General features: G+C 68.1%; 51 protein-coding genes, 1 other RNA gene and 1 pseudogene (1 of these 53 cut by a window edge). 13 read left to right on the top strand and 40 right to left on the bottom strand.

Going from position 1 to position 56,092, the window contains the following annotated elements; all coding sequences use genetic code 11:
• The 6 genes in view from H5395_RS09555 to H5395_RS09535 are tightly spaced (at most 8 nt apart) and all read right to left on the bottom strand, a layout consistent with a single transcriptional unit that may run on beyond the window.
• On the bottom strand, positions 1-1,052 hold the 5' portion of the coding sequence (locus H5395_RS09555) for a D-alanyl-D-alanine carboxypeptidase (protein ID WP_182792349.1). 385 nt of this gene lie to the left of the window's left edge; 1,052 of the gene's 1,437 nt are visible here — the first part of the coding sequence; it begins with the start codon at positions 1,050-1,052; its stop codon lies off the left edge, out of view.
• The gene (locus tag H5395_RS09550; protein WP_182792348.1) at positions 1,049-3,184 is read right to left on the bottom strand and encodes a hypothetical protein; all 2,136 of its coding nucleotides are present in this window, start codon (positions 3,182-3,184) and stop codon (positions 1,049-1,051) included. The genes H5395_RS09555 and H5395_RS09550 overlap by 4 nt, the downstream gene beginning before the upstream one ends.
• Entirely contained in the window at positions 3,181-4,059 is an 879-nt protein-coding gene (locus tag H5395_RS19465) for a DUF4159 domain-containing protein (protein WP_370576424.1), read from the bottom strand. The genes H5395_RS09550 and H5395_RS19465 overlap by 4 nt, the downstream gene beginning before the upstream one ends.
• Positions 4,056-5,990 carry a BatA domain-containing protein gene (locus H5395_RS09545; protein ID WP_370576423.1) on the bottom strand — a complete coding sequence of 645 codons (1,935 nt, stop codon included), beginning with the start codon at positions 5,988-5,990 and terminating at the stop codon, positions 4,056-4,058. Before H5395_RS09545 ends, H5395_RS19465 begins: the two co-directional genes overlap by 4 nt.
• Positions 5,987-6,859: a DUF58 domain-containing protein gene (locus H5395_RS09540; RefSeq protein ID WP_182792347.1), complete on the bottom strand. Its 873-nt coding sequence runs from the start codon at positions 6,857-6,859 to the stop codon at positions 5,987-5,989. The genes H5395_RS09545 and H5395_RS09540 overlap by 4 nt, the downstream gene beginning before the upstream one ends.
• Positions 6,860-6,867: 8 nt before the next feature.
• Entirely contained in the window at positions 6,868-7,869 is a 1,002-nt protein-coding gene (locus tag H5395_RS09535; RefSeq protein WP_182792346.1) for a MoxR family ATPase, read from the bottom strand.
• Between the two features lie 64 nt (positions 7,870-7,933).
• Here H5395_RS09535 and H5395_RS09530 point away from each other — a divergent pair, with 64 nt between their 5' ends.
• From H5395_RS09530 to H5395_RS19460, 3 genes are all read left to right on the top strand, one after another.
• Positions 7,934-8,491, top strand: coding sequence for a DUF1285 domain-containing protein (locus tag H5395_RS09530; RefSeq protein WP_182792345.1), 558 nt, complete (start codon positions 7,934-7,936; stop codon positions 8,489-8,491).
• Positions 8,492-9,253 (top strand): hydroxypyruvate isomerase family protein, encoded by a 762-nt coding sequence (locus tag H5395_RS09525; RefSeq protein WP_182792344.1) that lies wholly within the window; start codon positions 8,492-8,494, stop codon positions 9,251-9,253.
• 330 nt (positions 9,254-9,583) lie between these two features.
• Positions 9,584-10,513, top strand: coding sequence for an AEC family transporter (locus H5395_RS19460; protein ID WP_182792343.1), 930 nt, complete (start codon positions 9,584-9,586; stop codon positions 10,511-10,513).
• Here H5395_RS19460 and H5395_RS09515 read toward each other — a convergent pair.
• The 6 genes from H5395_RS09515 to H5395_RS09490 form a co-directional block, all read right to left on the bottom strand.
• On the bottom strand, positions 10,510-11,727 hold the full coding sequence (locus H5395_RS09515) for a glycosyltransferase (protein WP_182792342.1): 1,218 nt from the start codon (positions 11,725-11,727) through the stop codon (positions 10,510-10,512). The two genes, H5395_RS19460 and H5395_RS09515, sit on opposite strands and share 4 nt — an antisense overlap.
• Positions 11,724-13,664 carry a dipeptide ABC transporter ATP-binding protein gene (locus H5395_RS09510; RefSeq protein WP_370576422.1) on the bottom strand — a complete coding sequence of 647 codons (1,941 nt, stop codon included), beginning with the start codon at positions 13,662-13,664 and terminating at the stop codon, positions 11,724-11,726. Before H5395_RS09510 ends, H5395_RS09515 begins: the two co-directional genes overlap by 4 nt.
• Positions 13,661-14,767, bottom strand: a complete 1,107-nt coding sequence (locus tag H5395_RS09505; protein WP_182792341.1) for an ABC transporter permease — start codon at positions 14,765-14,767, stop codon at positions 13,661-13,663. Before H5395_RS09505 ends, H5395_RS09510 begins: the two co-directional genes overlap by 4 nt.
• The gene (locus H5395_RS09500; protein ID WP_182792340.1) at positions 14,764-15,840 is read right to left on the bottom strand and encodes a microcin C ABC transporter permease YejB; all 1,077 of its coding nucleotides are present in this window, start codon (positions 15,838-15,840) and stop codon (positions 14,764-14,766) included. The genes H5395_RS09505 and H5395_RS09500 overlap by 4 nt, the downstream gene beginning before the upstream one ends.
• Before the next feature lie 28 nt (positions 15,841-15,868).
• The gene (locus H5395_RS09495) at positions 15,869-17,734 is read right to left on the bottom strand and encodes an extracellular solute-binding protein (RefSeq protein ID WP_182792339.1); all 1,866 of its coding nucleotides are present in this window, start codon (positions 17,732-17,734) and stop codon (positions 15,869-15,871) included.
• Positions 17,735-17,912: 178 nt separating this feature from the next.
• Positions 17,913-18,446 (bottom strand): cytochrome c family protein, encoded by a 534-nt coding sequence (locus H5395_RS09490; RefSeq protein ID WP_182792338.1) that lies wholly within the window; start codon positions 18,444-18,446, stop codon positions 17,913-17,915.
• A gap of 157 nt (positions 18,447-18,603) precedes the next feature.
• Between H5395_RS09490 and H5395_RS09485 the strand changes: the two genes are divergently transcribed.
• Positions 18,604-19,509 carry a prephenate dehydratase gene (locus tag H5395_RS09485; protein WP_182792337.1) on the top strand — a complete coding sequence of 302 codons (906 nt, stop codon included), beginning with the start codon at positions 18,604-18,606 and terminating at the stop codon, positions 19,507-19,509.
• Positions 19,510-19,518: 9 nt separating this feature from the next.
• Here the strand turns inward: H5395_RS09485 and H5395_RS09480 are convergent, their stop codons facing one another.
• The gene (locus H5395_RS09480) at positions 19,519-19,977 is read right to left on the bottom strand and encodes an SRPBCC family protein (RefSeq protein WP_182792336.1); all 459 of its coding nucleotides are present in this window, start codon (positions 19,975-19,977) and stop codon (positions 19,519-19,521) included.
• Positions 19,978-20,109: 132 nt separating this feature from the next.
• Between H5395_RS09480 and ffs the strand changes: the two genes are divergently transcribed.
• Positions 20,110-20,208: signal recognition particle sRNA small type (ffs, locus tag H5395_RS09475), an RNA gene on the top strand.
• Here ffs and H5395_RS09470 read toward each other — a convergent pair.
• The 3 genes from H5395_RS09470 to nudC all read right to left on the bottom strand — a co-directional run bounded on the left by H5395_RS09470 (position 20,203) and on the right by nudC (position 23,100).
• A complete protein-coding gene (locus H5395_RS09470) occupies positions 20,203-21,498 on the bottom strand; it encodes a solute carrier family 23 protein (protein ID WP_182792335.1) in 1,296 nt (431 codons plus the stop codon). The genes ffs and H5395_RS09470 overlap by 6 nt on opposite strands.
• Before the next feature lie 187 nt (positions 21,499-21,685).
• Positions 21,686-22,066: a translation initiation factor 2 gene (locus H5395_RS09465; RefSeq protein ID WP_182792334.1), complete on the bottom strand. Its 381-nt coding sequence runs from the start codon at positions 22,064-22,066 to the stop codon at positions 21,686-21,688.
• Between the two features lie 119 nt (positions 22,067-22,185).
• Positions 22,186-23,100, bottom strand: a complete 915-nt coding sequence (gene nudC / locus H5395_RS09460) for an NAD(+) diphosphatase (RefSeq protein ID WP_255440582.1) — start codon at positions 23,098-23,100, stop codon at positions 22,186-22,188.
• A 170-nt stretch (positions 23,101-23,270) separates the two neighbouring features.
• On the opposite strand from nudC, the gene H5395_RS09455 reads away from it, so the two are divergent.
• The 4 genes from H5395_RS09455 (at position 23,271) to H5395_RS09440 (ending at position 26,630) form a co-directional block, all read left to right on the top strand.
• A complete protein-coding gene (locus H5395_RS09455) occupies positions 23,271-25,046 on the top strand; it encodes a DNA polymerase III subunit gamma/tau (RefSeq protein ID WP_182792332.1) in 1,776 nt (591 codons plus the stop codon).
• A 4-nt stretch (positions 25,047-25,050) separates the two neighbouring features.
• Positions 25,051-25,395 (top strand): YbaB/EbfC family nucleoid-associated protein, encoded by a 345-nt coding sequence (locus H5395_RS09450; RefSeq protein WP_182792331.1) that lies wholly within the window; start codon positions 25,051-25,053, stop codon positions 25,393-25,395.
• Between the two features lies 1 nt (position 25,396).
• Positions 25,397-25,996 (top strand): recombination mediator RecR, encoded by a 600-nt coding sequence (gene recR / locus H5395_RS09445; RefSeq protein WP_182792330.1) that lies wholly within the window; start codon positions 25,397-25,399, stop codon positions 25,994-25,996.
• A gap of 157 nt (positions 25,997-26,153) precedes the next feature.
• Complete coding sequence (locus tag H5395_RS09440) at positions 26,154-26,630, top strand: thioesterase family protein (protein WP_200559438.1); 477 nt, start codon at positions 26,154-26,156, stop codon at positions 26,628-26,630.
• Positions 26,631-26,687: 57 nt separating this feature from the next.
• On the opposite strand, the gene H5395_RS09435 is transcribed toward H5395_RS09440, so the two are convergent.
• The 6 genes from H5395_RS09435 to H5395_RS09410 form a co-directional block, all read right to left on the bottom strand.
• On the bottom strand, positions 26,688-27,161 hold the full coding sequence (locus tag H5395_RS09435; RefSeq protein ID WP_182792328.1) for an Hsp20 family protein: 474 nt from the start codon (positions 27,159-27,161) through the stop codon (positions 26,688-26,690).
• A 129-nt stretch (positions 27,162-27,290) separates the two neighbouring features.
• The gene (locus H5395_RS09430; protein ID WP_182792327.1) at positions 27,291-27,740 is read right to left on the bottom strand and encodes a VOC family protein; all 450 of its coding nucleotides are present in this window, start codon (positions 27,738-27,740) and stop codon (positions 27,291-27,293) included.
• Positions 27,737-29,041 (bottom strand): glycolate oxidase subunit GlcF, encoded by a 1,305-nt coding sequence (gene glcF, locus H5395_RS09425; RefSeq protein WP_182792326.1) that lies wholly within the window; start codon positions 29,039-29,041, stop codon positions 27,737-27,739. The genes H5395_RS09430 and glcF overlap by 4 nt, the downstream gene beginning before the upstream one ends.
• Before the next feature lies 1 nt (position 29,042).
• Positions 29,043-30,116 (bottom strand): FAD-binding protein, encoded by a 1,074-nt coding sequence (locus H5395_RS09420; protein ID WP_182792325.1) that lies wholly within the window; start codon positions 30,114-30,116, stop codon positions 29,043-29,045.
• Complete coding sequence (locus H5395_RS09415; RefSeq protein WP_182792324.1) at positions 30,106-31,554, bottom strand: FAD-linked oxidase C-terminal domain-containing protein; 1,449 nt, start codon at positions 31,552-31,554, stop codon at positions 30,106-30,108. Before H5395_RS09415 ends, H5395_RS09420 begins: the two co-directional genes overlap by 11 nt.
• 3 nt (positions 31,555-31,557) lie before the next feature.
• A complete protein-coding gene (locus tag H5395_RS09410) occupies positions 31,558-31,773 on the bottom strand; it encodes a hypothetical protein (RefSeq protein ID WP_182792323.1) in 216 nt (71 codons plus the stop codon).
• A 103-nt stretch (positions 31,774-31,876) separates the two neighbouring features.
• Between H5395_RS09410 and H5395_RS09405 the strand changes: the two genes are divergently transcribed.
• The gene (locus tag H5395_RS09405; protein WP_182792322.1) at positions 31,877-32,584 is read left to right on the top strand and encodes a DUF599 domain-containing protein; all 708 of its coding nucleotides are present in this window, start codon (positions 31,877-31,879) and stop codon (positions 32,582-32,584) included.
• Here the strand turns inward: H5395_RS09405 and H5395_RS09400 are convergent.
• The 6 genes from H5395_RS09400 to H5395_RS09375 form a co-directional block, all read right to left on the bottom strand.
• Positions 32,581-33,360: a crotonase/enoyl-CoA hydratase family protein gene (locus H5395_RS09400; RefSeq protein WP_182792321.1), complete on the bottom strand. Its 780-nt coding sequence runs from the start codon at positions 33,358-33,360 to the stop codon at positions 32,581-32,583. The genes H5395_RS09405 and H5395_RS09400 overlap by 4 nt on opposite strands.
• Positions 33,361-33,393: 33 nt before the next feature.
• Positions 33,394-34,245, bottom strand: coding sequence for a hydroxymethylglutaryl-CoA lyase (locus tag H5395_RS09395; RefSeq protein ID WP_182792320.1), 852 nt, complete (start codon positions 34,243-34,245; stop codon positions 33,394-33,396).
• On the bottom strand, positions 34,238-34,942 hold the full coding sequence (locus H5395_RS09390; RefSeq protein ID WP_182792319.1) for a glutathione S-transferase family protein: 705 nt from the start codon (positions 34,940-34,942) through the stop codon (positions 34,238-34,240). Before H5395_RS09390 ends, H5395_RS09395 begins: the two co-directional genes overlap by 8 nt.
• The gene (locus H5395_RS09385; protein WP_182792318.1) at positions 34,942-35,148 is read right to left on the bottom strand and encodes a molybdopterin-binding protein; all 207 of its coding nucleotides are present in this window, start codon (positions 35,146-35,148) and stop codon (positions 34,942-34,944) included. The genes H5395_RS09390 and H5395_RS09385 overlap by 1 nt, the downstream gene beginning before the upstream one ends.
• A gap of 28 nt (positions 35,149-35,176) precedes the next feature.
• Positions 35,177-37,108, bottom strand: coding sequence for an acetyl/propionyl/methylcrotonyl-CoA carboxylase subunit alpha (locus H5395_RS09380; protein ID WP_182792317.1), 1,932 nt, complete (start codon positions 37,106-37,108; stop codon positions 35,177-35,179).
• A gap of 100 nt (positions 37,109-37,208) precedes the next feature.
• Entirely contained in the window at positions 37,209-38,813 is a 1,605-nt protein-coding gene (locus H5395_RS09375; protein ID WP_182792316.1) for a carboxyl transferase domain-containing protein, read from the bottom strand.
• Positions 38,814-38,953: 140 nt separating this feature from the next.
• Here H5395_RS09375 and H5395_RS09370 point away from each other — a divergent pair, with 140 nt between their 5' ends.
• Positions 38,954-39,562 carry an OmpW family protein gene (locus H5395_RS09370; RefSeq protein WP_182792315.1) on the top strand — a complete coding sequence of 203 codons (609 nt, stop codon included), beginning with the start codon at positions 38,954-38,956 and terminating at the stop codon, positions 39,560-39,562.
• 26 nt (positions 39,563-39,588) lie between these two features.
• Here H5395_RS09370 and H5395_RS09365 read toward each other — a convergent pair whose 3' ends face one another.
• From H5395_RS09365 to H5395_RS09315, 11 genes are all read right to left on the bottom strand, one after another.
• The gene (locus H5395_RS09365; protein WP_182792314.1) at positions 39,589-41,136 is read right to left on the bottom strand and encodes an AMP-binding protein; all 1,548 of its coding nucleotides are present in this window, start codon (positions 41,134-41,136) and stop codon (positions 39,589-39,591) included.
• Entirely contained in the window at positions 41,133-41,669 is a 537-nt protein-coding gene (locus H5395_RS09360) for a lysozyme inhibitor LprI family protein (RefSeq protein ID WP_182792313.1), read from the bottom strand. The genes H5395_RS09365 and H5395_RS09360 overlap by 4 nt, the downstream gene beginning before the upstream one ends.
• Positions 41,666-42,118, bottom strand: a complete 453-nt coding sequence (locus tag H5395_RS09355) for a lysozyme inhibitor LprI family protein (RefSeq protein WP_182792312.1) — start codon at positions 42,116-42,118, stop codon at positions 41,666-41,668. Before H5395_RS09355 ends, H5395_RS09360 begins: the two co-directional genes overlap by 4 nt.
• Positions 42,115-43,275 carry an isovaleryl-CoA dehydrogenase gene (locus tag H5395_RS09350; RefSeq protein WP_182792311.1) on the bottom strand — a complete coding sequence of 387 codons (1,161 nt, stop codon included), beginning with the start codon at positions 43,273-43,275 and terminating at the stop codon, positions 42,115-42,117. The genes H5395_RS09355 and H5395_RS09350 overlap by 4 nt, the downstream gene beginning before the upstream one ends.
• Positions 43,276-43,466: 191 nt before the next feature.
• On the bottom strand, positions 43,467-43,829 hold the full coding sequence (locus H5395_RS09345; protein ID WP_234450846.1) for a YigZ family protein: 363 nt from the start codon (positions 43,827-43,829) through the stop codon (positions 43,467-43,469).
• Positions 43,830-45,494, bottom strand: a complete 1,665-nt coding sequence (locus H5395_RS09340) for a formate--tetrahydrofolate ligase (protein ID WP_182792310.1) — start codon at positions 45,492-45,494, stop codon at positions 43,830-43,832.
• Between the two features lie 484 nt (positions 45,495-45,978).
• On the bottom strand, positions 45,979-49,611 hold the full coding sequence (locus tag H5395_RS09335; RefSeq protein WP_182792309.1) for a vitamin B12-dependent ribonucleotide reductase: 3,633 nt from the start codon (positions 49,609-49,611) through the stop codon (positions 45,979-45,981).
• A 438-nt stretch (positions 49,612-50,049) separates the two neighbouring features.
• Positions 50,050-50,604 carry a 5-formyltetrahydrofolate cyclo-ligase gene (locus H5395_RS09330; RefSeq protein WP_182792308.1) on the bottom strand — a complete coding sequence of 185 codons (555 nt, stop codon included), beginning with the start codon at positions 50,602-50,604 and terminating at the stop codon, positions 50,050-50,052.
• Positions 50,589-51,971: a magnesium transporter gene (gene mgtE / locus H5395_RS09325; RefSeq protein ID WP_182792307.1), complete on the bottom strand. Its 1,383-nt coding sequence runs from the start codon at positions 51,969-51,971 to the stop codon at positions 50,589-50,591. The genes H5395_RS09330 and mgtE overlap by 16 nt, the downstream gene beginning before the upstream one ends.
• A 68-nt stretch (positions 51,972-52,039) precedes the next feature.
• Positions 52,040-52,846: an inositol monophosphatase family protein gene (locus tag H5395_RS09320; RefSeq protein ID WP_182792306.1), complete on the bottom strand. Its 807-nt coding sequence runs from the start codon at positions 52,844-52,846 to the stop codon at positions 52,040-52,042.
• A 91-nt stretch (positions 52,847-52,937) separates the two neighbouring features.
• The gene (locus H5395_RS09315) at positions 52,938-53,291 is read right to left on the bottom strand and encodes a helix-turn-helix transcriptional regulator (protein WP_182792305.1); all 354 of its coding nucleotides are present in this window, start codon (positions 53,289-53,291) and stop codon (positions 52,938-52,940) included.
• Positions 53,292-53,467: 176 nt separating this feature from the next.
• Here H5395_RS09315 and H5395_RS09310 point away from each other — a divergent pair, with 176 nt between their 5' ends.
• The gene (locus tag H5395_RS09310; RefSeq protein WP_182792304.1) at positions 53,468-54,448 is read left to right on the top strand and encodes an NADPH:quinone oxidoreductase family protein; all 981 of its coding nucleotides are present in this window, start codon (positions 53,468-53,470) and stop codon (positions 54,446-54,448) included.
• Between the two features lie 145 nt (positions 54,449-54,593).
• Entirely contained in the window at positions 54,594-55,337 is a 744-nt protein-coding gene (locus tag H5395_RS09305) for a Bax inhibitor-1/YccA family protein (RefSeq protein ID WP_182792303.1), read from the top strand.
• A gap of 632 nt (positions 55,338-55,969) precedes the next feature.
• On the opposite strand, the pseudogene H5395_RS09300 reads toward H5395_RS09305, so the two are convergent.
• A pseudogene (locus H5395_RS09300) lies at positions 55,970-56,092 on the bottom strand (IS5/IS1182 family transposase); the annotation flags it as partial.

The raw sequence follows: 56,092 nt of genomic DNA, 5'->3' as shown, positions 1-56,092 counted from the left end.
ATGCGGTTCCCCGCATTCAGGCCCGAATGATCCGCCAGTTGCGCCATGCCCGCGCCGGTCGCCTGCAGCCACTCTACCATGCGCTGCGCCGACGCCACCTGTCCGTCCGCCCCGCTCGCGGCCAGCCCCAGCACCTCGGCCGTCAGGTTCGTCGAGTGCCTGAGCATCCCGCCCAGCACCGCCGGCAGGGGCTGGCTGTCATGCCGGGCGATCTCATGTCCGCTGGGGGTTTCCTCGATCACCTCGGGCGACGGCAGCGGCAGGCCCGCGGCGCGGGCGAGCGTCTGGAACACGTCACCGGCATAGGCCTCGGGCTGGCGCACCGGCAGCCAGCGGGTGCCCCGCGCGCCTAAGCCCGCGCGCGGGATGTCCCAATGCTCGCGGCCCTCGCCGACGCAGTGCAGATATGCGCCGCCGCCCGGCCGCACGCCTGCGCCGATGGTATAGGCGCGTGGGGAATGGCCGCTGGCCCGCGCCTCGAGGCTGAGCGCGCAATCGGTATCGCAGCGCCAGCCCAGATGGACCCGGTTGAAGTTGAGGATCAGCCCGGAAACCGCCGGATTATAGGCAAGATGCGCCGCCTGCCCCGGCGCGATCTCGACCACCCGCGGCAGCGCGCCGCCCCAGACGGCAAAGCGCGCCGGACGCCAGTCGCCCGCAGCCTGCGCCGCCTGCCCGGCAAGGCTCGCCAGCCCGTCGCTGTCCAGCGTCGGATCGCCCCCGCCCGCCAGCACCAGCCTGTCCCCATCGCGCAGCACGCGGGTGGAAAAGCGGTGCGCGGCCCCGAGGCGATCCAGCGCATAAAGCGCCGTCACGATCTTGAGGGTGCTTGCCGGCGGCAGCATCAGCCCGGACTGGTGTTCGGAAACAGGAAGTTCCGTCGTCAGGTCGATGGCGACAAAACCAAGCTCCGCCCCGCCGAGCCTCGCCTGCGCCAGCATCTCTGCCGGAGAAAGCACGGGCCGGTGCCGGGGACGGTCCGCCAAGGCAGGTGTCGCCAACAGGGCCGAGGCACTCAGCGCCGAGAAAAGAAAGCCGCGTCTGTCCATCATCCTGAGGTCGGCACCTGGCGCATCTTCAGGGATCGGCCAAGCCGCCCGCCCTCGACCAGCCATCCGATCAGCGCAAACCCGGCAACCAGCAGCAGCCAGGCCCATGGCGGCAGCAGGGGACGCACGGCCAGCCCGTCCACTGCCTCGGCCTCGCGCGGGGTGATGGCGATCCACGGGCGCTGGATGCCCTCGCCAAAGGCCTGCCTGCCCTCGGCCACCCTCCGCAGGTCTGGCATCCCGTCCGACAGCCGCAACACGGCGCCGCGCGTGGCTTCGGCAAGATCTGCCATGGCCTCGCCGGTGGCGACGGTCTGCTCGAACTCGCGCGGCGCGGCGGGACCGACCGCGACGACACGCGACAACTCGCCCTCGGACAGGCGGTAAAGCCCCGGCCCCGGCGCCTGCCAGCGGGCCGAGAAGCGCCCGTCCGCGACAGGCTCCAGCCCCAGTTCGGCGGTTGTCCCGTCCGGCCGGGTTATGGTCACGGCTCCGACCGACTCCTCCATCGTCTGCCGCGTCACCTGCAGGCCCAGCCCCTCGGTGACGGAGACGGCCAGCGATTCTTCCTCAAGCTCCGGCTCCTTCATCGACCAGTGGGCAATGCGGCGCAAAAGCTCGGCCTGCGGGCCGCCGCCCTCGAAGCCGCGCGCCCAGAGCCAGACCTGGTCCGAGGTCAGCAGCGCGATCCGCCCCTCGCCCACCCGGTCGGCGATCAGCAGCGGACGGTCCTCCTCGCCCACCATCAGCACCTCGGCGCCCGGTTCGGGGATCACGTCGCCCATCTGCAGCCAGCGGCCCCAGTGCGAAGCCCCGGCCGCGTCGGGGTCGGGCGCGCCAGGCAGCGCGGCCGTGACCGGGTGGCGCTGTCCGGCATCGGTCAGGCGCGGCAGGAAGGGCACGTTCAGGAACCGCCCCGTGGGCCGGCCCGGCAGGATCGCGCCCAAGGGCGACAGGTGCAGGCTTTCGACGCTGGCGGCCTCGGGGCCGGATGACACCAGCAGCGCCCCGCCCGCTTCGACATAGCGGCGGATGTTGTCGAAATAGACCGGCGGCAGGATGCCGCGCACGCTGTAGCGGTCGAAGATGATGAGGTCGAAATCCTCGATCCGTTCCTGGAACAGCGCCTCGGTCGGGAAGGCGATCAGCGCCAGTTCGTCCACCGGAACGCCGTCCATCTTGTCCGGCGGGCGCAGGATGGTGAAATGCACCAGATCGACATTGGTATCCGATTTCAGGATGTTGCGCCAGACGCGGCTGCCCGGGTGCGGTTCGCCCGACACCAGCAGGACGCGCAGCCGGTCGCGAACGCCCTCGATCTGGACGGCGGCGCGGTCGTTGAGATCGGTCAGTTGCGGCGGCTCGGCCTCGGGCGCGTCGATCGAGATCGCCACCACGTTCTGCCCGGCGTGCGCGGGCGTCACGGGAATGTCCAGCGGCATTCCGGGCGGGATCGTCAACACCTGCTCCTCGGCCCCGTCGATCGAGATGCGCAGGGTCGCGGCGCGGCCTTGCACGGGGTCGGGAACCGCGCCCTGGTCCTCGACGCGGACGCGGATCGTCACCGGCTCTCCGATCAGGCCGAAGGCGGGGGCTTCCTCGATGACCAGCCGGCGGTCCCAGTCGGCGGGCTGGCCGGTCAGCAGGACGTGGACCGGCGCAGGGGCCGTGGCCGGCAGGGCGGCGGGGTCGTGCAACTGGCCGTCGGTGACGACGATGGCGCCCGCGACCCGCGCCTCGGGCTCGGCGGCCAGCGCACGGGTGATCGCCTCGCCCAGCCGGGTGCCGTCGGGATCGTCGCCGACCGTGATGCGGCGCAGTTCGGTGCCGGGGCTGGCGGTGAGGCGGTCTGCCATCGCCTGCGCGGCGGCGCGGGCCTGTTCGGTGCGGCCGGGCAGCGACTGGCTGGCGCTCTGGTCCTCGACCAGCAGCACAATGTCGGAAAGCCCGCGCCGCACCCCGGTCTCCAGCGTCGGTCCCGAAAGCGCCAGCGCCGCCGCAAGCCCGGCCAGCCCCCGCCACGGCCAGCCGTGCAAGCCCCGCCACCATGCCAGCGCCGCCGCCAGCACCGCCAGCGCCACCAGCGCCGCGACAAGGGGCCAGGGCAGCAGCGGATCGAAGTCGAGCCGCGTCATGGCAGCAGCCCCGGTATCCGCAGGTCCGAGGGCGGTTCGCCCCGTTCGCGCCCCAGCCGTTCCAGCAGTTCGGGGACATGGACCTGGTCGGACTTGTAGTTCCCGCTCAGCGCATACATGACAAGGTTGATGCCGAAGCGCAGCGCCAGTTCCCGCTGGCGGACGGCATCATAGCCCCGGCCGATGGCATAAAGCGGGCGGCCATATTCATCCTCGGCCCAGGCCTCGGCCCAGGCATTTCCCCCGATCACCACCGGCGACACGCCGTCGTTCGACCGGCCCAGCGCCCCCGTCCCGGCGCCCGCCTCAAGCGCCTCGACCCAGACGGTGGTGCCCTGCCAGCGGCCGGGAAAGTCGTCCAGCAGGTAGAAGGCGCGGGTCAGCACATGGTCGGGCGGAACCGGCGCCAGCGGCGGGATGTCGAGCGGCGCGGCCAGCCGCTGCAGCGCCGCCGAACCCCCCGGCGCCCCCGTCCCGGCCAGATCGCCGTCGCGGGTGTCGAAGAGGATCATGCCCCCTGTCCGCAGAAAGCGGTTCAGCCGCGCATAGGCCGTGGGCGAGGGCAGCGGCTGGGTGTCGGTAACGGGCCAGTAAAGGAAGCTGAGTAGCGACAGGTCGTCCTCGTCCAGCGCGACGGCGACGGGCGTTCCCGGCTCGACCGTCGTGCGCGCCCGCAGCGCCCCGGTCAGCCCGGCCAGCCCGAGGTCCGATGCCTCGTCCACCTCGATCTCTCCGGTGACGACATAGGCGAGCGAGCTTTCACGTGCCGCCTCGGCCAGCCGGGGGTCCGGCTCGGGCAGATCCTGCGCCTGTCCCAATGTCGGGACCAGCGCCGCCAGCATCAGCAGCGCGCGGCGGGTCAGGGGCCGGCTCATGCAGCGGCCCCCTGCCCGCGCCGGCTGCCCGCGATCAGGGCGGTGCCCAGGGCGTCGGCGGTCAGCAGCAAGCCGGCCAGCGCCAGCAGCCAGCCGGCCAGCGGCGTGCCGGGGGCGGTGTCCGCGGCCTCGACCGTGGCGCCGGGCCATGCGGCGGGCGACAAGGGCCCGCCCGCGTTCAGCGCCGCCCGGCGCTCAGCCGCGGCATAAACCCCTGCCGGGGCAAGCGGACTCGGCCCGGCCGCGAAATCCGCCGCCGCGACCGGGGCCAAGCCCTCGGGCGCCTGCGGGCGGCCGAAGCCGTCCAGCACGGTCTCGGCCGTCCAATGCGCGGCCTCGGCCGTGTCGGCAGGATCGGAGAGGCTGCGGCGGGCGGATTGCACCATGCGGTCCAGCATGCTCACGAACAGACCAGACAGGGCAAGGTTGCTCCATTCCGCATTGGCCGTGGTGTGGACCAGCATGACCTGCCCTTCGCCGAAGGGGGCGCGCGTGACCAGCGGCGTGCCGTCGGCAAGCTGCGCCAGCGTGCGGCCGGGCAGGTCCGGGTCGGGCTCTGGCAGCAACTGCGCCCGGATCGTCACATCCTGCGGGACCGCAAGACCGGCGAACAGCCCGTCCGCGGCGAAGGGAGAGATCCCCCGCGGCTCGCCCCAGCTGAGCGCGCCCCCCGCGTCACGGCCGCCGGGGCGCAGGCGCACGGGCAACAGCGGGTCCTCGGCCAGCGTTTCCTGTGCCGCCATGCGCGGACCGGCAAAGCGGATCAATAGCCCCCCGTCCTCGACCCATTCCGCCAGCGGGTCGGCATTGGCGCCCGGCGCGGCATCGACCAGAACCACGACATCCGGCGCGGCGGGCAGGACATCGGCAAGCCCTCCTTCGACGAGATCGGTCGACGGGGCGAGCGCCTGCCGGAGGTAATGCAGCGGCGACAGCAGGCTCTGCCCCTCGGTCGCGCGGGCGTCACCCACCAGCGCCACCTTGCGCCGCCTGACGCGGTCGTCGGCAAGCACCACGGCACCCGCCGAGGCTTCGCCCTCGATGGCAAAGCGGGTGACGCGGTTGCGAAGTTCGGGCGGCAGGTCGATGACCAGCGTAGCGGCAACGGCGCCATCCGGCGTGGCAACGGCTTCGGGCGGAGTCAGGCGCGCAAGCTGGCGCTGCACGCCCTGCGGGTCCGGTCCCATCGCCAGCACGTCCGGCAACGGCCCCGCCGCCGAGGCTCGCAGGACCAGCGCGGGCTGCGGCGCGCCGTCCAGCGCCAGCGAGCGCAGGATGCGGCGCGGCGGCACCACGGTCACGCCGCCCCGCGTGGCCAGAGCCTGCAGCAGCCCCGCGCGGCCCGGATGGTCCAGTCCATCGGCAAGCCACAGCGTATCGAGCCGCTCGGGTGCCTCGGCCAGCATCGCCGCCGGATCATCGGGGTAGCGCGTCCCCCAGGCCTGCGGTGCAGCGGCGCGCAGGGCGGCGGCAGCCTCCGCGCCCGTGCCGAACACCGGGCCTGAACCACGGCCACCCTGCCCGTCCGCAATCCATAGCGCCACCGGCCTGCCCTGCCCCTGCGCCTGGTCCAGCGCCGCGAGCCCCCGCGCCTGCGCCTCTTGCCAGCCCGGCGCCGCCGCCCAGCCCGCATCCACCACCAGCAGCAACGGTCCCGAGCCGGTCGTCTGCGGCCCCGGCCTCCAGACCGGGCCGGCAAGGGCCAGGATCGCCGCCGCGACCGCCATGAGCCGCAGCATCAGCAGCCACCAGGGCGTGTGCCGGGTGATCGGCGCGGGATCGGCCAGTCCCTTCAGCAGCGCGGTGCCGGGGAACACAACCTCGCGCGGGCTTGGCGGCACCGCGCGCAGCAGGAACCACAGCACCGGCAGCGCCGCCCCGGCCGCGAGCATCCACGGCACCGCGAAGCCCAGGGGGCCCAGCATCATCATGGCGCCAGCGCCTCGTGCAGCCACATCAGCGCGACCGAGGCCGCCGCGCCGGTGTCATGCGTGCCGAAGCGCCAGCCCGCTCCTTCGGCCATGCGCGACAGTTCCGCCCGCCGTTCGGCCAGCCGGGCGAGATAGGCCTCACGCAGCGCCCCGGCATTGCGGGTCGCGTGACGGTCGCCCGCGGGCGCGCGGAAGCGGACGGCGCCGGCAAAGGGAAATTCCTCCTCCATCGGGTCGAGCACCTGCATCAGCGCGCCCCGGCAGTTCAGCGCCGTCGCCTCGTCCAGCAGCGCCCGCAGGGGACCGATGTCACCCAGAAAGTCCCCGATAAGCACCACCCGGCGATGCGGACGCAGCGTGCCTGCGCCGGGAAGTTCGGCCTGCGCCGACAGCAGGTCCCGGCCCAGCACCTCGGCCTGCAGCCGCCCCGCCTTGGCATCCGCGGGACCGACGCCCACCCTCTCACCCCCGCGCAGCAGCAGCAGCCCCAGCGCCAGCGCCAGCAGCCGCGCCCGCTCGCCCTTCTGCGGCCGCGCGGCATCCCCGCTCCACCCCATGCCGGCGGCGCCGGACGCCCACAGCACCGCCGACTGCGGCGCCTGCCGCTCGCGTTCCCGCACGAAGGCCGCGTCGGACCGGGCCGAGCGGCGCCAGTCGATGGCGCTGGCCGGGTCGCCCGCGGCCGCAGGGCGGTATTGCCAGAAATCCTCGCCGCTGCCTGCCCGGCGCAACCCATGCGCACCGGGATCGACGCTGGCGGCCAGCTTTTCAGCCGACAGCATCAGCTCGGGCAGGCCAGCGGCTGCAGCTTCCGCCCCCAGGCGCAGCGCGACCGCGCCTTCCGCGCGAGGGGATGCGGGCTGACGCATCGCGGGCCTCAGGCGGCGGCCCGCAGGCTTTCGCCCATCAGCCGCCCGATCACGGCATCGGCTGAATCGCGCCGCGCGCGGGCGGCGAAGGACAGCGCCATGCGGTGTCGCAGCACAGGCGCCGCCATTGCCGCCACGTCGTCCAGCGTCGGCGCAAAGCGGCCCTGCAGCACCGCCCGCGCCCGTGTCAGCAGCATCAGCGCCTGCGCCGCGCGCGGCCCCGGTCCCCACACCAGAGTCTCGCCGACCCAGCCCGGAGCCTCGGCCCCACCCGGCCGCGCGGAGCGCACCAGATCAAGGATCGCCGCCGTCACGCCCTCGCCCACTGGCATCGCGCGGACCAGCCGCTGCGCGTCGATCAGCGAAGCCGCGTCCAGCACCGCATGGGGCCGGTCCCGCTGGACCCCGGTGGTTGCCAGCAGGATCGCACGTTCCGTGTCGCGGTCGGGATAGTCGATGTCCACCTGCACGAGGAAACGGTCAAGCTGCGCCTCGGGCAGAGGGTATGTCCCCTCCTGCTCGATCGGGTTCTGGGTCGCGAGCACATGGAACGGGCGGCCGAGCGGACGGTGCTGGCCGCCGATCGTGACCTCGCCTTCCTGCATCGCCTGCAGCAGCGCCGACTGGGTGCGGGGGCTGGCGCGGTTGATCTCGTCGGCCATCAGAAGCTGGGTGAAGACCGGCCCCTCGACGAAGCGGAAGGCGCGGGTGCCGTCCGGGCGCATGTCCAGCACCTCGGAGCCGAGGATATCCGCCGGCATCAGGTCCGGCGTGAACTGGATGCGGGCGCTGTCGAGACCCAGCACGGTCGAAAGCGTATCGACCAGCATCGTCTTGCCCAGCCCCGGCTGACCCACCAGCAGCGCGTGTCCGCCCGACAGGATCGCGGCCAGCACCTGTTCCACCACCTCGTGCTGGCCGACGAAGCGGCGCTCGATGCTGGCGCGGGCCTCGGTCAGCCGCCCGGCCAGAAGGGTGGCATCCGCGACGAGTTTATCTTCTGCGGCCATGACTCTGCCTTCGCTCTGCTGTAACGGAGAGCATATTGGCGGTTCGCGGAAGGCTCCACTGGCAATGACGGACAAGGGCGAAAAATCCGGGCACGATCGCGCGACCGGCGCGGGCATCATGGAAGCCGCACGACAGGCCGGACGGCGCGGGCCGCCCCCGGTTCACCTGTGGAACCCGCCCTATTGCGGCGAGATGGACTTGGAAATCCGCCCGGACGGGCAGTGGATCCACGAGGGCTCGCCCATTGGCCGGCCCGGGATGGTGCGGCTTTTTGCATCTGTGCTGAAGCGTGAGGGGGATCAATTCTTCCTCGTCACGCCGGTCGAGAAGCTGGGCATCCGGGTCGTGGACGCGCCCTTCCTCGCCGTGGATGCCGAGATTTCCGACGACCTGATCCGCTTCACCACCAATGTCGGCGACGAGGTGGTGGCCGGTCCCGACAACCCCATCCGGGTCGAGGACCGGGACGGCGAGCCGCGCCCCTATGTCCATGTCCGCCGCGGCCTTGATGCGCTGATCGACCGCAAGACCTTCTACCGGCTGGTCGAGGCGGCACAGGACGGCGGCTCGGGTCGGCTTGTCCTGCGTTCTCAGGGCGCCAGTTTCCCCCTGGAGGGCTGAATGGCGCGCTTTGCCGCCAACCTGACCTTCCTGTTCACCGAACTGCCGGTGCTGGAACGCTTTGCCGCCGCCCGCAGCGCGGGGTTCGAGGGCGCCGAGATGCTGTTCCCCTATGACCTCGCCGCGCCCGAACTGTCCGCCGCGCTGCGGGCAGCGGGACTGGAATTCGTGCTGATGAACACCCCGCCCCCGAACTGGGCGGGCGGACCCCGAGGCTTCGCCGCCGTGCCCGGGGGAGAGGAGCGGTTCCGCCGCGACTTTGATCGCGCCCTGCGTTTCGCCCAGGCGCTGCGCTGCCGTCACCTGCATGTCATGGCGGGCCGCGCCGAAGGCCCGGCGGCGCGGCGCAGCCTTGTCGAGAACCTGCGCTGGGCCTGCGCCCGCGCGCCCCATGCCAGCCTGCTGATCGAGCCGATCAACAGCGACGACATGCCGGGTTACTTCCTGGCCGACTACGACCTCGCGGCCGAGCTGATCGACGAGGTCGGCGCGCCGAACCTCGGGCTGCAGTTCGACGCCTACCACGCCCAGCGGATCACGGGAGACGCCATCGCCTGCTGGGACCGCCACGCCCGCCGCGCCCGCCATGTCCAGATCGCGGGTTTTCCCGGCCGGCACGAGCCGAAAGGCGGCGAGATCGACTATGCCGTGTTCTTTCGCCATGTGGATGCGGCGGGCTACAACGGCTGGGTCGGCGCGGAATACGTCCCCGCGACGACGACCGAGGCCGGGCTGCGCTGGTTGCGCGGAACGGCTGCCTGAGAACGGCCCGATGCGGCCAACCTTGTGGCAACCTCCGCAGGTCACGGCAGGGGATGCCGGCAAGCGGTGATCCGGTAATGCCTTGGCCTTGGCAAGGCTTCAGGATACCAGACCGCGTTCAGCCTGCGCGTCCGACCAGCAGCATCAGCACGGGGTCCGCCCCCGCGGAGCGGCTCTTTCCGGTCGCATTGCATCTCGTCCAGGCAGTGATTGCACAGCGCCCTTGGGAATGGCATCCGGGCGCCGACCACGCCACCGGCAAAAGGCTGCCTCCCTGACCATGCAGATGCCTGCACCGCCTTGTCGCCCCGTCCGGTCGGGGCCGCGCCCGTGACCGCCGGAGTTCTCGCCGCCCTTTCGCCTGTCGTCCTGCTGATCGGGCTGGGGTTCCTGATGCGCCGCAGGGGCTTTCTCGCCGCCGCTTTCTGGCCCCAGGCCGAGCGGCTGAGCTATTTCGTCCTGCTGCCGAGCCTGTTCTTCCACGGCCTCGTCACCGCCGACATCGGCGCGCTGCCAGTGGGGGCGCTGGCCCTGACGCTGGTCACGGCGATCGTGATCGTGGCGGCGCTGACGCTGGCCTTGCGCCCGGCGATGGGACTGGACGGACCCGCCTTCACCTCGGTCTTCCAGGGCAGCATCCGGTTCAACAACTATGTCGGCGTCACGCTGGCGATGGGGCTGTTTCCCGAAAGCGGCATCGCGCTGGCGGCGATCTGCAACGCGGTGATCGTGCCCACGGTCAACATCCTCTGCGTGCTGGTCTTTGCCCGCCATGGCCATGCGCGGCTGGGCCTGCGCGGCGTCGTCCGGCAGGTGGCGACGAACCCGCTGGTGCTGGCCTCCTTCGCCGGGATCGCGGCGAAATCCGCGGGGTTCGAGATGCCGCCGGGAATCGGCCCTGCACTGCGCTCGCTGGGGGCGGCGTCTCTGCCGCTGGGGCTGCTCTGCGTCGGCGCGGCGCTGCAGTTCGGGGGCGCGCGGCGCTGGCTTGGGCCGGTCGCCACAGCCTCGGCGCTGAAGTTCGGGGCGATGCCGCTCGCCACGCTGGCCGTCGCGCTGCTGATGGGGCTTGAGGGGCAGGCGCTGGTGACGGCGCTGGTCTTCCAGACGCTGCCGACGGCCTCGTCCTCCTATATTCTCGCCCGCCAGCTTGGGGGCGATGCGCCGCTGATGGCGGGTATCACGGCGGCGCAGACGGTGCTGGCGGTGCTGGCAATCCCGCTGGTGCTGGCCGGACTGATCGCGATGGCGGGGATCTAGGGGCCGAAGCCCTCTACCCAGTCGATCAGGCGCGGCAGGCTGTGGCGGCGCAGGTCGTAGCCGCCGGCAATCACCGCTCGCGCCGCCGCCCGCAGCCCTTCGGCTTCGGGGTCGCCTTCAAGCGCGCGGATCAGCGCGGCTTCCAGCGCGGTGCGATCGTGGAAGGGAACGAGCCGGCCGTTCTCGCCATCGCGGATCAGTTCGCGCACCGGCTCGGTGTCAGAGGCGACGATCAGGCAGCCCGCCGACATCGCCTCGGTCAGCGACCAGCTGAGGACGAAGGGATAGGTCAGGTAGCAATGGACGCGCGAAACCTGCAGCGTGGACAGGTAAGTCTGATAGGGCACCCGGCCGAGGAAATGCACGCGGTCAAGCGGCAGCCGGTCGCCCATCTCGTCCAGCATCTTCGCCTTCCAGCTTTCGGCGTCGGCGGGCTTGCCGCCGTAGCTGACGCCCTCGGCCCCGATCACGACCACCTGCGCCTGCGGCCGCGCCGCCAGCACGCCGGGCAGCGCGCGCATGAAGACATGAAAGCCGCGGTAAGGTTCCAGCGAGCGCGAGACATAGGTCAGCACTTCGTCACCCGCGCGCAGCACCCGTCCATCGGGCAGCGGCAGCGTGGCCGAGGGGTCGGGCTTCACCCGGTCGCTGTCGATGCCGTCGTGGATGACGGTCAGCTTGGACCGCAGTTCGGGCGGGAAGCTCTCGGCCTGATAGCGGGTGGGCGACAGCCCGGCATCGGCCTGCACCAAGCCTTGGATGAGATGCGCCGAGCGGGCGACGGTGCGCACCCGCGCCTCGTCGGTGCCGGGGCTGATCTCGGGTTCGAAACCCACGTCATGGCCTCGGGTGCGATACATCAGTTCGGCATAGACCAGCAGCTTCGCCTCGGGCCAGATCTCGCGCAGGAACAGCGTCTCGCCCCAGCCGGAATGGCCGAAGATCACGTCGGGCGCATAGCCATGGCGATCCCTCAGCGCCCGAGCGCCACGGGCGGCGAGCCAGCCGCGCTCGGCCATCTCTGCATAGGTCCGCCCCAGCGGGTGGCTGGTCGTCACCTGCGGGGGCTTCGCGTATTTCACCACCCGGACCGGGCTGGCGCGCTCGTTCGCCTCGTCCGTCAGCGCCAGCACGTCATGGCCACGCGCGGCAAGCGCGGGGGCAAGGTGGGGGAACTGGCCGGGGAAGTTCTGGTGGACGAACAGGATCTTCACGGTCGGTCTTTGCTGTCGTGAAAGGCCGCGGCCATCAGGGCGCGGGTATAGTCGCTTTGGGGCGCGTCGAAGACCTGCGCGGTGGTACCCTGTTCCACCACGTCGCCCGCACGCATGACCATGATCTGGTGGCTCATGGCGCGGACCACGCGCAGGTCGTGGCTGATGAACAGGAAGGCGAGCTTATGGCGGCGCTGGAGGTCGCGCAGAAGTTCGACGATCTGAACCTGCACGGTCATGTCGAGCGCACTGGTCGGTTCGTCCAGCACCACCACCTTCGGCCGCAGGATCATCGCCCGCGCGATGGCAATGCGCTGGCGCTGGCCGCCCGAGAACTCGTGCGGATAGCGGTCCATCGTGGCGGGGTCGAGGCCGACCTCGGCCATGATCCCGGTCACCATCTGACGCGGATCGCGGCCCTTTTCGACGCCGTGCACGCCCAGTCCCTCGGCGATGATCTGGCCTACGGTCATGCGGGGGGAGAGGCTGCCGAAGGGGTCCTGGAAGACGATCTGCATGTCGCGGCGAAGCCGCCGCAACCCGCGGCCTTGCAGGGCCGAGATGTCGCGGCCCATGTAGACGATCGGGCCAGTACTTTCGATCAGCCGCATGATCGCCAGCGCCAGCGTCGTCTTGCCGGACCCGGATTCGCCCACGATCCCCAGAGTCTCGCCCGCGCGGACGCAAAGGGTGGCGGCGTTCACCGCCTTGACGTGACCCACGGTCCGGCGCAGGAAGCCGCGCTTGATCGGGAACCAGACGCGCAGGGCTTCGGTCGAGACGATCTCGGGTGCGGCGGGGTCGATGGGCTCGGCGATGCCCTTGGGTTCGGCTGCCAGCAGCTTGCGGGTATAGGGATGACGGGGGTTGCGGAAGATGTCCTCGACCGGCCCTTGTTCCACGATCTCGCCGCCCTGCATGACGCAGACGCGGTCGGCGATGCGGCGCACGATGCCGAGGTCGTGGCTGATGAACAGCATCGACAGCCCCTCGTCGCGCTTGAGGTCCGCCAGCAGGTCGAGGATCTGCGCCTGAATGGTGACGTCCAGCGCGGTGGTCGGTTCATCCGCGATCAGCAGTTCCGGGCCGTTCGCCAGCGCCATGGCGATCATCACCCGCTGGCGCTGGCCGCCGGACAACTGGTGCGGATAGTCGGCCAGCCGGCTTTCGGCGTCGCGGATGCCGACGCGGTTCAGCAGGTCCACGATACGCTTGCGCGCTGCCGCGCCAGTCAGGCCCTGATGCAGGGCGAGGCTTTCGCCGATCTGCCGTTCCAGCGTGTGCAGCGGGTTCAGCGAGGTCATCGGCTCCTGGAACACGAAGCTGATGTCGTTGCCGCGCACCGCGCGCAGCTTGGCCTCGGGCGCGCCGATCATCTCGGCGCCGTTGTAGCGGACGCTGCCCTCGATCTGGGCCGAGGCGCCCAGCAGCCGGACGGTCGCCAGCGCCGTGACCGATTTGCCGGAGCCGGATTCGCCTACCAGCGCGACGGTTTCGCCCCGGTTCACGGTGAAGCTGACGCCCTTGACGGCGGGGGTCGAGCGGCCCTCATTCACAAAGCTGATGCGCAGGTCGCGGATGTCGAGGACGGCATTCGCGGCGCTGCCGGACCGGGCCGCCGCCCCGCTCGGGCTTCGCCCCTCATTTGCTGAAAACAGTCCGGCGGACTGTTTTCCGGGCGCTTCCGAGTCCGGGATATGCTCAGACCGTCCGAAAAGGGACGTCTTGTCCGAGGTCGCCTCGGGGACAGCGGCGGCCTTGCCGGGGGACGGGACCACCGGCAGAACGGCAGCGGGGCCAGCAGGTTCCGTTGGGTCGGGGCGGGGATCGGTCAGCGCCTCATCTCGGGCAGGGTCGCGCGGGTTGCGGGCCATTGCCGGATCGGCGGTGTCGCGGGGGCTGTCCAGCGGCGGGCGGGGGTCGCGGGGGTCCTTCACCGAAAGGTTTTCCTTGGGTCGAAGGCGTCGCGGATGCCCTCGAAGATGAAGACCAGAAGCGACAGCATGATGGCGAAGGTGAAGAAGGCGGCAAAGCCCAGCCATGGCGCCTGAAGGTTCTGCTTGGCCTGCAGCGCCAGTTCCCCGAGCGAGGGCGCCGAGGCGGGCAACCCGTAGCCGAGGTAGTCCAGCGCGGCGAGGCTGGAGATCGTGCCCGTGACCACGAAGGGCAGCATGGTCAGGGTGGCCACCATCGCGTTGGGCAGGATGTGGCGGAACATGATGGTGCGGTCGTTCACGCCCAGGGCTCGGGCGGCACGGACATATTCGAAGTTGCGGGCGCGGAGGAACTCGGCCCTCACGACGCCCACCAGCGCGGGCCAGCCGAACAGGATCGAGACGAAGACCAGCAGCCAGAAGCTGCGCCCGAGGATCGCGAAGAGGATGATGATGACGTAAAGCGAGGGGGTCGAGCCCCAGATTTCCAGCAGCCGCTGGAAGATCAGGTCGGTGCGGCCGCCGAAATAGCCCTGCACCGCACCGGCAGCGATGCCGAGGGCTGATGCGATCACGGTGACGATCAGGGTGAACAGGATCGACAGTCGAAAGCCGTAGATCACCCGCGCCAGCACGTCCCGCGCCGTGTCGTCGGTCCCCATCCAGTGGTTCGCGTCAGGGGCTGAGGGGGCGGTGCCCACGTTGTTGATCGTGCGGTAATGGTAGGGGATCGGCGGCCAGATGGTCCAGCCGCGGTGAATCTCCTCTCCGTTCACCATGGCGGTGCTGCGGGCTTGGGCGATGGTGTCCTCGGGCTCGTCCCAGCATTCCTCTCGCCCGCCCGAGATGATGAGGCATTCCACCGAAGGGTCGGTGTAGTTCGCCTGCGTCCCGAAGTCGCCGCCGAATGCAGTTTCGGGGTAGAAGCGGTAGGCGGGGAAGTACAGGTCTCCCCGATAGCTGGCGACGATGGGCTTGTCGTTGGCGATGACCTCGGCCAGCATCGACAGCACGAAGATCACCGCGAAGATCACCAGCGACCAGAAGGCGCGCTTGTTGCGGCGGAAGTTGCGCCAGCGGCGCTGGTTCAGGGGCGACAGGCTCATCCGGCGCGGCTTTCGAAGTCGATGCGCGGATCGACCAGCACATAGGTCAGGTCCGAGAGGATGCCGACCAGAAGGCCCATCAAGCCGAAGACATAGAGCGTGCCGAAGATCACCGGATAGTCGCGCTGCACCGCGGCCTCGAAGCCAAGGCGGCCGAGGCCGTCCAGCGAGAAGATCGTCTCGATCAGGATCGAGGCGCCGAAGAACACGCCCAGGAACAGCGAGGGGAAGCCCGCGATCACGATCAGCATCGCGTTGCGGAAGACGTGGCCGTAAAGCACCCGCCGTTCCGCCAGCCCCTTGGCGCGGGCGGTCATGACATATTGCTTATTGATCTCGTCCAGAAAGCTGTTCTTCGTCAGCAGCGTCAGCGTGGCGAAGCTGGCGATGGTCGAGGCGATCACCGGCAGGGTGATGTGCCACAGGTAGTCCTTGACCTTTCCCCAGGCCGACAAGCTTTCCCAGTTGTCGCTGGTCAGCCCTCGCAGCGGGAAGATCTGCCAGTAGCTGCCGCCCGCGAACAGCACCATCAGCAGCACCGCGAACAGGAAGCCGGGGATGGCGTAGCCCACGATGATCGCGCTGGAGGTCCAGGTGTCGAACGGCGTCCCGTCCCGCACCGCCTTGCGGATGCCCAGCGGGATCGAGATCAGATAGGCCAGCAGCGTGGACCACAGGCCCAGCGTGATCGACACCGGCATCTTCTCGATCACCAGATCGACGACCGAAATGGACCGGAACCAGGATTCGCCGAAGTCGAAGCGCAGATAGTCCCACAGCATCGACAGGAATCGCTGGACAGGGGGCTTGTCGAAGCCGAACTCGCGTTCCAGTTCGGCGATGAACTCGGGCGGCAGGCCCTGCGCCCCGGCGTAGCGTTCGGTGGATGCGCCCTGCCCCGCGTCGCCCCCGCCGGCGATGTTGCGGAAGACGTCGCCTTCGCCCTGGACGCGAGCTACGATCTGCTCGATCGGGCCGCCGGGGACGAACTGGGTCAGGGTGAAGTTGACCAGCATGATGCCGATCAGCGTAGGGATGATCAGCAGCAGCCGCCGCAGAAGATATGCGCCCATCGGTGTCCCTGCCCGCGCGCCCGGCCGGTCAGCGGATCGCCCCGGCGCTTCTCAGCGCCTCGGCCTTATCCGCGTCATGCCACCAGAAATCAAGCTCACCCAGCGCGTAAGGAGGCATCGTCTCGGGGTGGCCGAACATGTCCCAGTAGGCAACGGTGTGCTTGCCCTTGAACCACTGCGGCACCCAGAAATACATCGCCCGCAGGCTGCGGTCGAGCGCATGGACGCCGGTGTTCAGTTCCTCCTGCGTAGTGGCGCCCTCGATATGCGAGATCAGCCGGTCCACCGCCGGATTCGCCAGCCCCATGACGTTGAACACGTCGTCGGTCGAGTTCGAGCCGAAATACTGCTGCAGCCCCGAGCCGGGGATCGGGTCCTGCCCCAGTTGCGCGGTGATCACGTCGAAATCGTGGTTGCGGCGGCGATCCTCAAGCTGCGCGTCGTCCACCCGCTCGTTCACCGCATCCACCCCGAGGGTCCGCAGGTTTTCGACCCACGGGTTGATCACCCGGTCGAAGGTCTGCGAATCGTTGAGTATCTGCACCCGCAGGGGCTGGCCTTGCGCGTTGCGGCGGATGCCGTCGCGGCTGCCTTCGGGGATCGTCCAGCCCGCCCCGTCCAGCAAGGCGGCCGCGCGGCGCAGGTTGCCGCGGTCCATCTGGCGCTCGCCGCTGATGGGGGGAACGGCGGCCTCCTCGGTGAAGACCTGCTCGGGCAGGTCGGCGCGCAAAGGTTCCAGCAGGGCAAGCTCGGCCTGACTGGGCAGGCCCGTGGCTTTCAGCGGGCTGTTGTCCCAGAAGCTCGTGATGCGTTCGTAAAGGCCGTAGAACAGCGTCGCGTTCGACCATTCGAAGTTGAAGACCATCCCGATCGCCTGCCGCACGCGCGGGTCCTGGAACTGCGGGCGGCGCAGGTTGATGGCCCAGGCTTGGCCGCTGGCGATGTTGCCGTCCTCCAGCTCTTCCTTCTTCACCCAGCTGTTGGTGAAGGACGGAAAGTCGTAGCGCGTCGCCCAATGGATCGAGGACGCCTCGTTGCGGAAGGTATAGGCCCCGGCCTTGAACGCCTCGAAGGCTGAATCGTAGTCGCCGAAATACTCGATGCGGATGCGGTCGAAGTTGTGGCGGCCCCGGTTGATCGGCAGCCCTTCACCCCAGTAGTCGGGGTTGCGCTTCCAACTGACGGAACGGCCGATGTCGGCGCTGTCGAACATGTAGGGGCCCGAGCCGACATAAGGAAGGTTCGAACTTTCGGGGATGTCGCGGTTGTTCGCGTCGAAATCGGACTTGGAAAAGACCGGAAGCCCGCCCACCGCCTGAATCACGTCGCGGCGTGGATAGTCGGGCGTGAAGGTGAAGCGGATGCGGCGGTCGTCCAGCACCTCGGCCTGCGCGACCATCTGCACGATCACCGCGCGGAAGGACGACAGCCCCTTGTCACGCAGCGTCTCATAGGAAAACAGCACGTCACCCGAGGACATGGGCGTGCCGTCGGAAAAGCGCACGCCCTCGCGCAGGGTGAAGATCGCCCAGTCGCGGCTTTCCGGATATTCGATCGTTTCGCAGAGCAGGCAGTAGGCGGTCCCGATCTCATCGGCGGTGCCCTCCAGCAGGCTTTCCAGCATGACGGTGGACAGCGCCGCGCCTCGGCCCTTGACGGTGAAGGGGTTGTAGCTGTCGAAGCCTCCCGCCGCCCATTCGCTGATCTCGCCGCCTTTCGGCGCGTCGGGGTTGACGTAAGCGAGATGCGCGAAATCGGCGGGCAGGCGGATCGCGTCAAAGGTGCCGACACCATGGGAAACGATGGTCGGCCCGGTCGCCTCGCCTTGCGCGACGGCCTGGGTCGCCACCAAAGACATAACCGCCGCCAGTATCCCGTTGCGTGTCGCGACCATGCGCTTCTCCCTTTGCCTGCCCTTTCCGGCGAACCGGCCAGGGATCGTTCGGACGCTAAGGCACGCAGCGCGGCACCCGCAAGCGGCCTGTCGCCATTGTGACGCCGGCTCGCCCCGGCGGAATGGAAAAAGGCGCGGGGTTTCCCCCGCGCCCACAGTCTTCCCCCGAAAAGGCGGATCAGTTGGTGGTCTGCAGATAGGCGATCAGGTTCGCACGCTCTTCCGCGCTCTTGATGCCGGCGAAGGCCATCTTGGTGCCGGGCATGTATTCGCGCGGGTTGGTGACAAAGGCGTTGATGTTCTCGGGTTCCCACGCGCCTTCCTGCTCAAGCGCGGCGGTGGAGTAGTTGAAGCCTTCCACCGCGGCCTTGTCGCGGCCGACGACGCCGTTCAGGTGCGGCCCGACGCCATCGGTGCCGTCCAGCTTGTGGCAGGACCGGCACTTGCCGAAGGCACGTTCGCCCAGCGCGGGATCGGCCGAAGCCAGCAGCGTGGCCAAGTCGGGGCCTTCCTCGACGACCTCTTCCTCGCCGCCGCCGCTGCTGTCCTCGACCGGGATGCGGTAGGCCTGCGGGATTTCCTCGCCCTCGGCGACATGGCCGGTGTAGCCGACGTGATACAGCGACGACGCGAACCAGGATGCAAGCATCAGGAACAGCAGCGAGCCGATCAGCGCAGCGGCTGTCTTGGTCACCGTCATCGTGTTGAACATGGCGTCTTTCCTTGCGGTCGCGGCTTTTGTCTGGCCGCTATCTATCCGCTTTCACTTTGCCGGTTCAAGGTATAGTTCGGCCCCGCCGGACGATTGCAGGGCAGGTGTGACGCCAGCCCCGCACCGACTGCCCTTGGCCCCTTGCGACAGGTTCCAGATGCCCCAGCCCCCCACCGACCCCGCGTCGCCCGCCGGCACCCTCACCGGCCGGATCGCGTTCCAGGGCGAGCCGGGTGCCTATGGCCACGAGGCCTGCCGCCAGGCCCGCCCGGATATGGAGGCGCTGCCCTGCGCCACGTTCGAGGATACGGTGGAAGCCTGCCGGTCAGGCGTGGCCGACCTCGCGATGCTGCCGGTCGAGAACTCGACCTACGGCCGGGTCGCGGACATTCACCACCTTCTGCCCGAGTCCGGCCTGCATATCATCGACGAGACCTTCGTGCGCGTCCACATCAGCTTGCTGGGCGTTCCCGGCGCCCGGATGGAGGACATCACCGAGGCGATGAGCCACACGGTCCTGCTGGGCCAGTGCCGCAACTTCCTGCGCCAGCACGGCATCAGCACCGTCACCGGCGCCGATACGGCCGGCAGCGCCTTGATGGTCGCGCAGGCCGGCGACAAGCACCGTGGCGCGCTGGCAAGTCCGCTTGCCGGCGAGATCTACGGGCTGAACCGCCTGGCCGACCGGATCGAGGACCGCCAGAACAACACCACCCGCTTCCTGATCATGGCGCGCGAGCCGGATCACTCCCGCCGCCCGAACCGCGCCGGGGATGGGACGATGCTGACCAGCTTCGTCTTCCGCGTGCGCAACATCCCGGCCGCGCTTTACAAGGCGATGGGCGGATTCGCGACCAACGGCGTCAACATGACCAAGCTGGAAAGCTACATGGTGGACGGCGTCTTCACCGCGACGCAATTCTATGCCGACATCGAGGGCCACCCCGAGGACCCCGCCGTGATGCGGGCGCTGGACGAGCTGCGCTATTTCACCTCGGCCCTGACCATCCTCGGCGTCTATCCCGCTGACCCGCTGCGCGCCGAGCAGTCAGTCCGCCGCTGACGACAGGGCTCAGCGCCGCCGTTCCGTCAGGTCGAACAGGAACTTGCCCACCTTGTCGGCGAACCTGCGGTCAAGCTGGGCCTTGCCAAGCTTGGCCGTCTGCAGCATCAGCCGCGCGCGCATGTTGCGGGGCTTCACGTTCAGCTCAAAGATCACCCTCGACTTGGCGCGCGTCAGCGCGACCACGGTCATCTCGATGCCGATGTCCAGAGAATCGCTTCCTCCCGCCATCGCGATCTTTTCTGGACGGTCGAACCGGGTGACGTCCAGCCGCAGCTCGCGGCGCTTGCCGCGATGATCGAAAGCCAGGTCCCAGGCCATGCCCGCGCCTGGTTCCTGCGCCGGATCGACCCGCCGGATGCTCGTGCCGCGCCGCACCAGCATCCGCTCCATCCGGGGGAAGTCGCTGATTGCGTCGAAAAGCTGGACCGCTGGCAATCCGGTATCCTGACGCAGTGAAAATTTCATCGAGCGGCCACCAGATCCTTGAAATCACCAGCCTCATAAACTTGGACGTGCATGCTTACAAGTTAACACGCGCAGGTTGTCTTGGGATGAAGCGGGCTTGCAACGCGCCTTGTCCCGTCCTATCTGTCGGGCCGAGAGGTTGGCGCGGGCGAGCGCCTCGCCAACCCGGTCAGGTCCGGAAGGAAGCAGCCGTAACGAGCCCCGCTTGGGTCGTTGTCCAACCTCTCACCTTTCCCTTGCCTCGACCTGCTGACGCCCGATCCCGAGGATCTGGTAAAGCACCAGTGCCGCAAGCGTCGAGGTGCCGATTCCGCCCAGCGCGAAGTCTCCGATGTTCAGCGTGAAGTCGCCGGCGCCGAGAATCAGCGCTACGCCTACAGTGAACAGGTTGCGCGGGTCGGCGAAATCCACCTTGTTCTCGACCCAGATCCGCACCATGGCCGAGGCGATCAGCCCGAAGACCGACACCGACAGTCCCGCCAGCACCGGCGCGGGAATCGTCTGCAGGATGGCACCGAACTTGGGCGACAGCCCCAGGCAGATGGCGACCACGGCGGCGATCACGAAGACCAGCGTCGAATAGACCTTGGTCATCGCCATGACGCCGATGTTCTCGGCATAGGTGGTGACGCCCGTTCCCCCGCCCGATCCCGCGACCACCGTCGCCAGCCCGTCCGCGAAGAAGCCGCGCCCGATATAGCGGTCCATGTTCTGCCCGGTGATCGCGCCCAGCGCCTTGATATGGCCCAGGTTCTCGGCCACGAGGATGATCGCCACAGGTGCGATCAGGGTGATGGCGGACCAGTGGAACTCGGGCCGCTGGAAGGCCGGCAGGCCGAACCACGCCGCGCCCGCGACCTTGCCGAAGTCGATCCCCGGCACGATGCCGAGACCGTTCCCCAGCACCAGCACCAGCACATAGCCGAACACCAGCGCCAGCAGCACCGAGATCCGTCGCGAGGCCTGCGGCCCATGGCACGAGATCATGGCCATGCACAGCACCGTCAGCAGCGCGATGGTCGTATGCGCCGCCGTGGGATTGCCGAAGGCGTTGAGCTGCTGCACCGCGACCGGCGCGAGGTTCAGCCCGATCGCCACCCCGATGGTCCCGGTCACGACCGGCGGCATCAGCCGCTCGACCCAGCCCGAGCCGACCATCATCACGATCAGACCAATCAGCGCGTAAAGGACGCCGCAGGCGACAATGCCCCCCAGCGCGTGCCCGATGGTCGCGCCCTCCTGCCCCATCACTGCCAGCACCACGGCGATGAAGGCGAAGGAGGACCCCAGATAGCTCGGCACCCGCCCGCCGGTGATGAGGAAGAACAGAAGCGTCCCTACCCCCGAGAAGAACACCGCCACATTCGGGTCGAAGCCCATCAGGATCGGCGCCACGATGGTCGAGCCGGACATCGCCAGGAGATGCTGGAGGCCCATGGTGAATGAGGCCGCCGCAGGCAGGCGCTCGTCCGGCATCACCACGGGGCCCGTGGCGGGGCGCCAGGTCGGAAAATAGGACATTGATTCCTCGGGGGTAGCGGTTCGGCGATTGCCTTACCGCTTTCACCGCGCAGCGCCAATCCATCCTCGGATCGGCGCCTCGGTGGCGACAGGCGATCCCACGATCCACAGCCGGATGCGAGACCCGGCGCAGATGCGTGGAAAAGCCATGCCATGCGGACCGTTCAACAGCCGCGCGCCTGCCGGCTCAGCGGCAATCCAGCGACACGTTCACCGGATTCGGGACCAGGTCCAGCATGGCCCCGCTGCTCGAATCCACGGCCACGCCGATCAGCCCGCCGACGAAGACGTTGCCCGCCATCGCCGCCCCGCCGCCACCGGCGACGCGGTTCGTCACCCGGATCTGCTGCGGCTGGCAACGTTCCTTCTGCACCAGCAAATTCAGTTCCGACTTGCGCGGCACCTTGAAGGTGCAGGGCGTGGCATCGCAGGTTTGCCCGTCGCTCATCTTCACCTGCGCCGCGCCCGGCGTCGAGTTCACGACAAGCGCATCGTTGGTGCCCCGCGTGATCGTGGCGCAACCCGCGGTCAGGGCGACCAGCCCGAGAATAACAAGTCTGGAATACATGGATTTTCCCCTTTCACATCCGTGATCGGAGATAGCGCGAGCCTGCTTAAGAACGGGTATCCGGGCATCCGCGGAATGGTTCAAATGCCATGCAGATGCCGGAACTGCCCCGGGGCAGGCTACAACCTGCCCGCCACCCACTGGCTGATCAGCCAGCCCGCGATCGCCCCCGCCCGTGGCGCCTTCAGCACCGCATGGGTGCCGGCCATGACCGAGGCCATCTCGTCCCGGGAAACCCAGCGGGCATCCTCAAGCTCGACCGGGTCAAGGGTGATCTCGTCGCTCTCGGCCTCTCCGACCATCCCCAGCATCAGCGAGGAGGGAAAAGGCCAGGGCTGGCTGGTGGCATAGCGGACAGAGCCGACGCGGACGCGGGTTTCCTCGAAGACCTCGCGGCGAACGGCGGCCTCGACCGTCTCGCCCGGCTCGATGAAGCCGGCAAGGCAGGAATACATCCCCTCGGGCCAGCCGGGCGAGCGGCCGATCAGCGCACGGTCCCCTCGCACCACAAGCATGATGACGACCGGATCGGTGCGGGGGAAATGGGCGGTGGAACAGGCCGGGCAGATGCGCTGCCAGCCGGACTGGCGCGGCTCGCTCGGCTGGCCGCAGGCTGCGCAGAAACGATGGCTCGCGTGCCAGCCCGTCAGCGCGCGGGCGGTGGCGGCAAGCTCGGCCTCCAGCGGCGACAGGCGGGACATGACGCCGCGCAGTTCGACAAAGCGGGCCTGCGGCAACTCGGGATGGACCTGCTCGGTCGGGTCGAAGAACATCTGCGTCTCGGGCAACGAGGGCGGCAGCCAGGCAGAGATGTCTCGGGCCGCAACCGCCTGCTCGCCATCGAAGCCCAGCAGGACGGAGGGAAGGCCATCCTCCAGCGCCGGGTGATCGGCGGGAAGCCGCACCAGCCGCTCGCCTTCAAGGCAGAGCTTGCCGCGCCAGACCGGCAGCACCAGCGCGCCCTCCTGCCAGTCGCCGGACCCCCGCCGATCCGCCGCGCGGTCCAGCCCGCCGCCTGCAAATGCCAGATCCATGCCTGCCCCCATTCTGCCGCGCCACCCTGCCGCCGCAGCGCCGTAAAGCCAATGTCTTTCGGCCCCAAATATCCCCGCCGGAGGCACGCCCGGCCGCAAGCCGGGTGTTCTTGCAACCGTTGCCCTCGCCCGCCTCGCCGCCTACATTCCCCCGGTCAGACGAGGACCGAATGCCCGACACCCCCGCCTATCAGGTGCTCGCCCGGAAATACCGGCCGGAAACCTTTGCCGACCTGGTCGGCCAGGACGCCATGGTCCGCACGCTGCAGAACGCATTCGCCGCAGACCGCATCGCGCAGGCCTTCATCATGACGGGCATCCGCGGGACCGGGAAGACGACTACGGCGCGGATCATCGCCAAGGGGATGAACTGCATCGGCCCTGACGGCACCAGCGGCCCCACGACCAACCCTTGCGGGGTCTGCGAGCATTGCACGGCCATTGCCGAGGGCCGCCACGTCGACGTGCTGGAAATGGACGCCGCGTCTAGAACCGGCGTGAACGACATCCGCGAGATCATTGAATCCGTTCACTATCGGGCAGCGTCCGCACGCTACAAGATCTACATCATCGACGAGGTGCACATGCTCAGCACCTCGGCCTTCAACGCGCTGCTGAAGACGCTGGAGGAACCTCCGCCGCATGTGAAGTTCATCTTCGCGACCACAGAAATCCGAAAGGTTCCCGTCACCGTCCTGTCGCGCTGCCAGCGTTTCGACCTGCGCCGGATCGAGCCCGAGGTGATGATCGGCCTGCTGCGCCGGATCGCCACAGCTGAGGGCGCGCAGATCACCGACGACGCGCTGGCGCTGATCACCCGCGCGTCGGAAGGTTCGGCCCGCGACGCGACCTCGCTGCTGGATCAGGCGATCAGCCACGGCGCGGGGGAAACCACTGCTCCGCAGGTCCGTGCCATGCTGGGGCTGGCCGACCGGGGTCGGGTGCTCGACCTTTTCGACATGATCCTGCGCGGCGCAGCGGCCGAGGCGCTGGCCGAGCTGCAATCGCAATATTCCGAGGGCGCCGACCCGCTGGCAGTGTTGCGCGACCTGGCCGAGATCACCCACTGGGTCAGCCTCGTGAAGATCACGCCCGACGCGGCCGAGGATCCCACGGTCGGCCCCGACGAACGCACCCGAGGCCGCAAGATGGCCGAGCGCATCCCCATGCGCGCGCTGACCCGCCTGTGGCAGATGCTGCTGAAGGCGCTGGAGGAGGTCTCCGCCGCGCCGAACGCCATGATGGCCGCGGAAATGGCGATCATCCGCCTGACCCATGTGGCTGACCTGCCTGACCCCGAGGCGCTGATCCGCCGCGTGCAGGCGGGACAGGCAGCGGGCGAACTCGCGCGTCCGGCGATGCAGGCGCAGCGCGCACCGACCCATGCCGCGCCCAGCCACCAGATGTCCGCGCCCCCTGCCCGCATGACGGCCAGCGGTGCGATCGCGCTGGCGCCCGAGCCGCAGGTGGCGGCGGATGCGCTGGCAACCTATCCCGATTTCACCTCGGTGGTCGAACTGATCCGCCGAATGCGCGACATGGTGCTGCTGACGCAGGTGGAAGACCACATCCGCCTTGTCCGCTATGCCCCCGGCCGGATCGAGTTCCAGCCGACGCCAGATGCCCCGCGCGATCTCGCCCAACGCTTGGGCGAACGCCTGCGCGGCTGGACCGGCGGCGCCCGCTGGGCGGTCTCGGTGGTCGATCAGGGCGGCGGCCCCACGGTCAGCGAACAGAAGGCTGCGGCCCGCGCCGCCGCCGAGGCCGAGGCAATGAAGAACCCCGTGATCGCCGCAATCTTCGCGGCCGCTCCGGGCGCCCGCTTCAAGGCGATCCGCGACGAGACGCCGCCACTGGTGGATGACGAGACGGAAGACCTGCACGGCACCTCGCAAGGCGCGGTCGCGGCGGTCGAGGAATGGGATCCCTTCGAGGACGAGGAGTGAGACGATGAAGAACCCCTTCGGAGGAATGGGCGATCTGGGCAAGATGATGGCCGCCGCCCGCGACATGCAGGGCCGCGTCGAGGAGTTCCAGAAGACGCTGGAAACCCTGACCGTGACCGGAGAGGCCGGTGCGGGGCTTGTCCGCGTCACTGCCAATGCCAAGGGCGAGCTGAAGGGGCTTGAGATCGACCCTTCGATCTTCGTGCCGTCCGAAAAGCAGGTGGTCGAGGACCTGATCCTCGCCGCGATCAGGGACGCGCAGGAAAAGGCCGGAGCGCGGGCGCAGTCCGAGGGCCAGCGGCTTGCGGGTGACATGGGCCTGCCGCCGGGCATGAAGCTGCCCTTCTGACGTGGCCGAGGGCAGCGACGACATCCAGGCGCTGATCGCCCAGATCGCGCGGCTTCCCGGCCTTGGGCCGAGATCCGCCCGCCGCGTCGTGCTGGCGCTGATCCGCCGCCGCACCGGCCAGATGGCGCAACTGGCGCAACTGATGGCGACCGTGGCGGAACGGTCCCGCGAATGCACCCGCTGCGGCAACATCGGCGAATCCGACCTCTGCCCCATCTGCGCCGACCCCAAGCGTGGGAACGGCGAGCTTTGCGTGGTCGAGGATGTCGCCGACCTTTGGGCGCTGGAACGCGGCCGGGCCTTCCGGGGCCGCTATCACGTCCTCGGCGGGACACTATCCGCACTGGACGAGGTCGGGCCGGACCAGCTTGGCATTCCGCGCCTGATCGGGCGGGTGGGCGAGGAGGGCATCTCCGAGGTGATCCTTGCGCTCAACGCCACGGTCGAGGGCCAGACCACCGCCCATTACATCGCCGAGGCTCTGGAGGGGACGAATGTCACCGTCACTGGCCTCGCGCAAGGCGTCCCAATCGGGGGCGAACTGGACTATCTTGACGACGGCACCATCAGCGCGGCTCTGCGGGCGCGCAGACGGTTGTGAATGCGCCGCGATCCGACGCTCTGGCTGATCGATGCGTGGAAATCACGCAGGCTGCGCAGCGGCAGGGCGATATCGCGGATGCGGAGGTTGCGTGCCGGACAGATCGGTGCGTGAAAACCGCGCATCCTGCGGGCACTCCACAAGGACGGAGGACAGATTGACCACCCCCTTCACCAGCCCGCCGATGCAGGTCGAGCAGGACTGGACCGACTACAACGGTCATCTGAACATGGCCTATTACCACCTGTTGTTCGACCGCGCGGTGGACGGGGCGCTGGTGCCGCTGGGGCTTGGGCCCGAGGTTGCGGCGAAAACCGGCGCCTCGGTCTTCACCGCGCAGGCGCAGGTGCATTACATGCGCGAACTCCATGCGGGCGACAGGGTGGTGGTAGAAACGCGGCTGATCGAGCACGACTCGAAGCGGTTGCATTACGTCCAGACGATGCGGCGCGTCGGGGAAGACGCGCCCGCCGCCATCAGCGAGAACCTGGTCCTGCATGTCGATCTGAACAGCCGCCGCGTCGCGCCCTTCACGCCCGAGGTGCTGGCGCGGATCGCGGAAGCGGTCGCGGCCCATGCGGACCTGCCGCTACCCCGGCAGGTCGGGCGCCAGGTAGGATTGCGGCGCGACTGAAACGAAAAAGGGCGCGCGGGTCTCCCCGCAGCGCCCCCGATGCCTCGCCCGAACAGGTCAGGCGTCCAGCTTCTTGACCTCTTCGGCTTCCAGCGTCGTGCCGGCCGATTTCGAGATCTCGATCCTGCGCGGCTTCAGCGCCTCGGGCACCTCGCGCACCAGGTCGATGTGCAGCATCCCGTCAACGTGGCTCGCGCCCGTCACGCGGACATGGTCGGCCAGCGCGAACTTGCGTTCAAAGGCGCGGGTCGCGATACCGCGGTGCAGGAAGGTCTTGCCCTCGTCTTCCTCGGCCTTGCGGGCGGAAACGATGACGGCACCCTCCTTCATCTCGACCGACAGGTCGTCGGCGGCAAAGCCTGCGACGGCGATCGAGATGCGATAAGCATTCTCGCCGGTCTTCTCGATGTTGTAGGGAGGATAGGTGGGCGTGGTGATGTCGGCGGCAAGCGCGCGATCCATCAGGTCGGCAATGCGGTCGAAGCCAATCGACGCACGATATAGCGGGGTCAGGTCCATAGTGCTACGCATGGGTCGCATCCTTTTCAGCGATGTGAACAGTCATGCCCCCCGGAAACCGGGCAGGCGGTTCGCCGGCGCCATCTGGCCATCCGGCTGCAATGAATCTGGGAAGCGGCCCCGCCCCTGTCAAGGGGTGAGTCAGGTCGAAGGCACGCCCTTCGGGGCCCAGATCGCGGGGTCCGCAAGCTCGATGGAATTGCCCGCCGGGTCGCGGAAATAGATCGAGCGGCGGCCGTTCGGCCACAGGAAGTCCGCCTCGATCCCGATGCCGTGGTTTTCCAGATGCGCCCGCCAGCGGTCCAGCGCCTCGGGTGCGACGGCAAGGCAGGCGTGGCCCGGGCCACGTGCGCCATGCGGGGGCACAGGCTGGTCGGCGTCGGGCTTGGGCGGCACCTCGGTTGCATCGGGGTTGAAGACCAGCAGCACCTGCGGGCGCGGCTGGTCGGCCGTGCGAAAGAAGACATGGCGGTCGGGGACGCTGACGATTTCCTCCAGTCCCATGATCTCTGTCCAGAACATCCGGGCGGCATCAAGGTCGTCGGCGTAGAGCGCGGTTTCCAACGTGCCCAGCAGCGGCAGGATGGTCATGCGGCGTGCTCCAGTTCGGTCAGCGCGGCGGGGCGTGGGCCGCCGGTCGCCCAGTCGAGCAGCTCGACGGTGTGGACGATGGGGATGCCGGTGCCCTGCCCGATCTGCATCATGCAGCCGATGTTGCCGGCAGCGATGACCTGCGGGCCGACAGCCTCGATGGTGCGGACCTTGCGGTCGCGCAGGGCAGCGGAGAGTTCCGGCTGCAGCAGGTTGTAGGTGCCCGCCGAGCCGCAGCACAGGTGCGAATCTGCCGGTGTCACGACTGTCGCCCCCGCCTGCCCCAGCAGCACCTTGGGCGCCGCGACGATGCGCTGGCCGTGCTGCAGCGAACAGGCGGCGTGATAGGCCACGCGCAGGTTCAGGGGCTGCGTGACCGGGGGCAGGCCGTGGCTGTCGAGGAACTCGGTGATGTCGCGCGCGAGGCTCGCCACCCGCTCGGCGGCTTCGCGGTCTGGGTCATGGGCGAAGAGATGGCCATAGTCCTTGACGACCGTCCCGCAGCCTGAGGTGTTGACGATGATCGCGTCCAGCGGCGCCTCGGCGTCGGCTGCAAGGAACGCGCGGATCGTGTCGCGTGCGGTTTCCCGTGCCGCGTCGTCGCGGCCCATGTGATGGGTCAGCGCGCCGCAGCAGCCGAGATCGCGCGGGATCACCACCTCGCAGCCTGCGCGGCGCAGCAGGCGGATGGTGGCGTCGTTGATGTCGGCATTCAGCGCCTTCTGCGCGCAGCCGGTCAGGATGGCGACTCGCGCGCGTTTCGGGCCGATGGGGGCATAGGTCGCGCCCTTGTCGTCGTTGGTGGGGCCGACGATGCGGGGCGGTGCCATCTCGAGCATCGCGCGCAGGCGGCGGTCGGGCATCAGCCGCGCGAAGGGTTTTGCTAGCTTTGCGCCGATCAGCGCCATGCGGAAGCGGCCGGGATGCGGCAGCACCCAGGCCAGAACCGAGCGCAGCGCCCGATCGCGCCAAGGGCGTCGGTAGGTCTTTTCGACATGGACCCGCGCATGGTCGATCAGGTGCATGTAGTCCACGCCCGAAGGGCAGGTCGTCATGCAGGCGAGGCAGGACAGGCAGCGGTCAAGGTGCAGCGTCGTCTTCTCGTCCGCCGGCCTGCCGGATTCCAGCATGTCCTTGATGAGGTAGATACGTCCGCGCGGACTGTCGAGTTCGTCGCCCAGGATCTGGTAGGTCGGGCAGGTCGCCGTGCAGAAGCCGCAATGGACGCAGGTCCGCAGGATCTTGTTGGCGGTGGCAATGCCGGGGTCGGCCAACTGTTCAGGGGTGAAGTTCGTCTGCATCTCAGGCCACCGTCAGTTCGGGTGCGGCGAATATCCCGCGCGGGTCGAAGCGTTCGCGCAACCCGTCCTCGAGCCTCCGGGTGACGGGATCGGGAGGGGGCAGCGGGCCGCGGTGCGTGCCTTGCAGGCAGAGGGCGCGGGCGCCTTGCGGCAATGCGGGACGAGCATTGGGCGCAAGTGAGAAGAAGATCAGCGAGGCGCCCCAGTCAAGCGCCAGCGGGGTCGCATCAGGGTTCATGGTCAGGATCGCGGCGGTCTGTGAGGGGCGGCACGCGATGCGCCAGATGGCGCTGCCGGACCGGGGCGCTGCCCCGGACCCCGGGATATTTCCACGAAGAAGAAGCCAAGGGTCATCCTTGAGGGACTGGACCTCTCCAAAGGCGGACAGGCGGGCGGTGAGGGTCTCGGCGCGAAGTTCGACCGAGCCTTCCAAGCCCTCGATGCGGACCAGTGCGCCCAGGTCGGGCAGCCAGGCGGCGCCGGTCACGTCCCAGGGGCCGGTCAGCGCGGCAGTGAGGGCGGGGACAGCCGCAGCGGCGTCTAGTTCAGGTAGCGCGAGCGTGAGGCTGAAGGGCGGGATCGGTTGGATCTTGAGGCTGACCTCGGTGAGAACGCCAAGGGTGCCGCGGCTGCCGGCCATCAGCTTGACGAGGTCGTAGCCCGTGACGTTCTTCATGACCCGGCCGCCGTTGCTGACGATCTTTCCGCCGCCGTCCACGAAGCGGACGCCCAGCAGGCTGTCACGGGCGGCCCCGTCCTTGACGCGGCGCGGACCGCTGGCGTTCGCCGCAATGACGCCGCCGATGGTTGAGCCCGGCGCGGGCGGTGGCTCGAAGGCGAGGCGCTGACGTTCCGAGGCCAGCAGCGCCTCGATCTCCGCCAAGGGAGTTCCGGCGCGGGCAACCAGCGTCAGGGCGGCTGGTTCATAAAGCGTCACGCCGGTCAGCGCGGCGGTCGGAAGCCGCGTCCCCTGCCCCTCGCCCGGCAGCAGGCGGGTGCCGCCACCGATGATTGACAGCGGGCCACGGCCTGCGCGGATCAGCGCGGCCAGTTCGGCTTCGGTTTCAGGCCGCATTGCGGCGGGCCTCCCGGCGGGTTTCGGAAACTTCCAGCGGGAAGACCTTGGCCGCGTTCAGCAGCCACTGGGGGTCGAAGACGTCCTTGACGCGCATCTGCGCCTCCATGTCGGCATCGGTGAACTGCGCAGTCATCAGGTCGCGCTTTTCCACGCCCACGCCATGCTCGCCGGTCAGGCAGCCGCCGACCTCGACGCAGAGGCGCAGGATGTCGGCGCCAAGCGCCTCGACGCGTTCCAGGTCACCGGGGCGGTTGGCGTCGAAGATGATGAGCGGGTGCATGTTGCCGTCGCCTGCATGGAAGACGTTGGCGACGGGCAGGCCCGCAGCCTCGGACATCTCGGCGATGCCGCGCAGCACCTGGGGCAGAGCCGAGACGGGAATCGTCCCGTCCAGGCACATGTAGTCGCCCATCTGCCCCATCGCGCCGAAGGCCGACTTTCGGCCCAGCCAGATGCGGCGGGATTCGTCCTCGGACTTGCTTTCGCGGAACTCGACGGGCGAGAACGCCTCGGCGATGGCGCGGATCAGGGTCAACTGCTCGTCAATTTCTGAGGGCGTGCCCTCGACCTCGACGATCAGCAGGGCCTCGCAGTCGGGATAGCCGGGGCGGGCAAAGTTTTCCGTGGCCACGATGCAGGGGCGGTCCATGAACTCGATGGCGACGGGCAGGACGCCCGCGCGGATGATCGCAGCAACGCAGGCGCCGGCGGTTTCCGAACTGTCGAAACCGATCAGCACGGGGCGGGCACCGGCGGGCTTGGGCAGTATGCGCAGCGTGGCCTCGGTCACGACGCCAAGCTGGCCCTCGGCCCCGCAGACGACGCCCAGCAGGTCGAGGCCCGGTCCCTCGCCCATCGGCCCGCCCAGTTCCACGATGCTGCCGTCCATCAGCACCATCGTCACGCCCAGCAGGTTGTTGGTCGTGACCCCGTATTTCAGGCAATGCGCCCCGCCCGAGTTCATGCCGATGTTGCCGCCGATTGCGCAGGCCAACTGGCTGGAGGGGTCGGGCGCGTAGAAGAACCCGGCTTCGTCCACGAAGGTGGACACAGACAGGTTCGTCCGCCCCGCCTGCACCCGGATCACGCGGTCGCCGTAATCGACCTCAAGCACGGCGTTCATGCGGGCGAGGCCAAGCACCACCGCGTCAGCCGTGGGCATGGACCCGCCCGCAAGGCTGGTGCCCGCGCCGCGGGGGACGACGGGCACACGTTCCTCGTGGCAGACTCGCAGGATGGCGGCGACCTCCTCGGTCGTTGTGGGCAGGGCCACGGCCAGCGGCGGGCAGCGGTAGGCTGACAGCGCATCGCACTCATAGGCGCGCGCCTCAACCGGATCGTCGATGACGTCACCCGCGCCGATGACCGCGCGCAACCGCGCGACGATCGACTCGCGGCGGGCGATCACGCCAGCGTCGGGGATGGGCATTCGCATGATTCAGCCTCCTGCAACGAGGCAGGCGGCCTCGTCCTTGAGCATGGCGCGGGGCTTGCAAGAGCCGGTTTCCGCATCGTCGGGCAGAGCCGCTCGCAACGACCCGGCCCGTTCGTCACCTTCCGGCAGCCAGGCGAAACCGCTGCCCGTCATCTTCGAGGGGTCGATGCAGTCGGCGTCAGCGGGAAAATCCCCATGGATCGCGTGAGGAGCGGCCATCCTGTTCCTCCCTGTTCTTCTTTCCGAGATAGTCACCGACCGACGCGCTGGCAACCGCCGCAGGCCGGGCCTATCGTCCGTCCGACCGACCCGAGGGACACCCGTGACCCACCTGCCCCTTCCCCTGACCCTGACGCGCCTCGACCTTCTGGCCCTGGTCCTGCTGGCGGTTGCCTGGTTCGGCGTGGCACGGGTGATCGAGCATCCGCCCGCGCGGCTGCCTTCCGTCTCGGTGCTGATGACGACCTATCGCCGCGACTGGATGCGCCAACTGGTCGCCCGCGATTCGCGCATTTTCGACGGGAACATCCTGACAAGCCTGCGCGAAGGCACGTCCTTCTTCGCCTCGGCCTGCATGATCGCCATCGGGGGCGGGCTGGCGCTGATCGGCAACACCGATCCGCTGGCCGGGATCGCCCGCGACCTGGACGCGGGCGAGATCCCCGAGATGCTGTGGCGGCTCAAGATCCTGCTGGTGCTGCTGTTCGTGGCGAACGCATTCCTCAAGTTCGTCTGGGCGCACCGGCTGTTCGGCTATTGCGCGATCATGATGGCCGCCGTCCCGAACGACCCCGACCTGCCGGAAACCGAGCCGCGCGCCATGGCCGCCGCGCAGGTCAACATCCAGGCCGCCCGCAACTTCAACATCGGGCTGCGTGCGGTCTATTTCGCCCTCGGCGCGATCGGCTGGCTTGCGGGCGCATGGGGACTGATGCTGGGCACCGTGGTGGTGACCAGCATCACACTGCGGCGCGAGTTCGCCTCGGGGTCGCGCCGGGCGATCGTCGCGGACCTGGGGCGGCGGGATTAACCCTGCCAGTGCGGCTTGCGTTTGGCGAAGAAGGCCTTGATGCCGTGGGGGGCCTCGTCGTCCTCCCACACGGCGATCAGCGCGTCCACGGACATGTCGATCACCTCGCGGTCGATCCGGGGACCCAGCGTGCGGGTCAGGCGCTTGGCTGCGGCCACCGCCTTGGGCGCGGTCTGCAGGTAGGGCGCCACCTCGTCCTCGATGGCGGCGTCCAGGTCCTCGGGGTCCACGGTATAGGCAAGCAGGTTCAGCGCCTCGGCCTCGGCTGCGTCGAAGATGCGGCCGGACATGAAGACGCGGCGGGCCTTGTCCTCGCCCATGCGCGCGACGACATAGGGGCCGATGGTGGCGGGGATCAGGCCGAGCTTCGTTTCCGTCAGCCCGAACCTGGCCGTGCGCGCGCCCACCGCCACGTCGCAGACCGACATCATGCCGATGCCGCCGCCAAAGGCATTGCCATGGACGCGGCCGATCAGGGGCTTGGGCAGTTCGTTCAGCGCATTCAGCATCAGCGCCAGTTCCGTCGCGCCCTGCCGCCGGGTTGCGGCGTCGGCGGCCATCTGGTCCTGCATCCAGCCGAGATCGCCGCCCGCGCAGAAGCTTTTGCCCTCGGCGGCCAGCACCACCACACGCATTGCAGGATCGGCGCCAAGCTGCTCTGCGGCTTGCGTCAGCTCGGCGATCATCTGCGCCGACAGGGCATTGTGCTTGTCGGGACGTGCCAGCCACAGGGTCGCTACCCCGCGCGCGTCCGTTTCGATGCGGATCGTTTCCATTCAGTTCTCCCGTTTCCGCGCTCGCCTTATTCCCTACCCGCGCATCCCCTGCGCCATCTCGGCGGCCTGCCGCAGCACGGCCATGTCCAGCCCGGTGTCGAACCCGCGCCCGGCCAGATGCGCGGCCACCTTCTCGGTCGCGACGTTCCCTGCCGCGCCCGGCGCATAGGGGCAGCCGCCGAGGCCGCCGACCGCGGCGTCGAAGACCCGCAAGCCCCGCGCGAGGCTCGCGTCGATGTTGTCCAGCGCGCGGCCGGACGTGTCGTGGTAATGCCCGGCCAGGATCGTCGCGGGCATCTCCTCCAGCACGGCGGCCAGCATGGCGTCGATCGCCTCGGGTACGGCCTGCCCGATGGTGTCGGCCAGGCTGATCTCATAGCAGCCCATGTCGCGCAGGGCGGTGGCAACGCGGACTACGTTTTCCGGGGGGATCCTGCCGTCGAAGGGGCAGTCGGTTGCGACGCTGACATAGCCGCGCACCGGAATTCCGTCGGCACGCGCGGCCTCCATCACCGGGGCGAAGCGTTCGAGGCTTTCGGCGATGGTGCAGTTCAGGTTGGCGCGGGCGAAGCCTTCCGAGGCGCTGGTGAAGACCGCCACCTCGGAGGCTTTGGCGTCCCGCGCGCCCTGGTAGCCCTTGAGGTTCGGGGTCAGGGCCGCGTAGCTGACGCCGGGGGCACGGGTGATGCCCGCCAGAACCTCGGCGGCGTCGGCCATCTGCGGCACCCATTTCGGGGATACGAAGCTGGTGACCTCGATCCGGCGGAAGCCTGCGCGCGACAGCAGATCCACCAGCGCGATCTTGTCGGCAGCGGGGATCAGGCGCTTTTCGTTCTGCAGCCCGTCGCGCGGGCCCATTTCGAAGATCTCGACGGTTTCAGGCATCTGACACCTCGTAGAAGTCGCGGTCGTAGAGCACCACCTCACCGTCCTTGGGCAAGGCGCGCTGGAAAGCTGGCCGTTCGGCGCAGCGGTCGGCATAGGCTTGCAGCGCAGGCGACAAAGGCACGAAGCGGCGGGCGGTCCAGACCGACCAGCCGACCGCGCAATCGACGCCCGAGAAGCCCCCGGCCATCAGCCAGTCCTGTTCCTCGACCGTCTGTTCGACCAGCCGCAGGGTGCGGGCCAGCCGCGCGGTTTCCAGCTTCATCACCGTCAGCGAGCGGGTTGCCGGATCGCGCAGCATCAGGTGGCTTTGGGTGAGATTGGCAATGTGCTGGCCGATGGTTTCCGCAAAATGCAGCCAGTCGAGCCAGCCGAGCCGCCCCTCCTCACCTGGAGCACGTCCCAGATGCGGACCCCGCGTCTCGCACAGGTATTCGACCATCGCCCCGGATTCGTGGATCACGCTGCCATCGATCTGCAGGGCGGGGGCGCGGCCGACCGGATGGATGGCCTCGTATTCCGCCCCGCGCATGTCCTTGCTGCGCAGGTCCATGACGCGCAGGCTGAAGGGAAGGTCCAGTTCGTTCAGCAGCCACAGGATGCGCATCGACCGCGACAGGGGCACGTGCCACAGGATGATGGCGTCCTGATCGGCGTCCTTGACAGGGCCGCCGCTGGCGGGCGGGGCCTCCGCCATCAGTCGAGGCCCACCATGACATCGCTGGCCTTGATGACGGCATAGGCCTGCTCGCCGACCTTCAGCCCCAGATCCTCGATCGCCGCATTGGTGATCGAGGACGTGATCACCGAACCGCCAACGTCGATGCGGACGATGGCGTTGACGGCGCCCTTGGTGATCTCGGTCACGGTGCCCTTGAGGGTGTTGCGCGCGCTGAGCTTCATGGGGTTCTCCCTCGTTGATGCGGCCAGCCTAGGCCGGGGCGTGTTCGTCTTCCAGCCGGATCAGCGGGGCGCCCGCCTCGACCTGGTCGCCTGCAGCGGCCAGCACCTCGGCCACAGTGCCGTCGCGGGCGGCGGTCAGGGTGTGTTCCATCTTCATGGCCTCAAGGATCGCCAGCCGGTCGCCCGCCGAAACCTGTTGGCCCGCGCCGACGAAGACCGCCTTGACCAGCCCCGGCATGGGGGAAAGCGTGAGCCCTCCACCCGCCGCCTCGGCCTGCCGGTCCAGCGGGTCCTGCGGCACCAGCGTCAGGCTGCGGCCGCCGAAGACGCTGACGCCCGCCGGATGCGTCACGATGCGGGACCGGCGGGGGGCACCGTTCACCCACCAGCGTTCACCTTGCCAGAGGACGTCATGGGCGGTGCCATCCAGCGTGACGCGCGCCGTGCCGGGGCCGAGCACCTCGACGACGCCCTCACCGCCCTCCCATGTCACGGTGCGCCTGAGCGGTGACCAGAGCGTGACGCCGCCGCGCACCTTGGGGTCATGCAGTCCAGCGACGCCCAGCGCGGCAAGCGCGCGGGTCTCGGGCGAGGGCTCGGCCTGATTGAGCAGTTGGTCGAGATCGCGGGCGATGAGGCCGGTATCGACCTCGCCATTGCGGAAGCCCTCGTGCCGGGTCAGGGCGATCAGGAAGTCGATGTTGGTGACGGTGCCCGCGACCTCGGTATCCACCAGAGCGGTTTCCAAAGCGCGCAGGGCAATGGCGCGGGTGGGGCCGTGGGTGATGACCTTGGCGATCATCGGGTCGTACCACGGGCTGATGCTGTCGCCCTGCCGCACGCCGGTCTCGTTGCGGGCGTTCTCGGCGAACCTGAGGTGCGCGAGCTTGCCCGTCGCCGGCAGGAAGCCTGCAGGCACGTCTTCGGCGTAAAGCCGCGCCTCGAAGGCGTGGCCGGTGATGGTCAGTTCGTCCTGCTGTTTGGGCAGCGGCTCGCCCGAGGCCACGCGAAGCTGCCATTCGACCAGATCGACGCCGGTGATGGCCTCGGTCACGGGATGCTCGACCTGCAGGCGGGTGTTCATCTCCATGAACCAGAAGCCATCGGAGCGCAGGCCGCGGCTTCCGTCCACGATGAACTCGATGGTGCCGGCGCCGGCATAGCCGATGGTCTCGGCGGCGCGGACGGCGGCGGCGCCCATCGCGGCGCGGACCTCGGGGGTCATGCCCGGGGCCGGGGCTTCCTCGATCACCTTCTGGTGGCGGCGCTGGAGGGAACAGTCCCGCTCGAACAGGTGGACGGCGATGGTGCCGTCGCCGAAGACCTGCACCTCGATATGGCGGGGGGCGGTGATGTATTTCTCGATCAGCACGGCAGGGTTGCCAAAGGCGGTCTGCGCCTCGCCCTGTGCGGATGCGAGCGCGTCCGCGAAGTCCTGCGCGCGCTCGACCAGCCGCATCCCCTTGCCGCCGCCACCCGCCACGGCCTTGATCAGCACGGGATAGCCGATCCGCTCGGCCTGATCGGCCAGAAAGGCCGCGTCCTGGTTCTTTCCATGATAGCCGGGGACGACCGGAACGCCCGCCTGTTCCATCAGCGCCTTGGCCGCATCCTTGAGGCCCATCGCGCGGATCGCCTTGGCCGAGGGGCCGATGAAGACCAGCCCGGCGGCCGTCACCGCATCCACGAAGTCGGGGTTTTCGGACAGGAAGCCATAGCCCGGATGGATCGCCTGCGCGCCGGTATCCAGCGCCGCCCGGATGATGGCGTCGCCGCGCAGGTAGCTGTCCTTGGGCGCGGGGCCGCCGATATGGACGGCCTCGTCGGCCATCGAGACATGGCGCGCACCCCGGTCGGCGTCGGAATAGACCGCGACGGTGCCGACGCCGAGCTTGCGGCAGGTGTCGATGACGCGGCAGGCGATCTCGCCCCGGTTGGCGATCAGGATCTTGCTGAACATGCGGTTGTCCCATGCTGCCCGGCCGCACCGGGGGTTTTCCACCCCCGGACCCCCGGAGGATATTTGTGCGATGAAGAAAGACCAGGGATGCTTTGCATCGTCACATCCTGAAGACGCCGAAGCGGGTGGGCTCGATGGGTGCATTCAGGCTGGCGCGCAGGGACAGCGACAGCACGTCGCGGGTCTTGCGCGGGTCGACGACGCCATCGTCCCAAAGCCGGGCCGAGGCGTAGAGGGGGTGCGACTGGCGGTCGAACATTTCGATCGTGGGGCGCTTGAACTCGGCTTCTTCTTCCGCGCTCCAAGTGCCGCCCTTGCGCTCGATCCCCTCGCGGCGGACGGTGGCGAGGACGCCAGCCGCCTGCTCGCCGCCCATGACGCTGATGCGCGAGTTGGGCCAGCTCCAGAGGAAGCGCGGGGAATAGGCGCGGCCGGCCATGCCGTAGTTGCCCGCGCCGAAGGAGCCTCCGACCAACATGGTGATCTTGGGGACCGAGGTCGTCGCCACCGCCGTCACCATCTTGGCGCCGTGGCGGGCGATGCCCTCATTCTCATATTTCCGGCCGACCATGAAGCCGGTGATGTTCTGCAGGAAGACCAGCGGGATCGACCGCTGAGAGCAAAGCTCGATGAAATGTGCGCCCTTGATGGCGGCTTCCGAGAACAGGACGCCGTTGTTGGCGATGATGCCGACAGGGCAGCCCTCGAGATGGGCGAAGCCGGTGACCAGCGTCTCGCCAAAGCGGGGTTTGAACTCGTCGAACCGGCTGCCGTCCACCGTGCGGGCGATGACCTCGCGGATGTCGTAGGGGGTGCGCAGGTCGGCGGGGACGACGCCCAGGATCTCCTCGGGGTCGTAGAGAGGCGCTTCCGGCGACTGCCAGACCACTGTCTGCGGCAGGCGGCGGTTCAGGTGGCTGACGGCGCGGCGGGCGAGCGCGAGGGCGTGGGAGTCGTCCTCGGCGAGATAGTCGGCCACGCCGGACAGCCGCGTGTGGACGTCGCCGCCGCCCAGGTCCTCGGCGCTGACGACCTCTCCGGTCGCGGCCTTCACCAGCGGCGGGCCGGCGAGGAAGATCGTGCCTTGGTTGCGGACGATGATGGTGACGTCCGACATGGCGGGGACATAGGCGCCGCCCGCCGTGCAGCTTCCCATCACCACGGCGATCTGGGGGATGCCCTTGGCGCTCATTTGCGCCTGATTATAGAAGATGCGGCCGAAATGGTCGCGGTCGGGGAAGACCTCGTCCTGATTGGGAAGGTTCGCGCCGCCCGAGTCCACCAGATAGACGCAGGGCAGATGGCAGGCTTCCGCGATCTCCTGCGCGCGGAGATGCTTTTTCACCGTCGTCGGGTAATAGGTGCCGCCCTTCACGGTGGCGTCGTTGGCGACGACCATCACGTCAAGGCCGTGCACCCGCCCGACGCCCGCGATCACGCCCGCGCCGGGGGCCGCGCCGTCATACATCCCGTGCGCGGCCGTCGCGCCGATTTCCAGAAAGGGCGAGCCGGGGTCGAGCAGGTTCGCCACCCGTTCCCGCGGGGGCATCTTGCCGCGCGAGGCGTGGCGGGCCAGCGCATCCGCGCCGCCGCCCTGGGCCGCGGCCTCGGCCGCCTGCCGGATTGTGTCCAGCATGGACAGATGCGCCTGCCGGTTGGTGCGGAAGGCGTCGGACGAGGTCAGGGCCGCCGATTTCAATTTCATGCCGGATGATCCTGTAAGGGCCAAGGGGTGCGGCGCGTTGTCGCGGGGGCGTTCACGCGGCGAAAGGTTTGATCTGGATCATGTGACTGTTCCGCGCGCGGGCGCAGGTCAGCGGCAGATGATCGAACGGGAGAACAGCGATGAAAACGATCAGCCTTGCCGCCCTTGTCGCCGCCCTGGCGATGCCCGCGCTTGCCCAGCAGGCAGGCGACTGGACCATCGGCCTGGGCCTGGGCAGCGTCATGCCCAAGGACGACAACGGCACCGTCGCCGGGAACCTTGACGTCGAGGTCGGCAACGACCTGCGCCCGACTCTGACGGTGGAATATTTCCTGCGCGACAACATCGGCATCGAGCTGCTGGCTGCCACGCCCTTCAAGCATGACATCGACATTGATGGTCTGGGCAAGGTCGGCTCGGTCAAGCACCTGCCGCCGACGCTGAGCGTCAACTATCACTGGGATACCGGTTCGGTCTTCAAGCCCTATGCGGGAATCGGGCTGAACTACACCAGCTTCTGGGATGAATCGACGAGTGGGGCGCTGGACGGCAACGACCTGGATATTGAGCATAGCTGGGGCCTTGCGCTGCAGGCGGGCGCCGACTGGTGGCTGAACGACAAGTCCGCCGTCCGCGCCACGGTCCGCTGGATCGACATCGATGCCGATGTGAAGCTGAACGGCGAGAAGATCGGCGAGGTCGAGATCGACCCCTTCGCCGTGCAGGCCACCTACGTCTTCAAGTTCTGACAGGGACGCATGGGGACTGGCGGAGATCATGTGCCCTCCGCCAGCTTGCGCAACTCGCGCCGCATGACCTTGCCCGTCACAGTCATCGGCAGCGCGTCGAGGAAGACCACCTCGCGCGGGTAGCTGTGCGCGGCGCAATGGGTGCGGGCGTGGTCCTGCAATTCCCTCGCCAAAGCGTCCGAGGGCGCGAAGCCTCGGCGAAGCACGACATAGGCCACGACGATTTCCGTCCGCAGCGGGTCGGGTTTGCCGATCACGCCCGCAGCGGCGACGGCGGGGTGCTTGATCAGCACGTCCTCGATTTCCGACGGGCCGATACGGTAGCCGGCGGATGTGATCACGTCGTCGTCGCGCCCGACGAAGCGGACATAGCCGTCCTCGATCACGCCGCGGTCGCCGGTGACCAGCCAGTCGCCGCGGAACTTCTCGGCCGTGGCTTCAGGGCGGTTCCAGTAACCCAGCATCATGGAGCCCGCGCCGCGGCGGATGGCGATGTCGCCCTCTCCGTCCGTGGGCTGGCCCTGCTCATCGATCACTTGCAGGTCGAAGCCGGGCACCGCCTTGCCGATGGAGCCGGGGCGCGCGGGAAACATCGACGAGGCCGAGGCGGCGACCATGTTGCATTCGGTCTGACCGTAGAACTCGTTGATCGTCAGGCCGAAGGCGCGGCGGCCCCAGTCGAGCATCTCGGCCCCCAGCGTCTCGCCGCCCGAGGCGACGGATCGCAGGCCAGGGACCGTCGCCTCCGCCGCCTTGAGCATCCGCAGCGCGGTCGGCGGCAGGAAAGTCGCCGTCACGCCGCAGTCTCGGATCAGCGCCACGCAGGTATCCACGTCGAATTTGGGCAGGCGCGCGGCCACGACTGGCACGCCGAGGGCAAAGGCCGGCATCGCCACGTCGAAAAGCCCCCCGATCCAGGCCCAGTCCGCCGGGGTCCACAGCACGTCGCGGCCGGGTTCCAGCAGGTCGTGGCTCATTTCCACCCCAGGCAGGTGGCCGGTCAGCATCCGGTGCCCGTGCAGCGCGCCCTTGGGGCTGCCAGTGGTGCCCGAGGTATAGATCATCACTGCCGGGTCTTCCGGGCTGGTCTCGGCTGTCGGGAAGGGACCGGCGTCGGGCAGGTCGTCCTCCTCGGGGACGATCACGTTGAGGCCGAAGGGGGCCAGCATCGCGCGGCCCTCGGGGTCGGTGATGACCGTTCCGATCCCGGCATCGGTCAGGCGCAGGCGCAGCGCCTCGTCCCCGAACAACTTGAACAGCGGCACCGAGATCGCGCCCGATTTCCAGACCGCGGCATGGGCGGCGGCGGTCCAGGCGGACTGGGTGCGGAACACCCCGATCCTCTCCCCCCGCATCGCCCCCAGCGCGTGGGCCAGGCGGTCCGCCCGCGCCGCAAGCTCGCCGTAGGTGACGGGGCGCGGCGTGCCGTCATATTCGATGATCGCCGTCCGCCCAGGGTCGGCCCGCGCCCAGTCGCCGACGGCCTGATCCGCCATGTTCAACCGGGCGGGCCAGTTCCAGCGGAACCCGCGGCGAAGCCGATCGTAATCGGTGCTGTCGAGCGTCGGGTTCATCGGGTCCGCTCCGCCAGATAGCCGTCGATCCGCAGGGATTGCAGCGCCGTCTCGCGCGTCAGGCAGGCAGGTCCGGCCATGTCACCTTCGGGCTGGCTCGCCCAGGATCGGGCTTCATAGGCACAAAGCGAATCGCGGAAGGCGATCCAGGCCCGCTCGGCCTGCCGCAAGGCATCGGCGCCCTCTCCCACCTCGGCCGCCATCAGGCGGGTGTAGCCGTCGTTCAGCTGCCCATCCCAATAGTCGCGTTCGGCGCCCAGGCAGGGGCCACGTCCGTCCACCGGGCCGACGTCCTTGTAGACCTGCTTCAGCCGCGCCACGCAGGCTGCCTGCTGGGTGCCGATGCAGGTGCTTGCCGTCACCATGTCGGGTGCCGCTGCGACGCAGGCATTCATCGCTTCGGCATCCACCCTGGCCTGATCGGCGGGCATGGCGATGCCGGGGGCGGCCAACCCGCAGGACAGCGTTGCAAGAACGGCGCGCAGCAGGTGCAGGGGCCACCTGCCCGCCTGCGCGATCTGCGAGCGGATCACCGTCCCCCCTCCTCCACATAGTCGCGCAGTTCCAAGGCGCGCTCGGCGGTGCGCTGCATCCGGCACGTCCCGCCGACTACGCCTGCAAGCGAGCCGCCCTCGTAGGCGCTGGCCTCATAGGTGCAGGCGGCGTCCACAAAGGCGATCCAGGCGCGCTGGGCGTCCCGCAGCGCCACCGCCCGCGCCTCCGGGGACTGGCGCAACTCGGCATAAGCGGCGTTCAGCATCTCATCCCATTGGGCGGTTTCGGGCGACAGGCAGCCGTGCATCCCGGCGGTCGTCTCTCCTCCAGCAGCGTTCATGCAGGCCTGAAAGGCGACGCCGATGCAGGCGCGCCGCGTAGTCTGGTCCGGGGCAGCGCCGAGGCAGGCGGGGATCAGCGCCGGATCATACTGCTGCGCCGAGGCGGGCAGCGCGGCCATGAACGCGAGGGCAAGGGCCCGGATCATTCCAGCGCCATCAGCTCGCGGCCGATCAGCATCCGGCGGATTTCGCTGGTGCCGGCCCCGATCTCCATCAGCTTGGCGTCGCGGAAGAGCCGGCTGACGGTAGAATCGTTCAGGAAGCCCGCGCCGCCCAGCGCCTGCACGGCCTGATGCGCCTGCGCCATCGCCTGCTCGGAGGCGTAAAGCACCGCCCCCGCCGCGTCCTGCCGCGTCACCTTGCCCGCGTCGCAGGCCCGTGCGACCTCGTAGACATAGGCGCGGGCGGTGTTCAGCGCGACATACATGTCGGCGATCTTGCCCTGCATCAACTGGAAGTTCCCGATGGGCTGGCCGAACTGCTTGCGTTCACGCACATAGGGCATCACCTCGTCGAGGCAGGCGGCCATGATGCCGGTGCCGATGCCCGACAGGACCAGCCGTTCGTAATCGAGGCCGGACATCAGCACGCGCACGCCCCTGCCCTCCTCGCCCAGCACGTTCTCGAAGGGAATCTCGGCATCCTCGAAGATCAACTCGCCCGTGTTCGAGCCGCGCATCCCCAGCTTGTCGAAATGCGGCCCCTGGGTGAAGCCCTTGGTGCCCTTTTCCACGATGAAGGCGGTCATGCCCTTCGAGCCCGCCTCGGGGTCGGTCTTGGCATAGACCACCAGCACATCGGCATCGGGACCGTTGGTGATCCAGTATTTGCTGCCGTTCAGGACGTAGTAGCCGTTCCGCTTCTCGGCCCGCAGCTTCATGCCGACGACATCGGACCCCGCGCCTTCCTCGGACATCGCCAAGGCGCCGACATGCTCGCCGGAACACAGCTTCGGCAGGTATTTCCGCTTCTGCTCCTCGGAGCCGTTCAGCTTCAACTGGTTGAGGCAGAGATTCGAATGCGCCCCATAGGACAGGCTGACCGAGGCCGAGGCTCGCGCGATTTCCTCGACCGCAATGGTATGGGCAAGATAACCCATGCCGGTGCCGCCGTATTCCTCGGGTACCGTGATGCCCAGCAGGCCAAGCTCTCCCATTTCGCGCCAGAGGTCGGCGGGAAAGACGTTCTCGCGGTCCACCTGCGTGGCGATGGGCCTGATCCATTCCTGCGCCCAGCGGTGGACGAGGTCGCGCAGTGCGTTCACGTCCTCGCCAAGGTCGAATTCCATCCCCCGCGTGAACATTTCAACCCTCCCCCGGTTATTGAACGTTCGTTCAGTTAATTCGCCTTATGCCGCAGAGAGCAGGCGTCGGTCAACAGTAACCTCAATGCGGCGGCAGCGCGCAAGGCTGGTCTCCGGCGCAAGTCGATGGTCGGTGACGGGCGGCCTGCTGCGGCTCTCGGCCGCGACAACGCAAGATGAAGAAGGCCCCCTCAGACCGGCCGATGCGCGAGGTAATGGCGCACCGCGCCGATCACATGGCGGAAGCGGTCGCCGCCAAGATTCTTGCCGCCATACCAGCGGGTGACGACGACGAGATGATCGTCCAGCCCCTCGCTTTCCAGCATCCGCAGGATGATCGCGCCGGCACCGGATTCGCCGTCATCGGCCTTCAGCCCCTCGCCGCCCAGCCGCGCGGCCCAACTGTTATGGGTGGCCTTGGCAAAGCGGCGGACGGATTTCAGTTCGGCCAGCCGCGCCTCGATCCCGGCCCGGTCGGCGACGGGTCCGCCCGAGACCGCATAGACCGAGCCGCGGTCCGAGATGATGCGGTCGAAGGTGGTAAGCCGGGACACTCAGAACAGCCCTTCGATCCGCCCCTCGGCGTCCAGCCCGATCCGGTTCGCCGCAGGTTCCCGCGGCAGGCCGGGCATGGTCATGATGTCGCCGCAGATGGCGACGATGAAGCCCGCGCCTGCCGCCAGTCGGACCTCTCGGATCGGGATGGTGAAGCCGCTGGGTGCCCCGAGCGCGGAAGGGTCCGCCGAGAAGCTGTAGGGCGTCTTGGCCATGCAGATGGGCAGGTGGCCGTAGTCCTCCTGCCAGGCGATCAGGCGGGCGCGGATGGAAGGCGGCGCCTCGACCCGCGCGGCGCCGTAGATGCGGGTGCAGATCATCTCGATCTTGTCCCACAGGTGCATCTCGTCGGGATAGAGCAGCCGGAAGCCCGAGGGTTCCGCCGAAAGCGCCGCCACCTCATGGGCAAGTTCCTCGGCCCCTGCCCCGCCCTCGGCCCAGTGGTGGCAGAGGATGGCGCGGACGCCTTCGCGGGCGGCTGCGTCTTGGACGGCGGCGATCTCGGCCGGGGTGTCGGTCGCGAAATGGTTGATGGCGACGACGAGCGGCAGGCCATAGGCGCGCAGGTTGCGGATATGGCGGATGAGGTTGGCGGAACCCGCGCGGACGGCACCCACGTCCTCGTTGGCAAGATCGGCGCGGCCGACGCCCCCGTTCATCTTCAGCGCCCGCACGGTCGCCACCAGCACCGCTGCGGCAGGCGCAAGACCGGCCTTGCGGCACTTGATGTCGAGGAATTTCTGCGCGCCCAGGTCGGCCCCGAACCCCGCCTCGGTCACGACGAAATCCGACAGCCGCAGCGCGGTGCGGGTCGCGATCACCGAGTTGCAGCCATGGGCGATATTGGCAAAGGGGCCGCCATGGACCAGCGCCGGGTTGTTTTCCAGCGTCTGCACAAGATTGGGCTGCAGCGCGTCCCGCAGCAGCACGGTCATCGCGCCGTCCGCCTGCAGGTCGCGGGCCGTGACCCACCTCCCGTCGCGGGTCTGCGCGACGATGATCCGCGCCAGCCGTTCCTGCAGGTCCTGAAGGTCGTCGGCAAGGCACAGGATCGCCATGACCTCGGAAGCGACGGTGATGTCGAAGCCCGTCTCGCGCGGCACCCCGTTGGCGGGACCTCCAAGCCCCACAACGGCGTCCCGCAGCACCCGGTCGTTCATGTCCATGACCCGCCGCCAGGTGATCCGGCGCGGGTCGATGTCCAGCGCATTGCCCCAGTGGATGTGATTGTCCAGCATCGCCGCCAGCAGGTTGTGGGCGCTGGTGATCGCGTGGAAATCGCCGGTGAAATGAAGGTTCATGTCCTCCATCGGCACAACCTGAGCGTGACCCCCGCCTGCCGCGCCGCCCTTGATGCCGAAGTTCGGGCCAAGCGAGGCCTCGCGGATGCAGACGGTGGCAGGGTGGCCGATGCGGTTCAGGGCATCGCCGAGGCCGATGGTGGTGGTGGTCTTGCCCTCGCCCGCCGGCGTCGGGTTGATGGCGGTGACGAGGATCAGCTTGCCCTGCGGACGCCCGGCCAGCCCGTCGATGAAATCGCGCGGGATCTTCGCCTTGTCATGGCCATAGGGCAGAATATCGTCCGCCCCGATCCCCAGCTTTTCCGCGACCTGCCCGATCGGCAGCTTGGTCGCGGCGCGCGCGATCTCGATATCCGTCTTCATCCGCGTCCCCCTGTTGCGCCCCTTGGCCCGGCTTCGGCAAGCCATCAGCAAAAGGCATCGCCGCCCGGTGATACCGGGCGGCGACCTGTCATGTCCCTCGTCTTTCAGTCTTAAGCGCGCACCCATTTTCCGCGACGTTGCAAGTCGAGGCCGCTAGCGGCTGATCTGCTTCTTCTTATCAGGTGCCTGCGACAGTGCAGATCCGGCTGCAGTCTTGGAGTCCTTGCCGGTTCGCCCATCCTTCAACACACGCGATGCGGCGCTTGCCGCTTTCGGACTTTTTTTTCGTCCTTGGCCATTGTTGAAACCTCTCTGGTTATCCACACCATCGAAGTCGTGGATGATTGAGGCAGTTATCACGGCTTCCCGTCCGCTCAGGTTGCCACCGGCATGCGGCCTCTGATCGTAAAGCGCTCCCACGCGGTGCATTCGTGTGAGGCGGCGGGGGTGCAGAGCTTCCACTTCTGCGCCCCGACCAGATCTCTCAGCTGCAGCCCGACGTTCCGCCGCAGGTGTTGCACTTCATGCAGGTGCCGTTGCGGACCAGCGTGTAGTTGCCGCATTCGCCGCAGGGATCGCCCTCGTAGCCCTGCATCTTCGCCTTGGCGCGGGGGTCCAGCGTGACCGTCGCCACGCCGACCTCGAAGCTTGCCTGCGTCTCGGCCAGGCTTGACGCCACCGCCACCGCCGAGGTGCCGCCCTGCAGCACCATCAGGTCGTGCGGTAGGCGCTTTCTCAGGTAGCCGGTCGAGCTGATCTGGCGCAGCAGTTCCACCGACTTCGAGGCGGCGCTTTCATCCGCAGGCTCGGGCCGGCCCTCGTTCGCGCCGCCGCCCAGCGTGTCGAAGCTGGCGCCGTTCGGCTTCACATGGGCAAGGTCGGTGCGGTCCAGGTAGGACACGGCCAGTTCCCGGAAGATGTAGTCTAGGATCGAGGTCGCGTTCTTGATCGAGTCGTTGCCCTGCACCATGCCTGCGGGTTCAAAGCGGGTGAAGGTGAAGGCGTCCACGAACTCCTCCAGCGGCACACCGTATTGCAGGCCCACGGACACGGCGATGGCGAAGTTGTTCATCATCGCCCGGAAGCCCGCACCTTCCTTGTGCATGTCGATGAAGATTTCGCCCAGCCGGCCGTTGTCGTATTCGCCGGTGCGCAGGTAGACCTTGTGGCCGCCGATCAGGGCCTTCTGGGTATAGCCCTTGCGGCGGGACGGCAGCTTTTCGCGCTGGTTGCGGATGGCTTCCTTGACGATGATCTTCTCGACGATCTTTTCGGCAATGACCGCCACACGCTCCTGCGCGGTGCCGCTTTCCAGAATCTCGGCGGCTTCCTCGTCATCCTCGACCAGCGCCGAGGCCAGCGGCTGCGACAGCTTCGATCCGTCGCGGTAAAGTGCGTTGGCCTTGATGCCCAGGCTCCACGACAGTTCGTAAGCCGCCAGCGCGTCCTCGATCGTGGCCGAGTTCGGCATGTTGATCGTCTTGGAGATCGCGCCCGAGATGAAGCTCTGCGCCGCCGCCATCATGCGGATGTGGCTGTCCACCGACAGGTAGCGCGTGCCCTTCTTGCCGCAGGCATTGGCGCAGTCGAAGACGCTGTAATGCTCGGGCTTCAGGAACGGCGCGCCTTCCAGCGTCATCGTCCCGCAGACATGGTCATTGGCCGCGTCGATCTGCGCGCGGGTGAAGCCGAGATGCCGCAGCAGGTCGAAGCTGGGATCGTTGAGCTTCTCGGCGGGGATGCCGAGGGAGCCCTTGCAGAACTCTTCCCCCAGTGTCCACTGGTTGAAGACGAAGCGGATGTCGAAGGCCGAGGCCAGCGCCGCATCCACCTTTTCCAGTTCCCGCGGGCCGAAGCCGTGGCCGACCAGCGCGGCATGGTTGATGCCGGGGCAGTTGCCCAAGGATGCGTGGCCCACGGCATAGGCCACGATTTCCTCGATCTGCGCGCTCGGATAGCCTAATGTTTCCAGCGCCGCCGGCACCGACTGGTTGATGATCTTGAAATAGCCGCCGCCCGCGAGCTTCTTGAACTTGACCAGCGCGAAGTCGGGCTCGATCCCCGTGGTGTCGCAGTCCATGACCAGGCCGATGGTGCCGGTAGGCGCGATCACCGTGGTCTGGGCGTTGCGGAAGCCGTTTTCCTCGCCCAGCGCCAGCGCCTTGTCCCAGGCGCGCTGCGCCATGGTCGCCAGTTGCGGATCGGGGCAGTTGTCGACGTCCAGCGCGACCGGGTTGACGTTCACGGCCTCGTATTCGCCGGTCCCATGCGCCGCCGCGCGGTGGTTGCGGATCACCCGCAGCATGGCATCCGCATTGCGGGCATAGCCCGGGAATGGTCCAAGCTCGCCTGCCATCTCAGCGGACGTCGCATAGGAGACGCCGGTCATCAGTGCCGTCAGCGCGCCACACAGCGCCCGGCCCTCGTCGCTGTCATAACCAAGGCCGAGGTTCATCAAGAGGCCGCCGATATTGGCATAGCCGAGGCCCAGCGTGCGGAAGTCATAGGACCGCTGCGCGATCTCTTTTGAGGGAAACTGCGCCATCAGCACGCTGATCTCCAGCGTGACGGTCCACAGGCGGGTGGCGTGGACATAGCCCGCGGCGTCGAACTGGCCGTTCTGCAGGAAGGTCAGAAGGTTCATCGACGCAAGGTTGCAGGCCGTGTCGTCCAGGAACATGTATTCCGAGCAGGGGTTCGATCCCCGGATCGGCCCGTCCGCCGGGCAGGTGTGCCAGGCGTTCACTGTGTCGTGAAACTGGATGCCGGGGTCGGCGCAGGACCAGGCGGCATGGCCGATCTGGTCCCACAGCTCGCGCGCCTTGACGGTCCTGGCGGTCTTGCCGTCGGTGCGGCGGATCAGCGCCCAGTCGGCGCCGTCTTTCACGGCCTGCAGGAAGGCGTCGGTCACGCGGACCGAGTTGTTCGAGTTCTGGCCCGAAACGCTGGCATAGGCTTCCGAGTCCCAGTCGGTGTCATAGGTCGGGAACTCGATCGAGTCAAAGCCTTGACGGGCATATTGCAGAACCCGGTTGATGTAGGTTTCGGGGATCATCGCCTTCTTGGCGGACCGGATCGCGGATTTCAGCGCCTCGTTCTTTGCCGGATCGGTCGCGTCCCCGGCGCTGCCATCCCACTGTCGGATGGCGGCGAAGATCTCGTTCAGCTTCGTCTCGTGCTGCTTGGAACCGGCCACCAGCGAGGCGACCTTCTGCTCCTCGATGACCTTCCAGTTGATGAAAGCCTCGATGTCGGGGTGATCCATGTCGCAGATCACCATCTTGGCCGCGCGGCGCGTGGTGCCGCCCGACTTGATCGCGCCCGCCGCCCGGTCGCCGATCTTGAGGAAGCCCATCAGCCCCGAGGACTTGCCGCCGCCTGACAGCTTTTCCCCCTCGCCGCGCAGGGAGGAGAAGTTGGTGCCGGTGCCTGAGCCGTATTTGAAGAGCCGCGCTTCCCGGACCCACAGGTCCATGATGCCGCCCTCGTTCACCAGGTCGTCCGCGACGGACTGGATGAAGCAGGCATGGGGCTGGGGATGCTCATAGGCGCTGTTCGACTTGACCAGCTCGCCGGTCTGGAAATCGACGTAGAAGTGGCCCTGCGACGGCCCGTCGATGCCATAGGCCCAGTGCAACCCGGTGTTGAACCACTGCGGCGAGTTCGGCGCGCCCATCTGGCGGGCGAGCATGAAGCGCATCTCGTCGTAATAGGCGCGAGCGTCGGCTTCGGCGGTGAAATAGCCGCCCTTCCAGCCCCAGTAGGCCCAGGCGCCGGCGAGACGGTCAAAGACCTGCCGCGCCGAGGTCTCGCCCACGAAACGCTGGCCCTCGGGCAGCTTCGCCAGCGCGGATTCGTCGGGGACCGAGCGCCACAGGAAATCGGGGACGCCCTTTTCCTTCACGCGCTTCAGCGCGGCGGGGACGCCCGCCTTGCGGAAGTATTTCTGCGCGATGACGTCCGAGGCCACCTGGCTCCAGCCCTCGGGAACCTCGACCGAGTCGTTGCGGAAGACGACCGTGCCATCGGGATTGCGGATTTCCGAGGTGGTCGTGGTGAAGGAGACCTCGCCATAGGCCCCGCCCTTTTCCGTCGTGAAACGCCGTTCGATCTTCATGGTCCCGCCCTCTCTGTCCTTCGTTCCCACTGCGACTTGCGCCTGCCGTCGGACATGCCTCACCGACCCTGCGGATCACATCCGCAGGCCCGGCGAGCTGCCGGACACCCGGCAACATGTCTTGCTTTGTCCCTCGTCCCGTCACCACATCTAGTAGTGCGCGACTTACGCTCACACTAACTGCAGCGTGTCCTGCATGGTTTCAAGCAGTTTATTTGCGCCCGCAAGTTGCGTTAGGCGTTGACAAAAACCGGCTTCGTGATCCGCGCCAGCAAAGCCGGGCCGGGTTCGGGACCGGTCAGGAAATCTGCCGGGTGCGTCTTTTTCCAAGCATGGTGCAGGCTTGCGGCACCACGCCCCCGAGTTGTCCACAGGCTGTCCCCAGAGTCGGTCCGAGTCGCTTCTCGGCCCGGCCTTGCCGCCGGTGTCACCGGATAGTCACAGATCCCGCCGCCACGTTCCGGCGTCCGTGACGATCATGTCGAGCGGCTGGTCGAAGGACTCGGCCGGGATCGTGTCCAGACGCTGCGCTTCCCATGCCAAGCCGATGGCAAGGACCGGCCTGATTCTCCGCAGCGCCTCAAGCGTGCGGTCGTAATAGCCGCCGCCATAACCCAGCCGGTTCAACTGGCCGTCAAAGGCCACCAGCGGCACGATCAGCACCTCGGGGGTGATCTGGGGCAGCGACGCAGGCGGCTGGCTGGTGCCCAAGGGGCCGCGGTCCAGCGGCTCACCGGTCCAGCGACGGAAGATCAGCGGCACCGCGCGGCCCGGCACCACCGGCAGGCAGACAGGGCCGTCATGGCCCGCCATGGCTGGTCGCGGGTCCGGCTCTCCCTTCATCGGCCAGTAGCCGGCGAGGACACGGCCCGCATGGGGCGCCAGCGCCTCGGCCAGCCTGCGGTCCAGCGCCGCCTGATCGCCGCCCTGCGCCCGCGCCGCCAGCGCCTGCGCTCGCAGCGTGCGCTTCTCTTGGTTCAGATCAGTATCCATGTCGCCAGCCCCAGAAACGCAAAGAACCCCATCACATCGGTCAGCGTCGTCACGAATGTCCCCGAGGCCAGCGCCGGGTCCAGCCCCAGCCGGCTGAGCAGCAGCGGGACCAGCACGCCTGCAAGGGCCGCGACGATCTGGTTGACGATCATTGCCGAGCCCAGCACCACTCCCAGCAGCGGATCCCCGAACAGCAGGAACGCCCCCGAGGACAGCAGGAGCGCCAGCCCGATGCCGTTGAGCATCCCGGCCAGCAGTTCGCGGATGACCACGCGACGGGCATTGCCCATGTTCAGATCGCGCGTCGCCAGACCGCGCACAGCCACCGCCAGCGACTGCGTTCCGGCAATGCCCCCTGTCGAGGCGACGATGGGCATCAGGGCCGCCAGTGTGACCAGCGCCGCGATGGTGTTCTCGAACATTGTGATCACCATCGCCGACAGCGAAGCGGTGAACAGGTTGGCCACCAGCCACGGCAGGCGCTGGCGTGCGGTGCGGAGGGCGGTGTCGCTGACGTGGCTTTCCTCGCCGACGCCGGCCAGCCGCAGCACGTCCTCCTCATGCTCCTCGTCCAGCACGTTCATCGCGTCGTCGATGGTGATGACGCCGACCAGCCGCCCGTCGGCATCGACCACCGGGGCCGAGATCAGGTGATACTGGTTGAAGGCATAGGCCACATCGCCCTCGTCCTGCAGCACGTCGATGCTTCGGAAGCTGTCCTCGGCGATGTCGGCCAGCCGCGTGGCCCGCTGCGAGGACAGAAGCCGCCCCAGCGTCACATAGCCGATGGGATGGCGGCGCGGGTCCACGAGGATGACATGGTAGAACTGGTCGGGCAGCCATTCCTCGGACCGCAGGAAGTCGATGGTCTCGCCCACGGTCCAGTGCTCGGGCGCGGTCACGACCTCGGACTGCATGAGGCGGCCGGCGGAATATTCAGGGTAGTTCAGCGACTGCTCGACCGCGACCCGGTCGGTTTCGTCCAGCGCCGATAGGATCGTCTCGCGTTCGGGGCCTTCCAGGTCTTCGACCAGATCCACGACGTCGTCGCTGTCCATCTCGCGCACGGCATCGGCCAGGACCTCGGCCGGGAGTTGTTCCAGAACCTCCTCGCGGATGGATTCGTCGATCTCGGACAGGATCTCGGCGTCGAACTCGCCGGAATAAAGGCGGACAAAGCGGATGCGCCGCTGGGGCGTCAGCTGCTCGATCACGTCGGCGATGTCGGCGCCGTGCAGGGGGTCCAGCAGTGCGTGCAGGCGCGGGCCGTCGCCCGCGTCGATGGCCTCGGCGATCTCGGCGACAAGGCCCCGGCGGGGGACGAAATCGTCCTCGATCCCGTCGGACTCGGGGCGGTTCTCGGTCATGGGGCACCTGTCAGGCTGAGGCGCCGCGACCATAGGCGCGCCGCCCCGCCGCGGCAACCAGCCCGCGATCAGCCGGCGAGCAGGCTCAGCACGGCCGCGTGAAGCTCCGGGGTCGCGGCGGCGATGACCCGCCCGCCTCCATGCGCCGGGCCGCCCTGCCAGTCGGTGACGATGCCGCCCGCGGCCTCGATCACGGCGATGGGCGCCACGATGTCATAAGGCTGCAGCCCGGCCTCGATCACCAGATCGACCTGCCCCATCGCCAGCAGCGCATAGGCATAGCAGTCAAAGCCGTAGCGGGTCAGCCGCACGCGCGCGGCCACGCGGCGGAAGGCGGCGCTGTCGGCCTCGGTCCCCACTTCCGGGTAGGTCGTCATCAGCGTTGCCTGTTCCAGCCCCACGCCCTGCCTGACGCCGAGCGGGCGGTCGCCCTGCGGCGCAGTCAGGCAGGCGAGACCCAACCCACCCTCGAACCGCTCGCCGGTCCAGGGCTGGTCGATCATGCCGTAAACCGGACCCTGTGGGTCGGTGACGCCGATCAGCACGCCCCAGGTCGGCGCACCGCATAGATAAGCCCGGGTGCCGTCGATGGGGTCCAGAACCCAGGTCATGCCGCTGGTTCCCGGCGACGGGCCATATTCCTCGCCCAGAATGGCGTCATCCGGCCGCCGCTCGGCCAGGATGGCCCGCATCGCGCGTTCGCAGGCGCGGTCCGCTTCGGTGACGGGATCGAAGCCGGCCGCCGCCTTGTTGTCCGGCGCAAGCAAGGGGCTGCGGAAATATCGCAGCGTCTCGGCGCGGGCCACATCGGCCAGCGCACCCGCGGTCTGCAGGATCGCGGCGGCGGCAGGCGTCCGCGCAGAGAATGAGGTCATCGGCAAGTCCGGGTCCGGGCCGCGCAACGGCGGCGATCAGACCCAAGCCTATCCGGGCGCGCGGGGCATGACCAGCGCGCCCGGACCGGGTTCACGCAGGCTCGGACAGGACCCGTGCCAGTTCGAAGATCTGGCGGCGCTGCGCCTCGGGCATGGCATAATATGCCCGCACGAGCTGAAGCGCCTCCTTGTCGGCCAGAAGATCGACCCCAGCGGCCTCGGCGGTCTGGCCCAGCCCCTCGAAGAAGAAGGCGACGGGGACGTCCATCGCCGCGGCGATGTCCCACAGGCGCGAAGCCGAGACGCGGTTCATGCCGGTTTCGTACTTCTGGATCTGCTGGAACTTGATGCCGACGGCATCCGCCAGCTGCTGCTGGGTCATCCCGATCGTCCAGCGGCGGTGACGGATTCTCTGTCCGACATGGGCATCGACAACATGCTTCATCGTTAAAACCTCACACAATCTATCCGCGCACTACCGCGCCCCAGCGCAATCAGCGAGCATTATCCGCGGGCAACTTGCCTGATTTGACCAAAAAGACAGGTCGGATCGTCCGGTTTACCCCTATTTGTCGCCCGTATAGAGATCACGCAGACAGCACGGGCAGAGAGAGCGGACGCATGACTCGAATCATCAGCATAGCCGGGCCGGGGGCAGCCCCCAGCCTGACAGAGGCCGAAAGCCGTGATCCGGGTGCGGGCGAGGTGAGATTGCGCCTGCATGCCGCCGCGCTGAACTTTGCCGACCTGCTGATGGTCGAGGGCAAGTACCAGGACACGCCCCCCTATCCCTTCGTGGCGGGGATCGAAGGCGCGGGCGTCGTCGAGGCCGCAGGGCCGGGTGTCGGGCTTGCCGCAGGAACGCGGGTCAGCGTTTCGGGAAGGGGGACCATGGCCGACCACGGCGTGTTCGCCGCCGATGACTGCATCCCCATCCCGGACCGGATGTCCTGGTGCGAGGCCGCTGGCTTTCAGGTGGCCTACGGGACCAGTCACCTCGCCCTGACCGGACCCGCGCGGCTGCAGGCGGGAGAAACGCTTGCCGTGCTGGGTGCGGGGGGCGGCGTCGGCCTGACGGCGGTCGAGATCGGCGCGGCCTTGGGCGCCCGCGTGATCGCGGTCGCTCGCGGGGCAGACAAGCTTGATGCGGCACGGCAGGCGGGTGCGGCCGAGACCATCGACAGCGTCGGGACGGATGACCTCAAGGCAGCCCTGCGGAGCCTTGGCGGAGTCGATGTCGTCTATGATGCAGTGGGCGATGCGCCGGGGCTTGCCGCCTTTGGCGCTCTGCGGACGGGGGGGCGGCATCTGCTGATCGGCTTTGCCGGAGGGCGGCCCCCGGCCCTGCCGCTGAACCATGCGCTGGTGAAGAATATCGCGATCCTCGGTTTCTACTGGGGCGGCTACCGCCAGCTTGACCGTCCGGCCATGCGCGGCAGCCTAGAAGCGGCTCTGCGGATGTACGACGAGGGACGGCTGCACCCCACTACAGGCGCCGTCCTGCCGCTGGAGCAGGCGGCGGCAGCCTATGATCTTCTGAAGACGCGAAAAGCCGTCGGCAAGGTCGTCCTGACCATGACTCAGGAGGCCGCCGCCGGGTAAGAGCCGGCAGTGGTCAAGAATGTGTCAAGCACTTGGCAACAGAACCGCTTTTCATGCCCTGACGGTTGAAATTCCGGAGTGATTGCCGATATTCCGCAGATGAGGGACCGGTCCGTCAGGCCCGGCCCAGCGAGAGGGAGAGCTTATGGTCGACTACAACACGATCCGCCGCCCGGCCACGACGGCCAACCGTGCTGCGGTCATTGACGAGGGCCTGCGGGCCTACATGAACAAGGTCTACGGCCTGATGACCGTGGGCATGCTGGTGACGGCCGCCGTCGCATACGGCTTTGCGCAGATGGCCGGCGGGCCGGGCGCCTGGACCGAGTTCGGGCGCGTCGTCTATACCACCCCGCTGCGCTGGGTGCTTCTGTTCCTGCCGCTGCTGATGGTCTTCGGCTTTGGCGCAGCGCTGAACCGCCTGTCCACGCAGGGCGCGACGATCCTGTTCTACGCCTTCGCGGCGGCAATGGGCGCATCGGTCAGCTCGATCTTCCTGCGCTACACCGACAGCTCGATCGCGCTGACATTCGTGGCGACGGCCGGCGGCTTTGCGGCGCTGTCGCTATATGGCTACACCACCAAGCGCGATCTTTCGGCCATGGGCCGCTTCCTGATGATCGGCCTTGTCGGCCTGATCATCGCGATGGTGGTCAACCTGTTCGTCGGCTCGGGCGCGGTCAACTTCGCCATCTCGGTGATCGGCGTGCTGATCTTTGCGGGCCTGACCGCCTATGACACGCAGAACATCAAGAACACCTACCTGGAACTGGTGAACTCGGACGCCGACTTCATCGGCAAGTCAGCGATCCTAGGCGCGCTGACGCTGTATCTGGACTTCCTGAACCTGTTTACCTTCCTGCTGAGCTTCATGGGGCAGCAGGAGTAAGGGTTTTGCAACGCGCTTGGAAAACGGAACGGGCCAGCTTTTCGCTGGCCCGGTTCCTTTCAATTATCAACGTAATCCAGAATTTTGATCCCTAGAAAACATTATCAAATCTCTCCGGTATTCTATGTAGTTGCTTATGCGATCGCCCGGAACGTCTCCAGACCCCAGATCTTCTGTTGAATTTTGCGCTCTCGAGCCATTTCTTGCGTGGCCTTCTGAAGTCTATGTTGTTTATGGGTTGGCGACTCTCGATTGTATATTCATGAAATTCGTCAGTGCGCATCCATTCCTTGCCGCCAGGACCCATGATCAGTTCGCCAGTTTCTGGATCAGTAACCATAGCCTTCCGCTTGGCGGCTCGTTCGCGATACGTCAACTTATCAAATAACTTCAGGTGAAAAAGAACAAGAGCGTCCGACAAATAAATTTCTTCGCGGTTAATAAAGTGACCTCCGGTTCCCCATATGACCGGGTCACTTATGATGCAGGGTTTGGAGTATGGCGGATTGCAAGCGACGAACGATCTTTGGGACAGTATCGGGCGGGACAGATCGATCGCAGGGAGATCGAGTTCAATCGGTTCTACCAGATCGACACCAAAAGGTGATACCACTGGCTCAGGCCTGTCTAGGTCATGTTGACAAATGGCGGAGCCAGAGGCGGATGGAGGTAACGTCGATGAATGCCAGGTAGCTTTCGGCGGTTTTGTCGTAGCGGGTGGCGACGCGGCGGGCGTTCTTCAGCTTGTTGAAGCA

The organism is Paracoccus sp. MC1854, from assembly GCF_014164635.1.
In the GTDB taxonomy this organism is placed as follows: domain Bacteria; phylum Pseudomonadota; class Alphaproteobacteria; order Rhodobacterales; family Rhodobacteraceae; genus Paracoccus.
This window is presented reverse-complemented; position numbering and strand designations above follow the sequence as displayed.

Bases quoted from the DNA above. Each gene is read 5' to 3' on its own strand.
- H5395_RS09435 (WP_182792328.1), bottom strand. From the start codon at position 27,161: ATGCGTAGCACTATGGACCTGACCCCGCTATATCGTGCGTCGATTGGC.
- H5395_RS09535 (WP_182792346.1), bottom strand. From the start codon at position 7,869: ATGGCCGCAGAAGATAAACTCGTCGCGGATGCCACCCTTCTGGCCGGG.
- H5395_RS09305 (WP_182792303.1), top strand. From the start codon at position 54,594: ATGGTCGACTACAACACGATCCGCCGCCCGGCCACGACGGCCAACCGT.
- H5395_RS09495 (WP_182792339.1), bottom strand. From the start codon at position 17,734: ATGGTCGCGACACGCAACGGGATACTGGCGGCGGTTATGTCTTTGGTG.
- H5395_RS09530 (WP_182792345.1), top strand. From the start codon at position 7,934: ATGACGGACAAGGGCGAAAAATCCGGGCACGATCGCGCGACCGGCGCG.
- H5395_RS09390 (WP_182792319.1), bottom strand. From the start codon at position 34,942: ATGGCGGAGGCCCCGCCCGCCAGCGGCGGCCCTGTCAAGGACGCCGAT.
- H5395_RS09380 (WP_182792317.1), bottom strand. From the start codon at position 37,108: ATGTTCAGCAAGATCCTGATCGCCAACCGGGGCGAGATCGCCTGCCGC.
- H5395_RS09545 (WP_370576423.1), bottom strand. From the start codon at position 5,990: ATGATGATGCTGGGCCCCCTGGGCTTCGCGGTGCCGTGGATGCTCGCG.
- H5395_RS09315 (WP_182792305.1), bottom strand. From the start codon at position 53,291: ATGAAGCATGTTGTCGATGCCCATGTCGGACAGAGAATCCGTCACCGC.
- H5395_RS09465 (WP_182792334.1), bottom strand. From the start codon at position 22,066: ATGTATTCCAGACTTGTTATTCTCGGGCTGGTCGCCCTGACCGCGGGT.
- glcF (WP_182792326.1), bottom strand. From the start codon at position 29,041: ATGCAGACGAACTTCACCCCTGAACAGTTGGCCGACCCCGGCATTGCC.
- H5395_RS09450 (WP_182792331.1), top strand. From the start codon at position 25,051: ATGAAGAACCCCTTCGGAGGAATGGGCGATCTGGGCAAGATGATGGCC.
- H5395_RS09385 (WP_182792318.1), bottom strand. From the start codon at position 35,148: ATGAAGCTCAGCGCGCGCAACACCCTCAAGGGCACCGTGACCGAGATC.
- H5395_RS09350 (WP_182792311.1), bottom strand. From the start codon at position 43,275: ATGTTCACGCGGGGGATGGAATTCGACCTTGGCGAGGACGTGAACGCA.
- nudC (WP_255440582.1), bottom strand. From the start codon at position 23,100: ATGGATCTGGCATTTGCAGGCGGCGGGCTGGACCGCGCGGCGGATCGG.
- H5395_RS09525 (WP_182792344.1), top strand. From the start codon at position 8,492: ATGGCGCGCTTTGCCGCCAACCTGACCTTCCTGTTCACCGAACTGCCG.
- H5395_RS09320 (WP_182792306.1), bottom strand. From the start codon at position 52,846: ATGACCTCATTCTCTGCGCGGACGCCTGCCGCCGCCGCGATCCTGCAG.
- H5395_RS09375 (WP_182792316.1), bottom strand. From the start codon at position 38,813: ATGAAATTGAAATCGGCGGCCCTGACCTCGTCCGACGCCTTCCGCACC.
- H5395_RS09340 (WP_182792310.1), bottom strand. From the start codon at position 45,494: ATGAAGACGGATATCGAGATCGCGCGCGCCGCGACCAAGCTGCCGATC.
- H5395_RS09400 (WP_182792321.1), bottom strand. From the start codon at position 33,360: ATGGAAACGATCCGCATCGAAACGGACGCGCGCGGGGTAGCGACCCTG.
- H5395_RS09335 (WP_182792309.1), bottom strand. From the start codon at position 49,611: ATGAAGATCGAACGGCGTTTCACGACGGAAAAGGGCGGGGCCTATGGC.
- H5395_RS09490 (WP_182792338.1), bottom strand. From the start codon at position 18,446: ATGTTCAACACGATGACGGTGACCAAGACAGCCGCTGCGCTGATCGGC.
- mgtE (WP_182792307.1), bottom strand. From the start codon at position 51,971: ATGACCGAGAACCGCCCCGAGTCCGACGGGATCGAGGACGATTTCGTC.
- H5395_RS09310 (WP_182792304.1), top strand. From the start codon at position 53,468: ATGACTCGAATCATCAGCATAGCCGGGCCGGGGGCAGCCCCCAGCCTG.
- H5395_RS09330 (WP_182792308.1), bottom strand. From the start codon at position 50,604: ATGGATACTGATCTGAACCAAGAGAAGCGCACGCTGCGAGCGCAGGCG.
- H5395_RS09370 (WP_182792315.1), top strand. From the start codon at position 38,954: ATGAAAACGATCAGCCTTGCCGCCCTTGTCGCCGCCCTGGCGATGCCC.
- H5395_RS09415 (WP_182792324.1), bottom strand. From the start codon at position 31,554: ATGCGAATGCCCATCCCCGACGCTGGCGTGATCGCCCGCCGCGAGTCG.
- H5395_RS09470 (WP_182792335.1), bottom strand. From the start codon at position 21,498: ATGTCCTATTTTCCGACCTGGCGCCCCGCCACGGGCCCCGTGGTGATG.
- H5395_RS19465 (WP_370576424.1), bottom strand. From the start codon at position 4,059: ATGAGCCGGCCCCTGACCCGCCGCGCGCTGCTGATGCTGGCGGCGCTG.
- H5395_RS09420 (WP_182792325.1), bottom strand. From the start codon at position 30,116: ATGCGGCCTGAAACCGAAGCCGAACTGGCCGCGCTGATCCGCGCAGGC.
- H5395_RS09430 (WP_182792327.1), bottom strand. From the start codon at position 27,740: ATGACCATCCTGCCGCTGCTGGGCACGTTGGAAACCGCGCTCTACGCC.
- H5395_RS09365 (WP_182792314.1), bottom strand. From the start codon at position 41,136: ATGAACCCGACGCTCGACAGCACCGATTACGATCGGCTTCGCCGCGGG.
- H5395_RS09480 (WP_182792336.1), bottom strand. From the start codon at position 19,977: ATGAAATTTTCACTGCGTCAGGATACCGGATTGCCAGCGGTCCAGCTT.
- H5395_RS09500 (WP_182792340.1), bottom strand. From the start codon at position 15,840: ATGGGCGCATATCTTCTGCGGCGGCTGCTGCTGATCATCCCTACGCTG.
- H5395_RS09505 (WP_182792341.1), bottom strand. From the start codon at position 14,767: ATGAGCCTGTCGCCCCTGAACCAGCGCCGCTGGCGCAACTTCCGCCGC.
- H5395_RS09485 (WP_182792337.1), top strand. From the start codon at position 18,604: ATGCCCCAGCCCCCCACCGACCCCGCGTCGCCCGCCGGCACCCTCACC.
- H5395_RS09455 (WP_182792332.1), top strand. From the start codon at position 23,271: ATGCCCGACACCCCCGCCTATCAGGTGCTCGCCCGGAAATACCGGCCG.
- H5395_RS09355 (WP_182792312.1), bottom strand. From the start codon at position 42,118: ATGATCCGGGCCCTTGCCCTCGCGTTCATGGCCGCGCTGCCCGCCTCG.
- H5395_RS09540 (WP_182792347.1), bottom strand. From the start codon at position 6,859: ATGCGTCAGCCCGCATCCCCTCGCGCGGAAGGCGCGGTCGCGCTGCGC.
- H5395_RS09550 (WP_182792348.1), bottom strand. From the start codon at position 3,184: ATGACGCGGCTCGACTTCGATCCGCTGCTGCCCTGGCCCCTTGTCGCG.
- H5395_RS09410 (WP_182792323.1), bottom strand. From the start codon at position 31,773: ATGGCCGCTCCTCACGCGATCCATGGGGATTTTCCCGCTGACGCCGAC.
- H5395_RS09395 (WP_182792320.1), bottom strand. From the start codon at position 34,245: ATGCCTGAAACCGTCGAGATCTTCGAAATGGGCCCGCGCGACGGGCTG.